Source organism: Mycobacterium sp. E1386, assembly GCF_001672745.1.
GTDB lineage: Bacteria > Actinomycetota > Actinomycetes > Mycobacteriales > Mycobacteriaceae > Mycobacterium.
Genome location: NZ_LZKH01000097.1, coordinates 1 through 55,297 on the forward strand (window position 1 = coordinate 1; position 55,297 = coordinate 55,297).

At 66.6% G+C, this 55,297-nt stretch carries 55 protein-coding genes and 2 pseudogenes (1 of these 57 cut by a window edge); 26 read left to right on the forward strand and 31 right to left on the reverse strand.

Going from position 1 to position 55,297, the window contains the following annotated elements:
- Positions 1 to 117: 117 nt before the first annotated feature.
- Together A5709_RS10970 and A5709_RS10975 are read right to left on the reverse strand one after the other, a co-directional pair.
- Complete coding sequence (locus tag A5709_RS10970; protein WP_231986955.1) at positions 118 to 903, reverse strand: class I SAM-dependent methyltransferase; 786 nt, start codon at positions 901 to 903, stop codon at positions 118 to 120.
- Complete coding sequence (locus A5709_RS10975) at positions 900 to 1,850, reverse strand: methylenetetrahydrofolate reductase (RefSeq protein ID WP_369827304.1); 951 nt, start codon at positions 1,848 to 1,850, stop codon at positions 900 to 902. The genes A5709_RS10970 and A5709_RS10975 overlap by 4 nt, the downstream gene beginning before the upstream one ends.
- Before the next feature lie 205 nt (positions 1,851 to 2,055).
- Between A5709_RS10975 and A5709_RS10980 the strand changes: the two genes are divergently transcribed.
- Complete coding sequence (locus A5709_RS10980; protein ID WP_068119871.1) at positions 2,056 to 3,414, forward strand: wax ester/triacylglycerol synthase family O-acyltransferase; 1,359 nt, start codon at positions 2,056 to 2,058, stop codon at positions 3,412 to 3,414.
- 1 nt (position 3,415) lies between these two features.
- Here the strand turns inward: A5709_RS10980 and A5709_RS10985 are convergent, their stop codons facing one another.
- Entirely contained in the window at positions 3,416 to 3,853 is a 438-nt protein-coding gene (locus tag A5709_RS10985) for an ATP-binding protein (protein ID WP_068119874.1), read from the reverse strand.
- Positions 3,854 to 3,969: 116 nt separating this feature from the next.
- Here A5709_RS10985 and A5709_RS10990 point away from each other — a divergent pair, with 116 nt between their 5' ends.
- Positions 3,970 to 4,902 (forward strand): LLM class F420-dependent oxidoreductase, encoded by a 933-nt coding sequence (locus tag A5709_RS10990; protein WP_068119875.1) that lies wholly within the window; start codon positions 3,970 to 3,972, stop codon positions 4,900 to 4,902.
- A 3-nt stretch (positions 4,903 to 4,905) separates the two neighbouring features.
- Here the strand turns inward: A5709_RS10990 and A5709_RS10995 are convergent, their stop codons facing one another.
- Positions 4,906 to 5,724: a formate/nitrite transporter family protein gene (locus tag A5709_RS10995; protein ID WP_068119877.1), complete on the reverse strand. Its 819-nt coding sequence runs from the start codon at positions 5,722 to 5,724 to the stop codon at positions 4,906 to 4,908.
- A gap of 77 nt (positions 5,725 to 5,801) precedes the next feature.
- Positions 5,802 to 6,839: a 2-hydroxyacid dehydrogenase gene (locus tag A5709_RS11000; protein ID WP_197501088.1), complete on the reverse strand. Its 1,038-nt coding sequence runs from the start codon at positions 6,837 to 6,839 to the stop codon at positions 5,802 to 5,804.
- A gap of 128 nt (positions 6,840 to 6,967) precedes the next feature.
- On the opposite strand from A5709_RS11000, the pseudogene A5709_RS27420 reads away from it, so the two are divergent.
- Positions 6,968 to 7,129: pseudogene (locus A5709_RS27420) on the forward strand (LLM class F420-dependent oxidoreductase); the annotation flags it as partial.
- Positions 7,130 to 7,230: 101 nt separating this feature from the next.
- Here the strand turns inward: A5709_RS27420 and A5709_RS11005 are convergent.
- Both A5709_RS11005 and A5709_RS11010 read right to left on the reverse strand, forming a co-directional pair.
- Complete coding sequence (locus tag A5709_RS11005; RefSeq protein ID WP_068119879.1) at positions 7,231 to 8,718, reverse strand: SulP family inorganic anion transporter; 1,488 nt, start codon at positions 8,716 to 8,718, stop codon at positions 7,231 to 7,233.
- Positions 8,719 to 9,078: 360 nt separating this feature from the next.
- The gene (locus A5709_RS11010; protein WP_067946542.1) at positions 9,079 to 9,501 is read right to left on the reverse strand and encodes a nitroreductase family deazaflavin-dependent oxidoreductase; all 423 of its coding nucleotides are present in this window, start codon (positions 9,499 to 9,501) and stop codon (positions 9,079 to 9,081) included.
- A gap of 126 nt (positions 9,502 to 9,627) precedes the next feature.
- Here A5709_RS11010 and A5709_RS11015 point away from each other — a divergent pair, with 126 nt between their 5' ends.
- From A5709_RS11015 to A5709_RS28395, 3 genes are all read left to right on the forward strand, one after another.
- A complete protein-coding gene (locus A5709_RS11015) occupies positions 9,628 to 10,527 on the forward strand; it encodes a class I SAM-dependent methyltransferase (RefSeq protein WP_067946544.1) in 900 nt (299 codons plus the stop codon).
- A gap of 61 nt (positions 10,528 to 10,588) precedes the next feature.
- Entirely contained in the window at positions 10,589 to 11,278 is a 690-nt protein-coding gene (locus A5709_RS11020; RefSeq protein WP_067946547.1) for a class I SAM-dependent methyltransferase, read from the forward strand.
- Positions 11,279 to 11,362: 84 nt separating this feature from the next.
- Positions 11,363 to 11,530, forward strand: coding sequence for a hypothetical protein (locus A5709_RS28395; RefSeq protein ID WP_197520119.1), 168 nt, complete (start codon positions 11,363 to 11,365; stop codon positions 11,528 to 11,530).
- A gap of 66 nt (positions 11,531 to 11,596) precedes the next feature.
- On the opposite strand, the gene A5709_RS11025 is transcribed toward A5709_RS28395, so the two are convergent.
- The 4 genes from A5709_RS11025 to A5709_RS11040 form a co-directional block, all read right to left on the reverse strand.
- Positions 11,597 to 11,986: a hypothetical protein gene (locus tag A5709_RS11025; protein WP_067946549.1), complete on the reverse strand. Its 390-nt coding sequence runs from the start codon at positions 11,984 to 11,986 to the stop codon at positions 11,597 to 11,599.
- A gap of 8 nt (positions 11,987 to 11,994) precedes the next feature.
- Positions 11,995 to 12,219 carry a hypothetical protein gene (locus A5709_RS11030; RefSeq protein WP_067946551.1) on the reverse strand — a complete coding sequence of 75 codons (225 nt, stop codon included), beginning with the start codon at positions 12,217 to 12,219 and terminating at the stop codon, positions 11,995 to 11,997.
- A 268-nt stretch (positions 12,220 to 12,487) separates the two neighbouring features.
- The gene (locus A5709_RS11035) at positions 12,488 to 13,750 is read right to left on the reverse strand and encodes a TetR/AcrR family transcriptional regulator (protein WP_067946554.1); all 1,263 of its coding nucleotides are present in this window, start codon (positions 13,748 to 13,750) and stop codon (positions 12,488 to 12,490) included.
- Positions 13,751 to 13,911: 161 nt separating this feature from the next.
- Complete coding sequence (locus tag A5709_RS11040) at positions 13,912 to 14,868, reverse strand: DMT family transporter (protein WP_082973842.1); 957 nt, start codon at positions 14,866 to 14,868, stop codon at positions 13,912 to 13,914.
- 171 nt (positions 14,869 to 15,039) lie between these two features.
- On the opposite strand from A5709_RS11040, the gene A5709_RS11045 reads away from it, so the two are divergent.
- Positions 15,040 to 15,891: a LysR family transcriptional regulator gene (locus tag A5709_RS11045; RefSeq protein WP_067949230.1), complete on the forward strand. Its 852-nt coding sequence runs from the start codon at positions 15,040 to 15,042 to the stop codon at positions 15,889 to 15,891.
- A 207-nt stretch (positions 15,892 to 16,098) separates the two neighbouring features.
- Here the strand turns inward: A5709_RS11045 and A5709_RS11050 are convergent, their stop codons facing one another.
- Positions 16,099 to 17,016, reverse strand: a complete 918-nt coding sequence (locus tag A5709_RS11050; RefSeq protein WP_067949276.1) for an LLM class F420-dependent oxidoreductase — start codon at positions 17,014 to 17,016, stop codon at positions 16,099 to 16,101.
- Positions 17,017 to 17,226: 210 nt separating this feature from the next.
- Here A5709_RS11050 and A5709_RS11055 point away from each other — a divergent pair, with 210 nt between their 5' ends.
- Positions 17,227 to 18,054, forward strand: a complete 828-nt coding sequence (locus A5709_RS11055; RefSeq protein WP_068012102.1) for a mycofactocin-coupled SDR family oxidoreductase — start codon at positions 17,227 to 17,229, stop codon at positions 18,052 to 18,054.
- A gap of 18 nt (positions 18,055 to 18,072) precedes the next feature.
- On the opposite strand, the gene A5709_RS27425 is transcribed toward A5709_RS11055, so the two are convergent.
- A complete protein-coding gene (locus A5709_RS27425) occupies positions 18,073 to 18,375 on the reverse strand; it encodes a hypothetical protein (protein WP_082953542.1) in 303 nt (100 codons plus the stop codon).
- Between the two features lie 190 nt (positions 18,376 to 18,565).
- Positions 18,566 to 19,558, reverse strand: a complete 993-nt coding sequence (locus tag A5709_RS11060) for a glycoside hydrolase family 6 protein (RefSeq protein WP_197520120.1) — start codon at positions 19,556 to 19,558, stop codon at positions 18,566 to 18,568.
- A 183-nt stretch (positions 19,559 to 19,741) separates the two neighbouring features.
- Here A5709_RS11060 and A5709_RS11065 point away from each other — a divergent pair, with 183 nt between their 5' ends.
- The 3 genes from A5709_RS11065 to A5709_RS11075 all read left to right on the forward strand — a co-directional run bounded on the left by A5709_RS11065 (position 19,742) and on the right by A5709_RS11075 (position 21,956).
- The gene (locus A5709_RS11065; RefSeq protein WP_068119881.1) at positions 19,742 to 20,659 is read left to right on the forward strand and encodes a hypothetical protein; all 918 of its coding nucleotides are present in this window, start codon (positions 19,742 to 19,744) and stop codon (positions 20,657 to 20,659) included.
- On the forward strand, positions 20,656 to 21,366 hold the full coding sequence (locus A5709_RS11070; protein WP_156768015.1) for a hypothetical protein: 711 nt from the start codon (positions 20,656 to 20,658) through the stop codon (positions 21,364 to 21,366). Before A5709_RS11065 ends, A5709_RS11070 begins: the two co-directional genes overlap by 4 nt.
- Positions 21,367 to 21,569: 203 nt before the next feature.
- Positions 21,570 to 21,956 carry a hypothetical protein gene (locus A5709_RS11075; RefSeq protein WP_068119884.1) on the forward strand — a complete coding sequence of 129 codons (387 nt, stop codon included), beginning with the start codon at positions 21,570 to 21,572 and terminating at the stop codon, positions 21,954 to 21,956.
- Positions 21,957 to 21,987: 31 nt separating this feature from the next.
- On the opposite strand, the gene A5709_RS11080 is transcribed toward A5709_RS11075, so the two are convergent.
- Positions 21,988 to 22,314: a DUF1330 domain-containing protein gene (locus A5709_RS11080; RefSeq protein ID WP_068119886.1), complete on the reverse strand. Its 327-nt coding sequence runs from the start codon at positions 22,312 to 22,314 to the stop codon at positions 21,988 to 21,990.
- Between the two features lie 138 nt (positions 22,315 to 22,452).
- On the opposite strand from A5709_RS11080, the gene A5709_RS11085 reads away from it, so the two are divergent.
- Positions 22,453 to 23,484, forward strand: a complete 1,032-nt coding sequence (locus A5709_RS11085; protein WP_068119888.1) for a fused (3R)-hydroxyacyl-ACP dehydratase subunits HadA/HadB — start codon at positions 22,453 to 22,455, stop codon at positions 23,482 to 23,484.
- A gap of 162 nt (positions 23,485 to 23,646) precedes the next feature.
- On the opposite strand, the gene A5709_RS11090 is transcribed toward A5709_RS11085, so the two are convergent.
- The 12 genes and pseudogenes from A5709_RS11090 to A5709_RS11145 form a co-directional block, all read right to left on the reverse strand.
- Positions 23,647 to 24,210 (reverse strand): DUF4262 domain-containing protein, encoded by a 564-nt coding sequence (locus tag A5709_RS11090; protein WP_369806146.1) that lies wholly within the window; start codon positions 24,208 to 24,210, stop codon positions 23,647 to 23,649.
- Positions 24,211 to 24,259: 49 nt separating this feature from the next.
- The gene (locus tag A5709_RS11095) at positions 24,260 to 25,153 is read right to left on the reverse strand and encodes a helix-turn-helix domain-containing protein (protein ID WP_068119890.1); all 894 of its coding nucleotides are present in this window, start codon (positions 25,151 to 25,153) and stop codon (positions 24,260 to 24,262) included.
- Positions 25,154 to 25,256: 103 nt separating this feature from the next.
- Positions 25,257 to 26,060, reverse strand: coding sequence for an SDR family oxidoreductase (locus A5709_RS11100; RefSeq protein WP_067949251.1), 804 nt, complete (start codon positions 26,058 to 26,060; stop codon positions 25,257 to 25,259).
- Positions 26,061 to 26,311: 251 nt separating this feature from the next.
- The gene (gene dnaB, locus A5709_RS11105) at positions 26,312 to 28,939 is read right to left on the reverse strand and encodes a replicative DNA helicase (RefSeq protein ID WP_068119892.1); all 2,628 of its coding nucleotides are present in this window, start codon (positions 28,937 to 28,939) and stop codon (positions 26,312 to 26,314) included.
- A gap of 529 nt (positions 28,940 to 29,468) precedes the next feature.
- On the reverse strand, positions 29,469 to 29,927 hold the full coding sequence (rplI, locus tag A5709_RS11110; RefSeq protein WP_068012092.1) for a 50S ribosomal protein L9: 459 nt from the start codon (positions 29,925 to 29,927) through the stop codon (positions 29,469 to 29,471).
- 31 nt (positions 29,928 to 29,958) lie between these two features.
- Positions 29,959 to 30,213 carry a 30S ribosomal protein S18 gene (gene rpsR / locus A5709_RS11115; protein ID WP_066950849.1) on the reverse strand — a complete coding sequence of 85 codons (255 nt, stop codon included), beginning with the start codon at positions 30,211 to 30,213 and terminating at the stop codon, positions 29,959 to 29,961.
- Positions 30,214 to 30,250: 37 nt separating this feature from the next.
- Positions 30,251 to 30,766 carry a single-stranded DNA-binding protein gene (locus A5709_RS11120; RefSeq protein ID WP_068012091.1) on the reverse strand — a complete coding sequence of 172 codons (516 nt, stop codon included), beginning with the start codon at positions 30,764 to 30,766 and terminating at the stop codon, positions 30,251 to 30,253.
- Positions 30,767 to 30,877: 111 nt separating this feature from the next.
- Positions 30,878 to 31,168 carry a 30S ribosomal protein S6 gene (gene rpsF / locus A5709_RS11125; RefSeq protein WP_036362157.1) on the reverse strand — a complete coding sequence of 97 codons (291 nt, stop codon included), beginning with the start codon at positions 31,166 to 31,168 and terminating at the stop codon, positions 30,878 to 30,880.
- 144 nt (positions 31,169 to 31,312) lie between these two features.
- On the reverse strand, positions 31,313 to 31,954 hold the full coding sequence (locus tag A5709_RS11130; RefSeq protein ID WP_068119893.1) for a DJ-1/PfpI family protein: 642 nt from the start codon (positions 31,952 to 31,954) through the stop codon (positions 31,313 to 31,315).
- A gap of 9 nt (positions 31,955 to 31,963) precedes the next feature.
- Positions 31,964 to 33,594: pseudogene (locus tag A5709_RS11135) on the reverse strand (glycosyltransferase family 87 protein); the annotation flags it as partial.
- Positions 33,591 to 36,164 (reverse strand): transglycosylase domain-containing protein, encoded by a 2,574-nt coding sequence (locus tag A5709_RS11140; RefSeq protein ID WP_369827306.1) that lies wholly within the window; start codon positions 36,162 to 36,164, stop codon positions 33,591 to 33,593. The gene A5709_RS11140 and the pseudogene A5709_RS11135, both read right to left, overlap by 4 nt.
- Positions 36,157 to 36,582 (reverse strand): DUF5318 domain-containing protein, encoded by a 426-nt coding sequence (locus tag A5709_RS11145; protein ID WP_068119927.1) that lies wholly within the window; start codon positions 36,580 to 36,582, stop codon positions 36,157 to 36,159. Before A5709_RS11145 ends, A5709_RS11140 begins: the two co-directional genes overlap by 8 nt.
- Positions 36,583 to 36,702: 120 nt before the next feature.
- On the opposite strand from A5709_RS11145, the gene A5709_RS11150 reads away from it, so the two are divergent.
- The 10 genes from A5709_RS11150 to A5709_RS11195 all read left to right on the forward strand — a co-directional run bounded on the left by A5709_RS11150 (position 36,703) and on the right by A5709_RS11195 (position 46,161).
- Positions 36,703 to 37,584 (forward strand): DUF1707 domain-containing protein, encoded by an 882-nt coding sequence (locus A5709_RS11150; protein ID WP_068119896.1) that lies wholly within the window; start codon positions 36,703 to 36,705, stop codon positions 37,582 to 37,584.
- 147 nt (positions 37,585 to 37,731) lie between these two features.
- Positions 37,732 to 38,274: a PadR family transcriptional regulator gene (locus A5709_RS11155; protein WP_067949264.1), complete on the forward strand. Its 543-nt coding sequence runs from the start codon at positions 37,732 to 37,734 to the stop codon at positions 38,272 to 38,274.
- 60 nt (positions 38,275 to 38,334) lie between these two features.
- Entirely contained in the window at positions 38,335 to 39,432 is a 1,098-nt protein-coding gene (locus A5709_RS11160) for an inositol-3-phosphate synthase (RefSeq protein WP_055399549.1), read from the forward strand.
- 255 nt (positions 39,433 to 39,687) lie between these two features.
- Positions 39,688 to 40,602 carry an alpha/beta fold hydrolase gene (locus tag A5709_RS11165; protein ID WP_068119898.1) on the forward strand — a complete coding sequence of 305 codons (915 nt, stop codon included), beginning with the start codon at positions 39,688 to 39,690 and terminating at the stop codon, positions 40,600 to 40,602.
- Positions 40,603 to 40,617: 15 nt separating this feature from the next.
- Positions 40,618 to 41,403, forward strand: a complete 786-nt coding sequence (locus A5709_RS11170; RefSeq protein WP_068119900.1) for an LLM class F420-dependent oxidoreductase — start codon at positions 40,618 to 40,620, stop codon at positions 41,401 to 41,403.
- 112 nt (positions 41,404 to 41,515) lie between these two features.
- Positions 41,516 to 42,256: a GntR family transcriptional regulator gene (locus A5709_RS11175; RefSeq protein WP_068119902.1), complete on the forward strand. Its 741-nt coding sequence runs from the start codon at positions 41,516 to 41,518 to the stop codon at positions 42,254 to 42,256.
- 48 nt (positions 42,257 to 42,304) lie between these two features.
- Positions 42,305 to 44,122 carry an ABC transporter substrate-binding protein/permease gene (locus A5709_RS11180; protein ID WP_068119903.1) on the forward strand — a complete coding sequence of 606 codons (1,818 nt, stop codon included), beginning with the start codon at positions 42,305 to 42,307 and terminating at the stop codon, positions 44,120 to 44,122.
- On the forward strand, positions 44,119 to 44,862 hold the full coding sequence (locus A5709_RS11185) for an amino acid ABC transporter ATP-binding protein (RefSeq protein WP_067950018.1): 744 nt from the start codon (positions 44,119 to 44,121) through the stop codon (positions 44,860 to 44,862). Before A5709_RS11180 ends, A5709_RS11185 begins: the two co-directional genes overlap by 4 nt.
- A gap of 72 nt (positions 44,863 to 44,934) precedes the next feature.
- Positions 44,935 to 45,441 carry a MarR family winged helix-turn-helix transcriptional regulator gene (locus A5709_RS11190; RefSeq protein WP_067950016.1) on the forward strand — a complete coding sequence of 169 codons (507 nt, stop codon included), beginning with the start codon at positions 44,935 to 44,937 and terminating at the stop codon, positions 45,439 to 45,441.
- A gap of 48 nt (positions 45,442 to 45,489) precedes the next feature.
- The gene (locus A5709_RS11195) at positions 45,490 to 46,161 is read left to right on the forward strand and encodes an SDR family oxidoreductase (protein WP_067950013.1); all 672 of its coding nucleotides are present in this window, start codon (positions 45,490 to 45,492) and stop codon (positions 46,159 to 46,161) included.
- 11 nt (positions 46,162 to 46,172) lie between these two features.
- Here the strand turns inward: A5709_RS11195 and leuS are convergent, their stop codons facing one another.
- Positions 46,173 to 49,085, reverse strand: coding sequence for a leucine--tRNA ligase (gene leuS, locus A5709_RS11200; RefSeq protein WP_068119929.1), 2,913 nt, complete (start codon positions 49,083 to 49,085; stop codon positions 46,173 to 46,175).
- 179 nt (positions 49,086 to 49,264) lie between these two features.
- Here leuS and A5709_RS11205 point away from each other — a divergent pair, with 179 nt between their 5' ends.
- Together A5709_RS11205 and A5709_RS11210 are read left to right on the forward strand one after the other, a co-directional pair.
- Positions 49,265 to 50,419: an LpqN/LpqT family lipoprotein gene (locus tag A5709_RS11205; protein WP_068119905.1), complete on the forward strand. Its 1,155-nt coding sequence runs from the start codon at positions 49,265 to 49,267 to the stop codon at positions 50,417 to 50,419.
- Between the two features lie 64 nt (positions 50,420 to 50,483).
- Entirely contained in the window at positions 50,484 to 50,825 is a 342-nt protein-coding gene (locus A5709_RS11210; protein WP_068119907.1) for a hypothetical protein, read from the forward strand.
- A gap of 34 nt (positions 50,826 to 50,859) precedes the next feature.
- Here A5709_RS11210 and A5709_RS11215 read toward each other — a convergent pair whose 3' ends face one another.
- A complete protein-coding gene (locus A5709_RS11215; RefSeq protein WP_067950007.1) occupies positions 50,860 to 51,465 on the reverse strand; it encodes a YqgE/AlgH family protein in 606 nt (201 codons plus the stop codon).
- A 142-nt stretch (positions 51,466 to 51,607) separates the two neighbouring features.
- On the opposite strand from A5709_RS11215, the gene A5709_RS11220 reads away from it, so the two are divergent.
- Together A5709_RS11220 and A5709_RS11225 are read left to right on the forward strand one after the other, a co-directional pair.
- Positions 51,608 to 52,927, forward strand: coding sequence for an MFS transporter (locus A5709_RS11220; protein ID WP_068012128.1), 1,320 nt, complete (start codon positions 51,608 to 51,610; stop codon positions 52,925 to 52,927).
- Positions 52,927 to 53,700: a TIGR03084 family metal-binding protein gene (locus tag A5709_RS11225; protein ID WP_068119931.1), complete on the forward strand. Its 774-nt coding sequence runs from the start codon at positions 52,927 to 52,929 to the stop codon at positions 53,698 to 53,700. Before A5709_RS11220 ends, A5709_RS11225 begins: the two co-directional genes overlap by 1 nt.
- 62 nt (positions 53,701 to 53,762) lie before the next feature.
- Here A5709_RS11225 and A5709_RS11230 read toward each other — a convergent pair whose 3' ends face one another.
- Together A5709_RS11230 and A5709_RS11235 are read right to left on the reverse strand one after the other, a co-directional pair.
- Entirely contained in the window at positions 53,763 to 54,083 is a 321-nt protein-coding gene (locus A5709_RS11230; RefSeq protein WP_369806148.1) for a DUF2710 family protein, read from the reverse strand.
- Positions 54,084 to 54,151: 68 nt separating this feature from the next.
- Positions 54,152 to 55,297, reverse strand: the 3' portion of a protein-coding gene (locus tag A5709_RS11235) for a DUF5631 domain-containing protein (RefSeq protein WP_068119908.1). The gene runs 651 nt beyond the window's last position; the window shows 1,146 of its 1,797 coding nt (coding positions 652-1,797); the start codon falls outside the window, past its right edge — the gene reads right to left on this strand; the stop codon is at positions 54,152 to 54,154.

Consider the following 55,297-nt stretch of genomic DNA (forward strand, 5'->3'; position numbering starts at 1 on the left):
ACGGGCACACGGAGGCCTGGCAGTTGGCCGAACGCCAGAGTGCGCAGATCGGGCGGTTGCTCGACAAGGGGACGCTGACCAGCGAGCTGCTGGTGCTGCGGCACGAGTGAGAATCCGTTACGCCGACTCGCGGAAGGCGGCGGTGATCTCGGCGACCCTCGGGTCGACCCGTAGCTCCTCCAGCGTCCCCTTGTCGAGCAACCGCCCGATCTGCGCACTCTGGCGTTCGGCCAACTGCCAGGCCTCCGTGTGCCCGTGCCGGTCGCTCAGGGCGTCCGTCACGGCGTCGACCCGCTCGTTCCACGCGTCGGAGATCGGCGGCAGGTCGGTGGTGCCGAGCCGTTCCTCGACGTGCAGCGACGCGCGCCGAACCAGCTCGACTAGCCCGGCGGGCGTCGGGAAATGGTTGCCGTCCAACGTCTCGTTCGCTTCGTTCCCGTGGGATACAAAGACGAGCAGACCGATCCGGCCGCCCGGCCGGACGACGCGGCGCAGCTCCTCGAGCACCGCGAGGTGATCCGGTGTCGTGCTCAACACGCCAAGTGCCCACGCGGCGTCGAAGCTCGAGTCCGCCACCGGTAGGGCCGACCCCACCGCGCACGCCACCGGGAAGCCGAACAACTTCTTCGCCGCGCGGCATGCACCCGTCTCCGGCTCGACGAGTACCGGCCGCACCGAGCGCTCTCGGGCCGCGTAGGCCGCGGGGCCCCCGACGCCCGCCCCGGAGTCCAGCAACGTGGCACCGGGCGCCAGGGCCATCTCCGCTATCAACCAGTCGAGGGCGGCCGGACTGCCGCTGCCCCGGCAACCGGCGGGCACGTAATAGTCCGGCCCGAGGTCGGCCGCCACTTGCGCCGTCCACTCGGCGACGGTGTCGAACTCTGCCTCCATCGCTTCTGTCACGACGACGCCCCCACCCTTATTCGACGACCGACCTCCGCCTTGATTTCCGCCCCCGCGCGCCCGCCCGACGCGGACGCCAGACCCGACACGTTGACTCCGTCGACGCCTTCGATCGAGAGCAGCGCGCGGGCCTCGGCCACCGCCGCCGCGATCCCCGCGGCCACCGGATCCGGCGCGCCCAATACCCGCTCCGTCACCGCCTGATCGAGTTTCAGGCCGGGCAAGCCCTCTAGCACCGCCGCGGAGGCGTTGTCGGTGAACACTGCGACCGCCGCGATCACCGGGATCGCCAGACCCACGGCCCGCGCCATGGTCATGAAGTCGGCGACGATCTCCGGACGGGGCACGTGGTTGAGGACCGCCAGGCTCGCTCCTGCCCGTTGTTTCTCGACCAACCGGGCGGGCCGGGCGTGTACGGGCGGGGCGGTAGGCGTTTCGGGCACCGCGGCGACCACGCCCGTCGAAGCGGCCAGCGAGGCCAGGCGGGGACCGTCGAGGTCGAAGGTCTGCGTGACGTCCGGACGCACGTCATAGCCGCGCCCGTCGCCCGTCACGCACAACACCGTCTCCACGTTGATGCTGCGCAACCCCCGTAGTTCCTGCTCGAGCAGCACGCGGTTGCGGTCTCGGCACGACAGCGTGATCCACGGCGTCACGCCGGCGTCGAGCAGCAGTGACCCCATGAGCGTCGGCGGGAAATCGGGCTTGTTCTGATGCTCCCCGACGAGGACGGCATCGCATCCGGGCGCCAGCGCGGCCGCGGTCGCCGCGTCGTCGCGGCGATCGAACGGGGAGCAACTGAAGTCGGTGAGCACCAACGGCGCACGAGCGGGACGCGCCGCGGGTTGAGGGCCTGACCACGCCACCACGTCGTCGAACGCGCACGCACCCGGCCGCATCTCGCATTGGCCGTCGGGTCGCACCCCGCCGCACGGTCCGAACTCCATCCGTTTCGGACACTCCAAACCCGCCGACATTCAACTCCCCGTGCGCCAGTGTTCGCATCCATGTACCCAAACGACGGCGCCCGCAAGCCCTTCGGCCCGGGACCGGATTCGGAATCGCCTTTCGGGATTAGCAAACGCTCACCGCGGCTACTAGGAGATGGGCGTGTACCGCGCGGACGGTGCAGCGAAATGAACGGGGTTGACCATGGAACCGATATCGCCGACGGATGCGCTGTTCCTCATCGGGGAGTCCCGCGAGCACCCGATGCACGTGGGATCGCTTCAGCTTTTCGAGCCGCCCGAGGACGCCGGGCCCCATTTCGTGCGTGAGGCCTATCAGGCCATGCTCGAATGCACTGACGTGCAGCCACTGTTTCGCAAGCACCCCGCCTTCTTCGGCGGACTGACCAACCTCGCGTGGTCGTTCGACAACGACGTCGAGCTCGACTATCACCTGCGCCGCTCGGCGCTCCCGGAACCGGGGCGGGTCCGCGATCTGCTGGAGCTGGCGTCCCGGCTGCACGGCAGCCTGCTCGACCGTCACCGCCCGATGTGGGAAGCCCACCTCGTCGAGGGGCTCCAGGACGGCCGGTACGCCGTGTACACGAAGTACCACCACTCCCTGATGGACGGCGTATCCGCGATGCGGCTGGTGCAGCGCGCGTTCACCCCCGACCCGCACGACGACGAGGTGCGCGTCCCGTGGACCCTGGGGCCGCGCAAACGCAGCAAGGGTCAGAAGAACCAGTCGCTGATCGAGCGTGCCGGCCGCACGGCGGGGTCGGCGCTCGCCTTGGCGCCATCCACGCTGAAGCTGGCCCGGGCGGCGCTGCTCGAACAGCAACTGACCCTGCCGTTCCGGGCGCCGCGCAGCATGTTCAACGTCCGGATCGGCGGTGCCCGGCGGGTGGCCGCGCAGTCCTGGTCGCTGGACCGGATCAAGGCGATCAAGTCGGCGGCCGGGGTGACGGTCAACGACGTCGTGCTCGCCATGTGCTCCGGGGCGCTGCGGGCCTACTTGCTGGACCAGGATGCCCTGCCCGACGCGCCGCTGACCGCGATGGTGCCGGTAAATCTGCGCAAGGCCGACGACGACCGCGGCGGCAACCTGGTCGGCACGTTCTTGTGCAACCTCGCGACCGACCTCGATGACGCGGGGCGGCGCCTGGAGATCGTCAGCACGTCGATCCGCGACACCAAAGAGGTATTCCAGCAACTGCCACCGGTCCAGCAACTGGCCCTGTCGGCGTTCAATATCGGCGGCCTGTTCTTCGGGCTGATCCCCGGGTACCTGTCGGCTGCCTCACCGCCCTTCAACATCGTCATCTCCAACGTCTCGGCCGGTCCCTCCGAGCCGCTGTACTGGCGTGGCGCCCGGTTGGACGGCAACTATCCGCTGTCCATCCCGCTCGACGGGCAGGCGGTCAACATCACGGTCACCAACAACGCCGACAACCTCGACTTCGGTCTGGTGGGTTGCCGCCGCAGTGTTCCGCACCTTCAGCGGCTGCTGGGCCACTTGGAGACCTCGTTGAAGGACCTCGAGCGCGCCGTCGGCGTGTGAGTTAGGGCCTGGTGGTGTAGTCCAGGTACACCGTCGTGCCGTTCGGCCGGGCGTTGATGGTGCAGTGGTCGGCGAGCGCATGCATCAGCATCAGGCCGCGGGATCGCCGCGGATCGTTGAGCCGCTGCGGGGAGGGGTGGTGCCAGGATCCACGATCGCTGACACAAACGCTAATCGATTGGGCGGCAGGATCGTAGCTGGCCTGCAGTTTCATGGTGCCGACCGTGTTCTGGGCGCGGTATGCGTGCTCGACGCAGTTGGCCAGCGCCTCGTTGACGCCCAGAATGATGTCGTCGCGCACCTCGGCCGGGGCCTCGGTCACTTCCTGGAGCCACCGGCGCAGGGCACGGCGCATTCCCGCCGCCGTGACCGCGTCGGCGGAGCCGGCGCAGGTCAATCGCGCGGGCGTCACGACCCTGGGTGGAAGTAGTGAGGTCATGCTAAGGGCATACCCACGTGCGGGTGGGGTGCTAAACCCGTTCGCGTCTCGCTTTGGCCACAGGCGGGTACACGTTCGGAATCGGGTTGCCGTACAACGACATACAGAGGGATCCTATGGAATTCCGTGCCTTCATCGAACCGCAACAGGGCGCCGGTTACGCCGATCAGGTCGCCGTAGCCCAAACCGCTGAGCAACTGGGCTTCGCGGCGTTTTTTCGGTCCGACCACTACCTGGCGATGAGCGGCGACGGACTGCCGGGTCCCACCGACTCGTGGGTGACCCTGGGCGCGATCGCGAGGGAGACGTCAAGCATCCGGCTGGGCACCCTGGTGACCTCCGCAACGTTCCGCTATCCGGGTCCGCTGGCCGTCGCGGTGGCACAGGTGGACGACATGAGCGCGGGGCGCGTCGAATTCGGCCTGGGCAGCGGTTGGTTCGAGAAGGAGCACCAGGCATACGGGATTCCCTTTCCCCCGCTGCGGGAGAGGTTCGACCGGCTCAGTGAACAGCTCGCCATTGTCACCGGGCTGTGGACGACGAAACCTGGAGAGACCTTCGACTACGCCGGCGACTACTACACCATCACCGGGTCGCCGGCCCTGCCCAAACCGACGCAGCGCCCACATCCACCGATCGTGATCGGCGGTCTCGGTGCCAACCGCACCCCGCAACTGGCGGCGAAGTACGCGGCCGAGTTCAACATCCCGTTCGCGCCGATCGACGTGGCCGAGAAGCAATTTCAGCGGGTAGCGGACGCCGTCGCCGAGGCGGGCAGACCGGCCGGCTCGATGGTCTACTCGAGCGCGTTCGTGCTCTGCGCCGGCCGTCACGACCGTGAGGTGGCCCGCCGCGCCGCCGCGATCGGCCGCGACCTCGACGAGCTGCGCTCGAACAGCCCGCTGGTCGGCACTCCCGCGGAGATCGTGGACAACTTGGGCGCGTGGAAACTCCTCGGCGTGCAACGCGTCTACACCCAGCTGCTGGACCTAACCGATTTGGCGCACCTGGAACTGCTGGCGAGTGAGGTTATGCCGCAACTGCTTTGAGGATCACAGCGACTCGGCGTCTGCGCGTTCCTCCTCGAGCCGATCCTTGCTGCGCAGCAGCCGCAGCAAGGTCACGAACAGCAGCCCGCCGATCATGTTGCCCACCACGGTGTAGCCGAACCAGCCCAGCCACGTCAGGTAACCGAAGGGCGCGTTCCCGGTGACCAGCGCGCCGAAGATCAGCAGCGAATCAAGAATCGAGTGGAACAACCGCAGCCCGGCGAGCAGGAACGCGGCGGCGACGGCCGCGGCGATCTTGGCCGGCACGGAATCGGTGCCGTGCTGCATCCGGGTCATCAACGTGATGACCATGCCGCCGAGGATCGCCAGGACCATGCTCTGCGCCGACACCGGCGCGCTGGCGAAATGGGTGCCGGACTCGATGGTCTGGGCGTGCAGCTCGGGGAAACCGGTCATGATCAGCCACATGATCACCCAACCGCCGACGAGGTTGGCGAGCATGGTGCCGCCCCACAGCTTGGCCAGCTGCCCGAAGCTGGCGCGTTTGGCGGCCACGGTCACGACGGGAATGATGAAGCCCTCGGTGAACAGCTCGCTGCGGCCCAGAAGCAGGGCCAGGAAGCCGATCGAGAAAGCCAATCCGGCCAACAGTGGCCGGTGTGTCGCGTCCAGCACCGACAGGTAGGCGAGCACTCCGATCCCCACCTCGGTCCCGCCGAAAAAGCCGGTGACCAACACGCCGCGCCAGGTGCGGTGCAGACGCTGGGTGCCCTCGCTGAGCATCCTGCTGAAGGCATCCTCGAGCTCGTCCTCGATGGGACTGTCGGTGTCTCCGAGCTGGCGTTGGGTCGTGTCACTCATGGTGGATGGCCTAGTACCCGTTAATCGGGTGCCGGACCATCTGGTGTGAGGCATCTGACAGAGGCGCACCCCCGCTGTCACTTGCGCGGTCGCAGCACCGGTGTCACCAGCTCACCGGTGTCGAGGTAAGTCTCCAGGTTGCGGATCGCCAGCAGCGCCATCGCCCTCCGAGTCCTTGCGGTGGCGCTGCCGATGTGTGGGAAGAGCACCACGTTGTCCATGTCGAACAGCTCGGCCGGCACGTGGGGTTCGTCGACGAAGACGTCCAGCCCCGCGCCGGCCAGGGCACCGCCGGCCAGCAACTCCACCAGCGCGTCCTGGTCGACGACGCTGCCGCGCGCGATGTTGACGAGGTAACCCTCGGGCCCCAACGCCTCGAGGACGCTTCGGTCGACCAGATGGCGCGCGTTGGGGTCGCCCGTGGTGGCCACGACGAGGACGTCGACCGATTCGGCCAGCTGAAAGGGCGAGTCGGCATAGCGGTACGGCGATCCGTCGATGCGATGGCGGTTGTGATAGGCGATGGCGCAGTCGAATCCGGCCAGCCTGGCCGCTATGGCCGAACCGATGCGGCCCAGGCCCAAGATCCCGACCTGCAGGCCGCTGACGTCGCGGGCGTAGGGGAATGGGCCGTCGCGCACCCAGCTGCCCGCCCGCACGTAGCGGTCGGCGGCCCCGAAACGGCGCAGCGTCATCAGGATCAGGCCCAGGGCGGTGTCGGCCACGGTGTCCGACAGCACGTCGGGGGTGTTGCTGACGCCGATGCCGCGACGCCGCGCCGCCGGCAGGTCGATCAGGTCTACCCCGGCGCCGTTGTTGACGATCGCCTCCAGGTGGGGCAGCGCCGCGATCGTGTGGGCGTCGACGCCGGGCGACCCCGACGTGAGCACCACCCGAACGTCGGCCGCGTGCTCGGCCAGGAAATCGGCTCGCCCCGGGCCGTCGGGGAGCTTCGGAATCTCGTAGCGCGCGGTCAGCTCGGCTTCGAACGTCGGCTCGAAGTCACCGATCCGCAGCGCGTCCCTGATCTTTTTCGTTGTCACCCGACCATCATCGGGTCTCGGCGAAATATTCGGGCGGCACCCTTCGTTGAAGGACCCGACGGTGTCGGACATTCCCCCGGGTACCACCTCAAAACCGTCGCTTCGAGCGACCACTTGCCGAGAGGCGCGAAGACGGCACCGTCCCAGACTTTTTCATCGCGCGCGGGAAGCAATTCCGCTGCGGCTTGGTTGCACCGCCAATGCGCATAGGAGTTGTGTTCCCGCAAACCGAGCTCGGCGGAGACCCCGCGGTCGTGCGCGCGTACGGCGAGGGCGTCGAAGGACTCGGATTCACCCACATCCTCGCCTACGACCACGTGGTGGGCGCCGACCCGAACGTGCACCAGGGGTGGGACGGCCCCTAAGACACCGTCGATGATCACCTTGCCGTGCTGAAGCGGATCGCCGCCGACCTGACGTAGCGGAACCCTACGGCCTACGCGTCCTGAGCGTGGCGACGGAGCTAGCCAGTGTCCGCTTCGACCAAGCTGAGGTGAACCGCGCGACGGTTGGCCTTGGACGGCTTACGCACGCCCCCATAGGATTCCATCGGTCCGCTGTCAACCGTCACCGCTCCCCCCGTGGCACAGTGCCGACGCTGCCAGTCGCTGATGGCTTGGTGGGCAGCGTGATCGAGGTAGTTGGCCGTCAGGTGGACGGTGACCCTGGTGCGTTCGGGGATCGTCGCGAGAACACCCGTCAGCCGGGGCAGGGCCAGGAACGTGCACGCCCCTTCGATGAACACATGCCATTCGTCGCCCACATGCCTGGCCTCCACCCTGGCCCGAACCACCCGCCATCCGGTCACCACGATCGCCACGGCCAGCCCGATCATGACGCCGTGCAACAGGTTCAGGAAAACGACACCGGCAATGGTCACCAGATAGACCATGAGATCGCCGTTGCGCAAGGCTGTCTCGATGTGAGCAGGCTTGAGCAGCTCGATACCGATGACGATGAGCAAGCCGGCGAGCGCCGCGGTCGGGATCTGTTCGACCAATCCCGCGAACGGGACGGCAAACAGCAGAATCCAGACCCCGTGCATGATCGTCGAGGCGCGGGTTTTGGCTCCAGCGTTGACATTAGCCGCGCTGCGCACGATCACGCCGGCGATGGGAAGCCCGCCGATTGCGCCGGACGCCATGTTGGCCGCGCCCTGTCCGATCAGCTCGCGGTTGAAATCGGTGCGCTGCCCAGTGTGCATGCGGTCGATCGAGACCGCGGTCAGCAGGCTCTGAACGCTGGTGATCAGCGTGACAGTGATCACCGCGATCACGACGGCTCCCCAATTCCCATCCGGGAGTTGCGGCAGCTGCAGCGCCTCCAGCACCGAGCCTTCCAACCTGATGCGGGATACGTTGAACGGCAACGTGACCGACATGATCGTAACGACGACGATGGCGACCAGTGGGCCAGGGATCTTGGCCAATCGCGCCGGCGCCCGCCGCCAGGCGATCAGAATGGCGATGACGAGCAGGCCCAGCACGAGCCCCGGCAGGTGCGCGCCGACGATCTGCGCAGGCAGGCCGACGACGTTTGTCCAGGCCGAGCTCTGCGATTCGCCGCCCAGCAATACGTGCACCTGCTGCAGCGCGATGGTGATTCCGATGCCGGCCAGCATGGCGTGCACGACAACCGGTGAGATCGCCAAGGCGGCGCGCGCAATCCGGCTGATTCCCAGCATGACCTGCAGTCCTCCCGCGATCACCGTGATCAAACAGGTTACCGCCCAGCCAAACTGGGAGACCAGGTCGGCGACGACCACCGTGAGCCCAGCGGCCGGACCACTGACCTGCAACGGTGATCCGCCGATACACCCGGCGACGATCCCGCCGACGATCGCCGCTATCAAGCCGGATAGTACTGGCGCGTCCGAGGCGATCGCGATCCCGAGTGACAACGGAAGTGCCACCAGGAAAACCACTAACGAGGCCGGCAAGTCGTATTGCATGGCCGCACGCCACCGGTCAGCTCGAGTTGGTTGACCTGTTTCGGAGTCTTGTCGACCCGCCGTCCCGGCGTGTTGCATCGGCCCTCCCTGGAGATGTGCATGAGGAAGCGCGCCGGATATCAGCCCGTGATGCGCCCGGATCGTTGCGATGTAAAGCCCTGTGGCACTGGCAATTTCTGATCTCCACAAACGTCGTTGTTGTGCCAGGCGTGTGCGGCCTTATGCATATCGAACGTATGGGGCAGTCAAGCGGGTCGCAACCTGACGGCCCGCCCGCATATCGAATGCAAATCTTTTGCCGTGGGCGGCGGCGAAATATCCGGCGGCGCTATTTACCGAAACAGGTTGACGCGCGGTTCATTACTCCAGCACGAAGACCGGTATCTGCCTCGTCGTCTTGGTCTGATATTCCGCGTAGGGCGGATAGGCTTCGACGGCCCGCTTCCACCACTGCTCGCGCTCCAACCCCGCGAGCTCGCGTGCCCTCAGCGCGACGGCCCTCTCGCCATCCTGCAACGTGACCTCGGGATTGGCTTTCAGATTGAAATACCACGACGGATGCGCGGGGGCGCCGCCTTTCGACGCGACCATCGCGTAACGACCCTCGCTCTCGACGCGCATCATTGGCACGTAACGCTTTTTGCCGGACTTCGCCCCGGTGACCGTCACCAGGACGACGGGCCGATCGAGAATCTCGACCCCATCGGTCGTGCCCTGTTTCAAGATTTGCTCGGTCTGCTCGCGTACCCAGTCCCTCGGGCTCAATTCGATGTCGTCGGCCATACCTGATCTCAACACGTCGTCGCGCCTTCGTCACCCCCGGGCGCATCGGCGAATGGTCGGTCCAGGAAGCGTAGAGTGGGCTTAGTCGCTTAAATGAGCTAACTAATAGCGGAGAGGAGACGGGTAGTGGCCCGCACCGAGAACGACACGTGGGATTTGGCCTCCAGCGTCGGAGCGACCGCGACGGCGGTCGCCGCGCAACGGGCGATCGCCTCGCAGGGGCCGGACCCCCTGCTGAACGACCCCTTCGCCGATCCCCTGGTTCGCGCCGTAGGCAGCGACGTCTTCGTCAAGCTCATCGATCACGAGGTCGACCGGTCCGACGATCCCCTGCTGAACCGCCGGGCCGTGAACGAACAGATTACGGTGCGCACCCGCTACTTCGACGACTTCTTCACGCAGGCAACCGAATCCGGTATTCGGCAGGCGGTGATTCTGGCGTCCGGACTGGACACCAGGGCCTATCGGCTGGCCTGGCCGGCGGGAACAATTGTCTACGAGATCGACCAGCCCGAGGTGATCGAGTTCAAGACGCGGGTACTGGCCGAGCTGGGTGCCGAACCCACCGCTGAGCGCCGCACGGTGGCGATCGACCTGCGCGAGGACTGGCCGGCCGCGCTGGTCGAGGCCGGACTCGACGCGACGGCGCCGACGGCCTGGAGCGCCGAAGGCCTGCTGGTCTACCTACCGCCCGAGGCGCAGGACCGCTTGTTCGACAACATCGTCGCCTTGTCGGCGACGGGCAGCCGGATCGCCACCGAGCACATGGATCTGCGCAACATTCCGTCGGACTGGGCGCAGAAGCTGACCGAACGGTCGCAGCGTCTCGGCTCCAAGATCAACCTGGCCGAACTCTTCTACACCGGCGACCGCAACACCGCGGCCGAGTACCTGGCCGGGCATGGCTGGCGCGTCGACATCCGGACAACCGACCAGGCCTTCGCCGCCCATGGGTTCCAGGTGCCCGATGACGAGCTGGCTTCGTTCGGCGAAGACTCCGGTTACCTGACGGCGACCCTCGGGTAAGTCCGGATTGGCACGCATCAGGGTCGTTGACATATATCAGTCTCGTTGATATAAAGGTCGTATGTCTCAGCCGACTCAAGATATGTTCGAATCCGCCTACCGGGGCGAGGCCCCCGAGATGGGTGAAGGCAATCGGCCGCCGTGGAGCATCGGCGAGCCGCAACCGGAGATCGCGGCCCTCATCGAGGCCGGCAAGTTCCATGGCGACGTGCTCGATGCGGGGTGCGGGGAGGCGGCGGTGTCGTTGTTCCTCGCCGAGCGCGGATTCACCACGGTGGGCCTGGACCAGTCACCCACCGCCATCAAACTGGCACGCGAGAAGGCCGCCAGGCGCGGCCTGGCCAATGCCACGTTCGACGTCGCCGACATCAGTGCTTTCGGCGGTTACGACGGACGCTTCGGCACCATCGTCGACAGCACCCTTTTTCACTCGATGCCCGTCGAGTTGCGCGAGGGCTATCAGCAGTCCATTGTGCGTGCCGCCGCACCGGGCGCCTCCTATTTCGTGCTCGTCTTCGACCGCGCGGGCATGCCGGCCGACGGCCCGGTCAACGCGGTCACCGAGGACGAGCTACGGGACGTGGTCTCCAAGTACTGGGTGGTTGACGACATCCGGCCGGCCCGGATTCACGCCAACGTGCCCGACAGCTTCCTGGAAGGCTTCCAGGCCTTCGGGGGTGCAAACATCCGCGACGAGGGCAACGGCCGCAAGTCGATGGGGGCCTGGCTGCTGTCCGCGCACCTCGGCTAGCCGGCCACGGACAGCCGACAGGTTTGGTGCGTGGGATTCGGGAGACCCTGACTGGAGCACGCAGACGCTCAGAGGAGATCCCCCGTGGACCAGCAAGTCAATTTCGACCCACCACCCGCCCCCGAGGACGCCAGGCAGGCGACCGAGGAACAGCGCAAGTTGCAGGAGCAACTGGATCACCAGGACGATGACCCGGACGCCCCGGGATTGCACCAGTCCCGGCGTGACCTGCCTGACGAGAGCACACGGTAGGTGGTTTTGCCAGGGGACCGGGCTGTCGCGCCGGCGCGATCATCGCCATCTGTTCTCCGTGGGAGATCACGGATCACGCAGGTGGTCAGCCATTGGATGATCAGTAACGACTTCGGTGCGCCGCCGGTCGTGTGCGAGTGCCATCGTGGCCAGCCATGTCAGTGTGAGGCCGCTTAAGGCTGCCGTGGGGATTGCCCACGCGCGCCGGATCGTCAGCGCGTCATCACATCGTGCAACGTAATTCGAGCGCGAGGCGCCGGTTGATCGGACCACATGATCTGGTCCGCTGTCGGCACTCGACGCTTGGGTCAGGTCGGTGGTGAATCCGCTGCCGCACTTGACTTGCCAGCCGTACTGGTCGTACGCGTCGATGAAGACCGGAAAGCGCAGCGCGAAAAGTCCTGCGGCCAAGGCCACTATGGCCACCGAGAAAACCAGGGGCCCGCGTCTAGTCATGTCGATTCTTACGTCATGCAGACGTTGGCAAACAGCAGCACGGGCCAGGACACGATTGAGCCGAGAAAGGACACCACCAAATCGATCCCGTGCATGTCACGTAGATGGCTCGTATGGGTGGACGACCAGATCACGCCCACGATCAGATACGGCGTGCCCAGCAGGACGGCCAGGCCCAGTAGCTCGGCGATCGTCAACTGGTAGTCCAGTAGTTGGCGAAGCCTGTGCAGCATCGGCGTGCCTTTCGCGCGGCAACCTCCCCCGGGCGCGTCGGCGCAAGAGCAAGGTGGAGAGTCCGTGATGCCCGGTACGGATGGCGACTATGTTAATCATGATTCGAGATATTGGGTAGCGTTCGTTGCCATGGAGCCATTCATCCGGTCGAGAGGTTTTCCTGAGCGGCATGGTGTTAGGGACAGCCTGGCGTGCCGTCACGCTTTAGTGACGCCAGAACAAGTGCAGCGTCATTCCGACCTGAAGTCGGCGTGCATCCCCGTGGACTCAGCGGCGTTGCGTCCCGCCCCTAGCGGCCTTGCGGGGAGTTGTGTCAGATTCGCCAAGCAACGTGATTTCCATCAGGCGGCGCACCGTCATGCGTGCGGGCTCGCTCGGGCCGGGCATCACGAGCTGGCCGATGTCGACGGCGAGTGCGAGCGCAGCGTGTACGGCGTATCGAGCGCGGCCGAGCGTTAGGTCGGGTCGCGCCGCTACGGCCAGCCGGGCCCAGGACTCGACGGTGGAGCGGTTGATGTTGTAGAGGAGTACCGCGTCCGTGTCGGGCAGGTTGTTGCGCTCCGTGTAGTAGACACGGGCCAATTCTGGGTTGGCGAACGAACGCGTGACGAAGGCATCGATCAGCTGCGTGAGCGAGTGCTCCGGATCACCGCCTGCGGCCAAAATAGTGGACAGGTCACCGGAGACTTGGTCGGCGCCGCGCCGGTATGCGACTGCCAGTATCGCGGCCTTGCTCGGAAAGTACTGGTAGATGCTCGCTACCGGTATGCCCACAGCCGTGGCGATGTCCTCCATACCGGTTTCGCGGAACCCCCGTTCGTTGAACAACCGGATCGATTCGTGCAACAGCAATTCGTAGCTACCGACCGCGCTCGTAATCGTCGCTGCCCGTTGGGATTTCGGCCTGCTGGCCGGTGGCACCGGCACGTCGGACCTCATCACGGCGGCCGCGATGTCGGCCAACGTCGCCCGAATCTCGCCGTCGCCCAGCCGGGAACGATGGTCGGTGATGCTGCCGACGACACTCAGCGCCGCCACCGAGAGCACCCAACGCTCCCGTGATTGCAGTTTGGGCCGGAGGCTGATCAACGGCCGCTGCAGACGCCGGTTGACCAGCTTGACCTGCTCGGACAACACTCTCTGGTCTTCGGCGTGCAGGTAGCGACCTTCCCACCGGTAAAGTCCCCCCGCGGTGCGGTTCACAATCGCGGTGTCGATCAGCGATCCGATCAGTGCACGTAGCGTCTCCCCAGGATCGGCGTCGTCGGGCAGGTGATCGGCGAACTCCGTGGCGTCCACGAGCCGCTGCCCGAGTTCAAGGACCGCGGAGCGGAACAGGTCGTATTTGCCGTGCGAGTGCCGGTAGAGCGCCGCCGCCGAGACCCCGACGCGAGCGGCGATGTTTTCCATGCTGACCGCGTGGTAGCCGAGCTCGCTGAAAGCGTCTGAGGCGGCCCGGGCGATCTGCGCCTTGCGGTCTTTGGGGCGGCGCTTTACCGGCTTTGCGGAGGAACGGCTGGCCGGCGTCATAGAGATCACCGTAGCCGCAGTGTGCGGGGCCGGGCGCATGGCTGTCCACTTCTCGGAGACGGCTGCCACATCGCCGAGAATCCGGATCGCCGCCGTCCGCCCGCCACCCTCGGTCGGCCGAATGGCTTGGCATCGCGGCAAATCCGAAGCCCGAGCGGGTACTACCTTCGCGACGTCGACGGCCCGCACGACGCATGAACCGGCTGGCCAACCGGAGACCCCTCCCAGGTCCGGATGGATTCAGCACTCTCCTTCGTCGCGCGACGAGGCCGGGACGCCCTGCTGTTGAGCCAGCAGGCGAAGCCGCCCAAGACCAGGCCGACCGCGACGCCGGCGTCCGGTCGTTGACCCAGGATGAGCCACGACAGCACCCCGGCGACCGCTGGAATTACGGCGAACAGCATTGCCACCGCCCCCGCGCCGTGGGTATTGATGGCGCGGACGTAGAGGCTCACCGCCAGCGTCGCATTCAGCAGCACCATGCCGGCGACCGCGATCACGGCCTGCCGCCCGTCGTGCACGGTGAACGGCGTCAGCATCGCCAGCGCCGCGGCGGGAAGCAGCCCGACCGCATTCTGCAGTGCGCTCATCGTCCGAAAGTCGACACCGGCACAGAACCGCTGCTGATAGACGCCGCCGGCCGAAAGCCCAAGCAACCCAACCCCAAGCAGCACGATGACCGGGTCGACCCCATGGGTGGCCGCAAGCCTTCGCGCGCATGCGGCCAACACCGCGACGACACCGAAGCCGAGCGCGGCCACCCGGTGCCATCCCAGCGGCTCGCGCAAGAACACGGCGGCCAGGATGGCCGTGGCGACGGGGTTCATCGCGATCACCACCGCACACAGCACCGCTGGCGATCCGAGCTGGACGGCCTCGTAGAGGCAGCAGAACTGCACGGCTTGGATGAGCAGGCCGACCACCGCGACGTGGCCGAGCTGCGCTCCTCGCGGCCAGGGCGCCTTGGCCAGCGCGGCCCAGATCGCCAGAATCATTGCGGCCAAACCGAATCGCAGCACCAGCGCGGCCATGGGCGCCATGGCGGTCACCGCCAGCACTCCGATGGGATAGCCGAGCGCGTAGAAGAACGTCACCGCCGACGCGGTGGTCAGCGGCATCCGGGGCAAGTCCATGCGACCCATGCTGGCCCAGACCGACCCCCGCAGTCCAACGATTATTGCTGATCACGATTGATCGCAATGCCTTATCGATAACGCGGTTCGTGTCTTGAATTTCGTTTGAACAACGTGCCGATTGATCGAATTTGCTAATCGGACTATGGTGCAGCTATGACCCAGGTGCTCGACATCGCGCCGCTGCGCAGCCTCGTCGCGGTCGCCGACTGCGGCGGGTTTCACCGCGCCGCCGCGGCGCTGCATCTGAGTCAGTCCGCGGTGAGCCAGCACCTGCGGAAAGTCGAGACCGTGGTCGGCCAGCCGCTGATCCAGCGCTCCGGGCGCGGCATCGTGTTCACCGAGATTGGCCTGAAGGCGCTGCGACACGCCCGCGCGATACTGGCCGCGCACGACACCGCGCTTGACGACCTGGGCGCCACCGAACCCAAGCTTTTGACGATCGGGGCCACCGAGCACGGCGCGGACGTGATGCTGTCCGGACTGACCGGCGTGCTGCGGGATCGGCTTCCCGACCGGCGGGTGCGCTTCCGGCTGGACCGCAACGTGTCCCTGGCCGACTCGATCGAACGCGGGCTGGTCGACTTGGCGATCATGCTCGACGGGGCGGGCTTGGACCGCGCCAACGCCTCCGGGATCGTTCGCCTGCAATGGATTTCGGCGCGGACGCTGGCCGTGCCCGCGCGCGAACCACTGCAACTGGTGATCTTCTCCGAGCCGTGCACCTTGCGTGAGCCGGCCTTCGCCATCCTCGAAAACCACGGCATCCCCTATGAAATTGCTGCCGAGTGCGGCGATCTGTCCGGACTGTACGCGGCGGTACGGTCGGGGCTCGGAGTGGCGTTGCTGCCGACGATCGGCAAGCTGCCCGACGGGCTGTGCCCGGCCGAGGGACTGCCGCCGGCCAATAACGCATCGGTTCTGGTTCGCGGCCGCGCAGGCATAGATCCCGAATTGTTGAGCACGGTCGACGATGCAGTGCGTGACGTGCTGGCCGCCGCGGACTGACCCTAGCTCCGGCGCAGCGCCACCCACTGCCGAATTCCCTGCTCTCGCAGACGATTCGACGTGATGGCTCCGAACGGCGCGGCCTCGCGCGCGAATCGTTCCGGTGCCTCGGGCAAGGCGTGGGCTCGAATCCTTGCGGCGACAGACGGCACGGTGACGCTTGTCATCCGGTAACCGTCGCACGGCCATGCCGGTGCGAGTGGCGGTTCACAGCGCGGCGGTGAGTCTCCATAACGCTGCCCGGTCCGCAGACGCTGAGCGGTCGATCGGGCTGATCACCACGTCGGTGGCGCCCGCATCGCGATAACGGCGTAGCTGCCGCACGACACGTTCCTCGGGTCCGATGGCGGCGAGCTCGGTGATGCTGGCGACTCCTTCCCTGGCGATTACGTTGCGATACGACGGGATGCTCTCGTACATGCTCAGCTGTTGCGCGGCGACGGCCTCGGCGGCCTCGACATCGTCGGACAACAGCACCGGAACGGCGGCGATGACGCGCGGCGCGGGGCGACCCGCATCGGCCGCCGCCTTCGTGATCTCCGGCACGATGAATTCGCCGATGGTCCGGGGCCCGGCCAGATACGGCAATGTTCCGTCTGCCAGTTCGCCGGTGACCCGCAACGCCTTTGGGCCCATCGCCGCCACATACACGGGGATGGGCGTCCCGCCCGGAACCTGTACCGGCCAGGTCGGGCTCGCGCTGAGTTCGCTGCCGTGGAAATCGACTGCGGCGTTGTTGAACACCGACCCGAGGATCGTCAGATGCTCCCGCAATCGGGTGATGGTGTTCGACCAGTCGGTGCCGAAGGCCTCGCGTTCGATCTGGCGGGCACCCAGCCCGAGCCCAAGGCTGAAGTTGCCGTGCGCAGCGGCCTGTGCGGTTTGCGCCAACGAAGCGACGATCAGCGGGTGGCGCGGATTGATCGGGACCACCGACGTTCCCACGCCCAGGCCGGGCACGGCAGCCCCGACGAGCGCCGCTAGCGCGATCGCGTCATAGTTCTGCTGCTGAGGCAGCCACACCTGGGTGACTCCGTGTCCGTAGGCTTCTCGGGCCTGGGCGATCACGTCGTCGACCAGGTTGGCAGCATCAGGGCGGGCCATGAGAATGATTCCGGTGGGCATAAGGTCAACCAACCAATCCGCCCGCGCGGGCATTCCTATCGCAATCACGGTGATCGAAAACGTGCCCGCTTGTGTCGGCCGCTCAGTGAAGCGTTGACCAGCTTGAACACGTGTCGCTAAGGTGCGCAAATGGCGCTGGAAGCTGTCGGTGACGAAGGCTGTTCGCGGCGGCCAGTTTAAGCCAGCGTCGTACTCAAAGGAGTTGTCGGCATGACCGATCCCGCCGCGCCGCTAGCCGGCAGAGTCGCCTACGTGACCGGGGCCGCCCGCGGCCAGGGCCGCTCCCACTGCGTCCGCCTCGCCCGGGCGGGCGCCGACATCGTCGCGATCGACGCGTGCGCGCCCGTCGCCGAACACAACGGCTATCCCCCCGCGCTCCCGGAAGACCTGGCCGAGACCGTCAGCCTGGTGGAAGGCGAGGGGCGCAAAATGCTCGCCGCGGAGGTGGACGTGCGTGACTTGGCCGGCCAGCAACGGGTCGTGGCGAATGCGATCGAGCAATTCGGCCGACTCGACATCGTCGTCGCCAACGCCGGCGTGCTGAATTGGGGCCGCCTGTGGGAGATTTCGGCCAAGCAATGGCAAGAAATCATCGACACAAACCTCACCGGGCTGTGGAACACCATGAAATCCGTTGTGCCGCCGATGATCGCGGCCGGTAACGGCGGATCGATCATCAACATCAGCTCCGCGGCGGGAATCAAAGCCGTCCCGGGCTGCGGACACTACTGTGCAAGCAAATTCGGAGTGGTCGGCCTCACCAACTCGCTGGCGATCGAACTCGGCGAATTCGGTATCCGCGTGAACTCGGTGCACCCGTACGGCACCGACACCCCGATGGGCAACGACCTGTCGATGTACCAGGTATTCCAGGACCATCCGCATTACATCCACAGCTTCTCGCCGGGCGCGCTGCCGACGGACTCACTGGCGGCACCCGGCCTGATCTCCGACATCGTGGTCTGGCTTGCCAGCGACGCCTCGTCGTTGGTCACCGCCGCCCAAATTCCCGCCGACAAGGGCTATTTGAAGATCTGACGTCCGGCAGGCGGAGGGTCAGGGCTGGGGTGGCGGTGGTGGCGGCGCTGGAGGCGGCGGTGCTGGCGGGTTGTCCCAACTGCCGGGCGTGCCCGCGGGCACTTGCACCCCAAGCCAGTTGCACGGCATCATCGATCGCCACGCGATGAAGGCGCACTGCTGCTCGGGCGTCAACGGACTAGGACCCGCACACGGCGGCGTTCCCGGCACACCGCAGACCGGATCAGCGGACGCGGTGGGTAACCCGAGGAAGTTGCTGGCGGCGATCAGCAACGCGACGGCTGCAATGAACCCACCGATGAGACGCTCAAGATGGCTCATGTCTAACTCGAATCTCCTGGCTGATTCACCGAGCGTAACGCCAGCGATTGACGCTCGCTGGCGGTTTGAACCTGCCGCCAAGAATGTTCACCGTCAGTGGTGAGGGGTTGAGAACCTCACTCTGCGAGCCGTTCGTACGGTAGCTGCACGGACGCGCGAGTGCCGCGCCTGCCCGTGTGCAGCCTCGCGACTACTGGCCACCCTTACGAGCCAGATCGATCGCGTACTGGCTCACGAAGGTGCCCGCTGCGGGATCACCTTTGCCGCATGACCCGTCGGACTCGCCGGGGCGTTTGATCCACAGGTAGGCGTCGGCGTGCGCCCCGGCCGTAGCCGCGGTCGGCGGGGTGCCCAGCGCGCGGCCGCTGGGATTGCACCAGTTGAGCTCGGAGTCGGGCGCAGGCCCGGCGCCATTACGTGACGTATCGATCACATAGTGCGATCCGTTTGTGAGCCCCGAAATCGCTTCGCCGTAGCCGATTTCGTCTTCGGTGGTGAAGAAGTTCGCCGTGTTGACGCTGAAACCTCGCGCGTGGCCGACGCCGGCCTGGTTGAGCCTCGCGGCCATGTCCTCGGCGCTGTGCCAGCGCAAGTGACCGGCATCGACGTAGACGGCCGCGTTGGGATCCCGCGTCAGTGTGTCGACCGCGTAGCGGATCATGTCGTAGCGTTCTTGGCGCTGATCGGCCGACAGGCAATCGGCCATAGCGAGCGCGTCGGGTTCGAGGACGACCGCGACCCGGGAGGCGCCCACGCCGGATGCGATGCCGTCGATCCACCCGCGGTAGTCGTCCGCCGACCCCATGCCGCCCGCGGCGAAGCTGCCGCAATCGCGGTGCGGGATTCCATAGATCGCCAGGACCGGGATGGCGCCGGCGGCATTCGCGTCGCCGACGTATTTCCCGACGGTGGACGCCGACGAGCCCGGGACGATCCAGTACGCCTGCGGCGTGTTGGCGATCGCGGTCAACTCGGCGCTCGGCGGGTCGGCGCTCTGCGCTGCGCGCATGGCCGCCGAGTTGGGATTGACGTAGAACGGCGCTCCGGCCAGCGGATCCCCGTCGCTGGCCAAGCGCACCGCGGGAGCTGGGGCAACGTGCAGGGGGCCCATGCCGGCAAGCGCCGCGATGGTCAGGACGGGAGTAATCCACCGCGCGAGGACACTGGCAGCTGACGAGATCACGATAGGAAAAGTAGTGCTTCGACGCATCGATCGCGAATCGATGTCCATAGCGCGGCGTTGTCGAGATGCGCCGAAAAGTGACAGCAAACCCCGACTACTTTGACCCGGCGGCCGAAGCGCCCGCGCCTTCGGCTACAACGTCACCGCGGGTCGGCAACAGAAAATGGGTAACCTCGCATCGAGATGAAGCGTGACAAGCCGATAAGTCGGGTGGCGCTGCCGGCGGCTGTCCGGTCGCTGGTCTTCGTGTTGGCCGCGGTCCTGTTCCTTTTCGGCCTTACGGGTGAGATGTCCATAGCGCCCGGTGCTGCCGCACCGGGACCTCCGCAGGGTTGTGAGTCCCAGCAGCGGGCCCTCGATTCGGTAAATGCCGAGATCGCCCGCCACAACGCCCAACCCCATGACTTCGTCGTGCCGAGGGAGCAGGCAGCGGCCGACGCTTACGATGCCGAAGCCGCCCAACTGAATGCCCGCGGCAGTCAGGCGCAAGCGAATCTCAGCAGTTGCGCGGCAGTCATAGCCAAATTGGCCGACCATGGAACGCTGCCGAGACCTTCCCAGGACCGGATCGACAAGATCAACGCCGCGAAGGCCGGGCTGCCGCCGGGTTATGCGCCGCCTGCCCCGCCGCCCAGGAATTCGCTGGGCGGGGTAGCGGTTGCTCCCCCGATGCAGCCAGTCTTCAAGCAGCTGCGTCAAAAGGGGCCTTGGCCTGATGATCTGGTACTGCAGGGGCAGAGCAAACCGAGCGTCGGCACTCCCGACCCGGCGCGCAACGGCGCGCCGATACCGGGCATGGCGACCGATCCCTCGCGACCCGCGGTCGTCGTGGACCATATTGTTCCGATCGCTCAGCTGATGTACGTGCCCGGCTTTCTCAACCTGCCCGCCGAGTACATGTACGTGGTGGCCAACTCGCCACGAAATTTGCAATGGCTGTCGGCCTATGCCAATGGCATGAAGAATTCGGACAGTGTCGCCAGGATCGGTGACGCCGACCCCAAGTGGGTCCAGGAGCAAATACAACTGGAGAATGACACCCGCGCGACGCTGCAAGACCTGATCAACCAATTGCTCACGACACTCCCGCCCAGCCGATGACAGTGGAAATCTCGGAAATCGAGGCGATTCTCGGAAGGGTCACCCACTCCGAGCCGGTCATCCTCGCCGAAATCGGATGCACGGACGATGTGCCGGAACCCTGGCGGCCGATCGCGCGATCCGATGCGGCGGAAGCCCGGCGCTCGGCAGCAGTGTCGCTGTGGAACAGCGACTTTCTGGAATTGGTTCCCACCTTCGCCCGCGCATTCAAGACCGAACTCGTGGACGTCCGTCTCGGCCGCGTCAGGGGGGAAGCGGTCCTGGTCTACGCCGTCGAGCATTACGACGCCGGCCGGCGGCACGTCGTCTGCTGGATCGGGTGGGACCCGGCGCTGTGCAACACCACCGAGTTGCGGTTCGCCGAAGCGATCCCCGACGCCGTGCGCCGCTTCTACCGCGAGACGCACGCTGGCTTCGTCGGCCCCGACTGGATGTCCAACGGCCCCATTCAACCTCGGCACCTGCAGACCTACGCCGAATACCTGGGGTGCCCAGAGGGACTACCGGAATCCAACTGGCCGCGAGATGCGGTAGACCCCACGCGCCTGCTGCTCCTGGCCACCACCGCGGACTCACACGTATGCCTCTCACCCGACCTTCCCCCGGGGCAGGCCGTCACCGTCTACGGCGGGGTGCCCGAGGACCCAGAAGATTTCGGCACACTGCTTGATGAAACCATGACCGCCCAATTCGATGAAATCGACTGAGCCCCAATATGACAACGCCCAATCACGGTAACCCGCACGGCGGAGCGTCCTGGCCGCCACAGCCGCCCTATGGGCCGCCGCCCCTACCGCAACCGATATATGGGGCGCCCACACCGCAGCCCGGGCCGTGGGCCCCGCCGGCCGGCAGCTGGTGGGGGCCACCCCCGCCTGGGCCGCCGCCGCGCCGACGTAGAAACGGCTGGTTGTATGCCGCGCTCGCGGTCATCGTGATCGCCGTCGGCGGCGGCATCGCGACCATCGCGGCGTACCACCACTACCACAACAGCGACCCCACCAAGATCAAAGCGTTGATCAACGCCTTCTCCGAATCGGTCAGCAAGGGTAAACCGCAAGAAATCGCCGGGCTAATGTGCCGCGAGGAAGCTGAGCCGTATCTGGATTCCGTAGCAGACCCGGGAGGCGAGGTGGCCAACGCGGCCAAACCAAAATTCAAGATCGGGGGTGTCGTGGTGCGCGGCAACGCGGCGTCTGCAAACCTCCTGTTCCAGGACAACCAATCGCAGACTATGTACTTCCGCAAGGAAGAAGGACGGTGGACCGTCTGCGCACCGGCTAAAGATCAGCTGTAGCGCCGACCACCCGATGCGTTCCCGGCTTCGGCTAATGAGCCGCGTTCAGAATCGGCCTGAGGTCGTCGAGGCGGTCGAATAGGTGCCAAATGTATCCCGATGATCCGTTCTCACGATGCGGATGCAGATCGGCGATTTCCGGGTCGTTGCAGTAGCGGTCGAACGCCTCGCGTGATTCCCATTCCACCAGTATCAGCACTTGCCGCGGCTCGATGTCGCCGACAACCGCATGCTGGAAGCTGCCGAGCGCGACGACCCGACCGCCGTGCCTCGCCACCTCGGCGGGTGACCGGCGTGAGTATGCGCGGTACTCGTCGGCGTCGGCGATATTAAAGAGGTTCAGGGCATAAACGGTCATGGCCGCAGACGTTACGGGGCTACATGGTGTGCCGGCGGCCGGCGGGTGCTCCACAGCGGCGTTACCGGCTGGATGTCGGCGCGCTAGGGTGCCTTGGTCGGCCGCCGCGAACCGGGCGATAGAAAAGTTGAGCAATTCATGACCGCAGCAGCAGAAAAGTCAACGCTCGAATCACGCGTCGGCCACTACTACCGAGTCGACGACAGCTACCGGGTCTCCTCTGAGAAGGTGCGCGAGTATGCGCGCGCGGTGCAGGACTATCACCCCGCGCACTGGGATGTCGCGGCTGCCGCGAAACTCGGCTATTCGGGCCTGGTGGCGCCGCTGACGTTCACGTCGATCCCCGGCATGGTCGCCAACCGGCACCTGTTCGAATCGGTGGTCGTCGGTTACGACATGTACCTCCAGACCGAAGAAGTCTTCGAGCAGCACCGGCCGATCGTGGCCGGCGATGAACTGCACACTGACGTCGAGCTGTCATCGGTGCGCAGAATCGCCGGCAGGGATCTGATCACTGTGACCAACACGTTCACGGACGCGGCCGGCGAACGGGTGCACACCATGCACACGACCGTCGTCGGAGTCACCGCGGACGACGTCGATCCAGCGATGCTGACTGCCGCGGAGAACGTGGTGATGCACGACGTGAATCTCGCCGGGATCGATACCTCCGAAGCGGCATACCGCAAGACGGAACGTCCCGAGGCCGACGTGCGGATAGCGCAGGGCGGCACGCAACGCATCCCGGGCACCATCTCCTTCGATGACCTCAAGGTCGGCGATGAGCTGCCGGTGCACCACGCCCGGCTGTCCCGCGGCGACCTGGTGAACTATGCCGGCGTGGCCGGCGACGCCAACCCGCTGCACTGGGACGAGAACGTCGCCAAGCTGGCAGGCCAGCCCGATGTGATCGCCCACGGCATGCTCACCATGGGTTTGGGTGCCGCGTTCGCCTCCGCATGGTCGGGCGACCCCGGTGCGGTGACCCGCTATGCGGTGCGATTGTCGCAGCCCGCTGTCGTGTCGGCCGCCGGCGGTGCGGACATCGAATACAGCGGCCGGATCAAGTCGCTGGACCCGGAGACCCGCGCCGGTGTGATCATCGTCGGCGCTAAATCCGGTGGCCGCAAAATCTTCGGCTTGGCGACGTTGAACATCCGCTTCCGCTGACCGGCCCCGCGGGGACGGTATGCAGTCGGCCCGCGTCAGCGGGCGCACGGGCCCGAAACACCTTGATTGCCTGTGTGATTGACCATCCCAAGCGGCTGCTGCGGTGGTGCAGCAAAACGCGCGGAATTTCTGCTTGCCGACTGCAGGTGCTGGCGGCCACGGTTAGGCGGCCGAGCTTGGCCAAGCTGCGCGAACGCCGAGGACCGGCTGCCGACGCCGGCCATGTCCCCACCGCGCATCCCAAGGCCAACGGCCCTTCTCGTCAGCCCAAACCAATTGCAGGGCACGAACCCGTGGGCCGAAGAATTCGACCGCGAACTTCAAGTGGACGTCGGGATGCTCGACCTCGACCACCTCGATAAGAAACCTGTCTTGGTAGTCGATGTGCATCGCCGGTGCCAGCACGGTGTGGTCGTCGACGATCATGTGAGCAATGGAATTCAGCACGCGACAAGCCGTGTCGGCGGGCAAACCTGTCATCAATAACTCTGGTAGCCCTCGATCGTGTAGCCCGACCGTGTAGGCGAACGGTCTATTTTCGCTCTCGACATACTGAACCGCCCAACCGCGTTCGCGCATGATTGCACGCAGTGCGTCCAGGTATTGCTCGGTTGTGCCGTCTGGATTGTCGCATTGCCAGCACATCGCCGTTCCCTTTCGTCGTGGTTGCGCACCAGCATGCACGCAGCCTCCGACAAGTTCCCGGACGCGCACCACCGAGACCACGCCCTAAGGTCACTAGGGCCTAGCAGACTTGCTCAACCACATTGTTCAACTATCCGTTGGGCATCAAAAGCTCAGTCGCGAGAGTCTTTTGACTCGCCGCCCACGATGCCAGGACGGCTAGACCGTCAGCGGTCGGCGTGCCCGCGGCTGCGGTGTAGACGTTGAGGTGCAGGTCGGGTTCGGCGGCCAGTTCCATGGACTCGTAGTCCAGGTCGAGCCGGCCGACGATCGGGTGGTGCACACGCTTGCGTCCGGACCGCAGTACCCGCACATCATGAGATGCCCACCGCCGCCGGAATAGCTCACTGCACGTTGAGAGTTCGCCGACCAGGGCGATCAGCTCGTCGTCGTGCGGATTGCGGCCGGCTTCCATGCGTAGCTTCGCCGCGACATCACAAACGATCTGGTCGTAGTCGACGAAGAGAGATCTTGCCGTCTCGGGATCTAGATACACGAACCGCGCCATGTTCGCGGGCCGTCGGGGACCGGCCAGCACCGGTGAATATAGCGCGCGGGCAAGTTGATTCATGGCGAGCACGTCGAAGCGGGCGTTGCGGATCCATGCTGGTGCATCGGTGATGGCGTCAAGCACCTGTTGTAGCGCCGGGCGCACCGTCACGTCCGCCTTGCGACGGCGCGTACCGCTGGGATTCCCGGATCGACGCGCCAGGTGAAACAGGTGCAGACGCTCCGCCTCGTCGAGCTGCAAGGCAGAAGCCACCGCGTCGAGCACGCCGGGGGAGGCGCTCGTGAGGCCGCCGCGCTCCAATCGCACGTAGTAATCGACCGATATCCCTGCTAGCAGCGCTACCTCCTCGCGCCGCAGACCTTTAACCCGGCGGTTGCCGCCGTACGCGGGCAGGGACGTCTGTTCGGGTGCGATCCGGGCGCGACGCGAGCTGAGAAACTCCCGGATCTCGGTGCGCAAATCCGTCGTGGCCATTTCCTCACCGTAGGGCAGCCCCGCAACCGAAGGGAGGTCCTGCGGGTGCCCCGGTGACTGCGCTACCCGTGGCTCCGGTGTCCACGGCAGCCCGCGTGCACGCTTACGTGCCGGACGCGGTCGTGGCTATGCCGCCGTCGACCGGGACGATCGCGCCCGTCAGATAGGCCCCAGCCCTGCTGGCGAGGAAGACGGCGACACCTGCCATGTCGTCGTCGCGACCGAGCCGGCGCAGGGGGGCCGACGCCGCGATCGTATCGCCCATCGCATCGAGTGTGGTCGCCATCATCTGAGACGGAAATGCTCCTGGCGCTACCGCATTCACCGTCACGTGCTGGGGTCCGAGTTCCCTGGCGAGCACCCGGGTGAGCTGATGCAGTGCTGCTTTGCTGCTGGCGTACGAGTAGTTGGGCGACTGCGCGACGTGGATGGCAGCGATGCTGCCGATGTTGATGATCCGCGCGGGGTCGTCGGGGGTGCCCGCGCTGAGTAGCGCGGGTAGCAGAGCCTGCACCAGCCAGAACGGCGATTTCAGGTTGAGGTCGATGACGGTATCCCAGGCCTCGTCGGGGAAAGTCGCCAGCGGCTCACGCCACATCGCCCCCGCGTTGTTGACGAGGATGTCTAGGCGGTCGGAGCCTATGGTGACGACGTCGGCGAGACGCTGACACTCGTCGTGTCTGGACAGGTCGGCGGGGATCGCCTGCACCTCGCCGAACTCGGACAGCAGCTGTTGTGCCTCCGCGCAAGCGTCTGCGTTGCGTGAGCTGATGATCACGCGGGCACCTGCTTGGAGAAGCCCGCGGGCTATCATCATTCCGATCCCCCTGGTGCCACCGGTGACGAGGGCGTTCTTCCCGGTCAGATCGAAAAGCCCAGTGTGCGTGGTGAATTGGTCATCGGACATGCGTCGCCTTCCATCATTAGTTGCGCGGCGCTTCGCTCAGCAGCGAACCGGCCACAACAAATTAGGCCGCCCTTCCGGGCAGCAGGAAGATCCTGGCGATACAGGTACTGGCAGAGCCACCCCGGCGCAGTGACCTGCAATCCGCCTGACGCGCGGGCGCTCCGTGAATGCTTTCAATGACCTGTCGACTCTGCCGAACACCAGCAGCAAGATTCCGAAATGTTCCGTGAGACCCCAAGCGCCGCGTCGCCCTACCGCGCCATGTTGGAGAACCGCGACAAGTGCAGCTGGTGCGCGACGGTGACCGTCTTGGTCGGGCCGTTACGGTGTTTGGCCAGAATGAAATCCGCCTCTCCCCCGCGCGGATCGTCCCGCTCGAAGGCGTCCGGCCGGTTCAGCAGGATCACCATGTCGGCGTCCTGCTCCAGCGATCCCGACTCACGAAGGTCAGAGAGCATCGGCTTCTTGTCGGTGCGCTGCTCGGGGCCTCGGTTCAGCTGGCTGATCGCGACCACGGGGACCTCGAGCTCCTTGGCCAACAGTTTGAGTTGGCGCGAGAACTCCGAAACCTCTAGCTGCCGCGACTCGACCTTCTTTCCCGACGACATCAGCTGCAGATAATCGACCACCACCAGACGCAGGTCGGCCTTCTGCTTCAGCCGGCGCGCCTTGGCGCGAATCTCCATCATGGTGAGGTTCGGCGAGTCGTCGATGTACAGTGGCGCCTCGCTGATTTCGCTCATCCGCCGCGCCAGGCGCGTCCAGTCGTCGTCGCTCATGCGCCCGGAACGCATGTCGGCGAGTTTGATCTTCGCTTCCGCCGACAGCAGCCGCATGACAATCTCGGACTTGCTCATTTCCAGCGAGAAGATGACGCTGGCCAGCCGGTGCTTGATCGAGCAGGACCGCAAGAAATCCAGGCCGAGCGTGGAGTTATGGGTGGGAACCATGGCGTTGCTCGCCAGGTACAGGTGGCTGTCGTTGTCCACTTCGACACACCGCACGGGAACGCTGTTGACTGGGCGGACATCCACGATGAAGCGCGATCCGGTGCGGGCGGTTCCGGTCGCGGCCCGGCGCTCCTTGTGCAGCATAGCCTTTCGCGGTAGCGCGAACACCGCGTCGTCGGTGGAGAACGTCAGCGTGTAGGCGATGCTGGACGATTCGCTGCGGCCTCGCACTCGCTTGGTCGAAGTTTGGCAACGATAGCCGAGGCTCACGATCAGCTCGGCGACATCGCACGCCAGCCGCTGGTTGGTAACGGCAAACTGAACGGCCCCGCCACCCGTCACGGTCCCGTCGGTGTCGAGTAGACCGGCGAGCAGCGCGCGTCGCTGCGTCTCGGATGCCCGCAGGTAGTCCATCGGAATGTGCTTGTTTCCGAGCACTCCGAGCGTCCGCAGCCGCGCCTGCAACGTCCCCACGGCGTTGTGGCAGCTCTGGCACAACCGCAGCCCGCAGGAGGGCCCGCCGCAGCGCACGCACGTGGGAACCGGCACGGGAGCGGAGACAAACCGTGCGCGGCCACCGCATGAGCGTCCGCAAGTCCGCACCTGGCTGGTGTGGGGGGTGAAATCCTTGCCGCATACCACGCACTGCCGAGGAGCCGGCTCGGCATCAGCGGGAAGGCGCAGTTGGTAACGGTATCGAGCGGAGCTCGATGGGACCGCGACGAAGCCGTCGGCTTCGATCCGCATAATGAGCTCGGGATCGGCCGTGGTGATCTGGGCCGCGGCGCTGGTGCCGTCGCCGAGCCAGGCACCGAGAGTGTATGCGGGAACCAGCAATTCGCGATCCGGCAGGTCGAGTGCGCGCGCGTTGACCACGCTGTGGTTCAGCCGCCGGTCCAGCGTGTTGCAGCGCACGGTGTCGGCGATCTCGGCAGTCGTTCGCACCGCCGCAAAGGTGCGCTGATTCTTATACCGGTTGTAGCCGACGGCGGCCGCCTGCGCCGACTTCCGGGACGCGCGCGTCTCGGTCAGCCACTGATGCTCCGCGTCGGCGACGATGACCGTCCCGTCGGAGAACTCCACCTCGTAACAGGGCCGGCCCAGCATCACCTCGGTGGCGGCCACCACCCGCGTCGGCAGTCCGTCGGCGCCAAGCAACTCATCACCGACCGCGACATCGCCCATCGTCGTCCAGCCGGTCGGTGTGGGCAACGGCGTATCCAATGCGAGTGCCTTGCCCACGCCAGGCCTGGCCGCCACGATGATCATCTGCCCGGCGTGCAGACCGTTGGTCACCTCGTCGAGTTCGGTGAAGCCGGTCGGCACCCCGCGCGCCACCCCGCCGTTGGAGGCGATGGCGTCGATCTCGTCCATCGTCGGCTGCAGCAGGTCCTCCAGCGGAACGAAATCCTCCGTCGTCCGCCGGTCGGCAACCTCGTAGATCTCCGCCTGCGCTCGGTCGACCACCTCGGCCACGTCGTCGGCCTCGGCGCCCGCGTAGCCGTACTGCACGACGCGCGTGCCGGCCTCCACTAGTCGGCGCAGCAGCGCCTTCTCGGCCACGATGGTCGCGTAGTAACCCGCGTTGGCCGCCGTGGGCACAGTCGAAATCAGGGTGTGCAGGTATGGCGCCCCGCCGATGCGGCGCAGCATCCCCCGGCGGTCCAGTTCCGCGGCCACGGTCACCGCGTCGGCAGGCTCGCCGCGGCCGTAGAGGTCCAAGATGGCGTCGTAAACGTTCTGGTGCGCGGGGCGGTAGAAGTCGCCGGGCCGCAACCGCTCCAGCACATCGGCGATGGCGTCCTTGCTCAGCAGCATGCCGCCCAGCACCGCCTGCTCCGCCGCGAGATCCTGCGGTGGTTGACGGCCGAAGTCCTCACTGGGCGCCGACGAATCCATGCCCGACGCCAAGTCATCGACGACCGCCATGGATCCCTCCTCCCCTGCCACGCATCCGAACGTACATTCGAAAACCGCTTTCGTCAGCGTAAGTCAAGGAGCCGACACTTTCGCCCCACAGCACTCGCACGCCATGCGCCGGGACGACGTTAGACGTTGCTGGCTAGTAGGTGAAAGGGCCGCTGTTCATGAACCTGTGCATCGTGTGTGCATATCCATCGACACCTGTGTTGAGTGGGGTGTGTAGAACCTGTGTATGAATTCAAGGGGCTCTGACATCGGTGCTGTTAAGGGCCATGTAACGCGACGAAATTCGTGTGGACAAGAATCTCTACGGCGTGTCGTCGCAGGTTACTGCGCCGGGCGTGTTGGCTTTCGGCCATATTTTCGCAGCGTTACGGCCGGGTAAATAGGGTCCGCTGAACACCCCCGGGCGATAGTTCGCTAGGACGCGCGTCCGCGACCACCCGCCATGCGGCCCGGGCGCGTGACTGCAGCACAACTAAGCCCGGCGGCGGCCGATGATGGCCGCCGCCGGGAAAGAGCAAACGCTGGAGGCTTAGCTCTCCGCGACGACCTCGAGAGCGATCTCGACATTGACCTCGGGATGCAGGTGCACGGACACCGGGTGGGTGCCGACAGCCTTGATGTGCGACTTGGGCAGCCGCACGATCCGCTTGTCCAGGTTCGGCCCACCGGCCTGCTTGATGGCCGCGACGACGTCACCGGACGTCACCGAGCCGAACAGCTTTCCGGAGTCGGCCGCGGTCCGCACCGGCAGTTGGACGGGACCCAGCGCCTCGATCGCGGTCTTGAGTTCGTTGGCGTGTGAGAGGTCGCGCACCGCCTTGCCTTCGCGGGAGCGGCGGATCTCGTCGGCCTGCTTCTGCGCACCGCGTGAGGCGACGATCGCCAGACCGCGCGGGAGCAGGAAATTGCGGCCGTAGCCGTCCTTGACCTCGACCGTGTCGCCGACGGTACCGAGGTGGTCGACGTCGGCCGTCAGAATCAGCTTCATCGTTTTCGTACTTTCGCTTTGGATTCGGCGGCTATCGTGCCGAGGACGTGAAGGGCAGCAGAGCCACCTCGCGGGCATTCTTCACCGCGATCGCGATGTCACGCTGGTGCTGCACGCAGTTCCCGGTGACGCGCCGCGCCCGGATCTTGCCGCGCTCACTGATATAGGTGCGAAGCAACGCGGTGTCCTTGTAATCGATCGCTTGCCCCTTTTTCGAGCAGAAGACACACTTCCGCGTCTTGACCGGCTTTTCCGGAGCCGGACGTCGCTTGCTGGACTTAGCCATGACTGTCTTTCTTTCCGTTTCTTACTGTTGAAGTTTTTTAGAACGGCGGTTCGTCGTCGCCGCCGCCGAAGGACCCGGATGCCGGGGCGCTGCCCCACGGGTCGTCGGCGGGCGCGCTGCTCGCCGGCGCCGAGCCCTGACGGGACCCGCCCCCACCGCCGAAGCCGCCGCCACCGCCGCCGCCGCTGCGACTGGCCTTGTTGACCTTCGCCGTGGCGTACCGCAGCGAGGGCCCGATCTCGTCGACCTCGACCTCGACGACGGTGCGCTTCTCACCTTCGCGCGTCTCGAAGGAACGCTGCTTGAGCCGGCCCGTCACGATCACGCGTGCGCCGCGGGTGAGGCTCTCGGCGACGTTCTCGGCGGCCTCCCGCCAGATGTTGCATCGCAGGAAGAGCGCCTCGCCGTCCTTCCATTCCCCGCTCTGGCGGTCATAGATTCGCGGGGTCGACGCCACGGTGAAATTCGCGACGGCGGCACCGGACGGGGTGAACCGCAGTTCGGGGTCGGCGGTCAGATTTCCGACAACGGTGATAGTGGTGTCACCAGCCACAGTTTCCTCCTCGTTCCGCCTGCTACTCGCTTCTCCGACGGTGAATGGCACGTATCCTCGCTGAGCCTACGCAAGTCCACCGACCGTGGGCCCGCGACTCAGCCACGGGTGTTAGTGCTTGTCGGTGCGCATCACCTTGGTGCGCAATACCGACTCGTTGAGGCTCAGCTGGCGGTCGAGCTCGGAGACCGTCGCCGGCTCCGCCTTCAGGTCGACGACGACATAGATGCCTTCGGCGTGCTTGGCGATCTCGTAGGCCAGCCGGCGCCGGCCCCAGATGTCGACCTTTTCGACGGTCCCGCCGTCTTTCCGGACGACGTTCAGGAACGTCTCCAACGACGGAGCAACGGTGCGCTCGTCGAGCGTGGGGTCAAGAATGACCATGATTTCGTATGGACGCATGGAAACCTCACCACCTCCTCTGGTCTGCACGGCCACGGTCGTTCCGTGGCAGGAGGGTCGCCTGCGTCGGCAACCGCACAAGGCTACCGGATGGGCGCGGTGGCCTCCAAAAGCGCGACGAATCCGGGCCCTCGAGCAACCCGGCTACTGCCGGGCGTCCAAGTATTCGGTGGCCCTGTCGACCGTCGCCTGATCGGCCTTGACCAGGGCACCTGAATCGAACGGCGGCTGCGGGTCGTATTCGATGAGCAGCTGAGCGGCCTGGGCGGCCTGGCGGTCGACTAGGAGCTCGACCAGCCGTAAGGCCATGTCGATGCCGCTGGACACCCCCGCCGCGGTGATGAGCCGCTGCGGCAGGTGCTCGACGACCCGGTCCGGCACGTACCGGGCGCCGAGCTCGTTGAGCAGGTCCCTGGCGCGCCAGTGCGTCGTGGCGGTGAGCCCGTCGAGCAAACCGGCGGCGGCCAGCAGCAGCGCACCGGTACACACCGACGTGGTGAAGGTCGTCGCCGGGTGTACGGTTTGTAACCATTCGCGGATGGTGTTGTCGTGGATCAGCCGGCGCGTGCCGATCCCGCCGGGGACCAGCACCACGTCCGGCGAGGTGACCTCGTCGAATCTCGCGTCGCAGCTGAGGCCGAGCATCCCGTTTTCCGTGCGCACCTCGCCCCGGCGGTGGCCGATGAACACCACCTCGACCGACGGGATGCGTTGCAACACTTCGTAGGGCCCCACCGCGTCGAGCGCGGTCACCCGGGGGAATAACGGGACGGCGACGAGCGTCATGGCGCCACGCCGGCCGGCACCGGGGACTCGATCTCGGGCGCCGGAGCGCGGCGCATGCCGGCCGGTCGTAGCCAGTCCGGCAGCCACCGGGGCGGGGCGTCGGGCGCACGATCGAATGGGCCGCCCGACGGGTCGTCCGCCCGGCCGTTCCAGCGCACCAAGTCTTCATCGGGCCGGTAGATCTGACGGATCACCAAGGCGCACAGCCCGATTACGGCGATGTCGCGCAGCAACACCGTCGTCGTAAAGAATTGCTCCGGCAGCGAGCGGTTCGGGTTGCCGTATAGGTAGTACATCCGCGGCACCCACACCACCGCATCGATGGTCATCCACGCCAGCAGGATCCGGCGATGCGGCAAGGCCAGCACCGCCAGCGGCACCAGCCAGAGCGAGAACTGCGGGCTCCACACCTTGTTGGTCAACAGGAAGACGGCCACCACCAAGAACAGCAACTGCGCCAGCCGCGGCCGCTTCGGAGCGGTCAGCGCGACGTATGCGATTGCCGCACAACCGGTTACGAACAGGACCGTGACCACGGTGTTGAGCACGGTGGGCGGCTCCCAAAACCCGAGTTTGGCGTCGAACCCGTGCCAGCCGGTGAACGATTTCACCACGTTGTAGAGCGAGTCCATGTCGTCGCCCCGTCGGGTGTTGAGCCGGAAGAACTCCGACCAGCCGCGGGGAAACAGCACCAACACCGGCAGGTTGACCAACAGCCAGGTGGCCGCGGCGGTTACCGCCGTTCGAGCCAGAGCGCGATAGCGCCCGGTCCGGATCGCCAGGACCGCCATGGGACCCAGGAACAACAACGGATACAGCTTGGCCGCGGCGCCCAATCCGATCAGCACGCCGGCCGGCACCGGTTTGCGCCGCGCCCAGGCCAGCACTCCGGCCATCGCGAATGCCGTTGCCAGCGCGTCGAAATTGGTGAAGATCTGGAAGATCAGCAGCGGCGACGCGGCCACCAGGGCCGCATCCCAAATCCGGCGCCCCGCCAGGCCGGCCGTCGACCAGACGGTGGCGAGCCAGGCCAGCGCCAGACCGAACGCCGCGACGTTGAAGAACATCACCACCTCGGCGACCACCGGCAGCGGAGCCAGCTTGCTCAGCGCGGTGTAGGTCTTCGCCAGCGCCATCGACACGTACTGATACATCCCGGTCAGCACCGGATACTCCATGTAGCGCACCGCGGGCCGGCCGTCGTAACGGGTCTGCGGGGTCCCGCTGCCGTCGGTCTCGATCCAGCTCGACTTGTACGGAAACTTCCCCTGGCTCAACAGCTCCGCGCCATAGAGCGGAACGGTATCCGAGTAGCACAGCTCGTAGTACGCGCGTTGGTTCTCCCAGTTGGCTACCCGCTGATCGCCGGTCCCGGTGCCGGTGCTCTGCAGGCAGGCGGCCTTGGTCGACCAGCCGAGCGCCAGGAATACCAGTCCGATCAAGAACATCACCCGCAGTGGCGTCATCACCCGGGCACGCCCGATCAGCGCGTGCCTGCCCACCGGCCCCCCGGCGACTTCTGCCAGGGCGGCGCCCAGTGAGTCGGTGCGGCTCGGGCAGTCGCGGTTGTCGACGCTACGCAGATCGCCGGCGAGCGGCTCTGGAGAAATGGTGGTGCTGCGATGCTCGGCCCCGGTCACGGCGGTGGCTGGCCAGCCGGCGCGGGAGCTTGCGGACCACCCGGCGGGACGCCCGACTCGGGACCGCCAGGGCCGCCACCGCCCGGCGGTGCCGGCCCAACAGTGACCGTCGTGGGCGGGCCGACCGGGATCGTGATGCCCGGCGCCACCTCGACGGTGGGCTGAATAACGGTCACCGAGGGCGCGGGCGGCGGAGGTGGCGGCGCCGGGACACCCGCGTATCCGCCGATTTCGGTCGGCTTGGGGAAGGATTCATTGGAGGTGCCCTTCAGGGCGCCGTCCATCGTCGATTTCCAGATGTCCGACGGCAGCCCGGAGCCGTAAACCGGTGCGCCCGAGGCGGTTACGAGCGGCACATCACCTTTGGCGGTGCCCACCCACACGGCCGTCGACAACGACGGCGTGTACCCGACCATCCAGGCGTCCTTGTCGGCGGTGGTGTCACCCAGCTGCGTGGTGCCAGTCTTGGCCGCCGACGGCCTGCCGCCGGACAAGGAGTGCCCGCGCGAGTAGCTGGCGATCGGCTCCATGGCCGCGGTGACGTTGTCGGCGACGGCCTTGGGGATGCGCTGCTCGCCGTTGTTGTCGGACTTGCTCGCGTCGAAGAGCACCTGCCCTTCGGAGTTGACGACCTTCTGCACGAAATGCGGCCGGTGGTACACGCCGGAGGCGGCCAGCGTGGCGTACGCCGAGGCCATGTCGATCACCCGGGTCTGGTACTGCCCCAGCACGATTCCGTTGTTGGGTGGCCCGCCCTTGCCGTCCTCGGACAGCGTGTGGTCCACGCCGGGGAAGCTGGTCGCGATACCGGCCTGGTGCGCGGCGTCCGCGACGGCCTGCGGTCCGCCCTTGAGCTTGAGCATCAGCCGGTAATAAGAGGTGTTCAGCGATTGCTTGAGCGCCTGGGCGATGTTGCACGTCCCGCAGCCCTCGCCGTCGACGTTCGTGATCTTGATGCCGTCGACCGTCAGCGGCGAACTGTCGACCTGATATCCCAGACCGATCCCCTGCTCGAGCGCGGCGACCAAGGCGAACACCTTGAACGACGAACCGGTCTGCAGACCCGCCTGCGCGAAGTCGAAACCCTGGGCGTCCGCACCGCCGTAGTACGCGCGTATCGACCCGTCGTGCGGGTCGATCGACACCACCGCCGACCGCATGTCCGGGTCTTGTCCGTCAAGGTATTTCGATACCGCCTTCTCGGCGGCCTGCTGGGCTTTCGGGTCGATGGTGGTGGTGACCTGTAGGCCCTGCGTGTTCAGAGTCCGCTCGTCGATGTTGAACAGCTCCATCAACTCTTTGGTCACCTGGCGCTCGATCAGCCCGTTGGGTCCCGTCGTCTGGTTCTCCGCGCGGGCCTGATCGGGCGGCACCGTCTGCGGGAACTCCTGCGCGGCACGGTCATTTGACGACAGCGCCTTGGTCTCCACCATGCCGTCGAGCACCCAGTTCCAACGGGCCCGGGCCCCCTGCGGATCGACGGCCGGGTCGAGTGACGACGGCCGGCGGATCAGCGCCGCCAGGAGCGCCCCCTCCGAGACGGTCAACTGCTCGACGGGCTTGTTGAAGTACGCCTTGGCAGCGGCGGAGATGCCGTAGGCGCCCCGGCCGAAATAGATGATGTTCAGGTAAGCCTGCAGCACATCGTCTTTCGACCACTCCCCCGACATCTTGGTGGCGATCACCAGTTCCTTGGCCTTGCGCATCAGGCCGCTGACGCCGTGTTGAGCCGAGCCCACCAGCGCGTTCTTCACGTATTGCTGCGTGATGGTCGACCCGCCCTGCAGATCGCCGTTGCCGAACAGGTTGTTGTTCACCGCCCTGGCAAAGCCGCTGAAATCGAACCCCGGGTTCGAGTAGAAATTGCGGTCCTCGGCGGCGATCACCGCCTGGCGCACGTGCACCGGCACCTGGCTGATGTTGACGTCAACCCGATTGCCTTCGGGCGGAATGATTTTCGCGATCTCTGACCCGTCGCTGGCGAGGATGGTGGAGACCTGGTTGGTGCGCAAATCGCCCGGCTTGGGGATGTCGACGATGAAGTACGCCATGGCGAACGTGACGATCGGCAGGAGCACGAGCACCGCCGCCGACAGGTAGGCCGCGCGGCGCACCCACAACCAGTTGATCTGCTGGGTCCAGTGGACGTCACGCGGCGGCCGGGGCCCGAAACCGTCCGGCCCACCGCGGCGACCCCCCGGACCGAGCGGCGGTGGCGGCCCTTCCGGCGGCCGGCCTCCCGATGGTGGCCCTGCGCGGCGCGGAGGTGTCCGGCTGTCCAGCGCGGCCTTGACCTCCTGGATCGCGTCCCGCTGCACGGGCGTCGATGAAGGGCTGTCGAGCGCGGCTTTGACTTCCTCGATGCTGGGATCGGGCCGCCGAGGCGACCGGTCATCGACGACCGGCGGAAGGATCGTGGTCAGCCGGTCATCGGGCGGAACCCCACGGCGTTGGCCGGCGGCCGACGGCGCGCCACGCGGGCGCTCGCCGCTTCCATGTTTTCCCACCCGCTCAGTCGCCGACCCATCCGCGTCGCCGGACGACTGGTTGTGGCGTCCGTCGTTATTCAATGGCCGTGCGCGTGCCGTTTCGCGCCGTCCGCGTACCGCGGGTGCCCTTGGGAGGGCGCGCCGCTCCGAGCACGTACGACTTGACCAGATGATTCCACTCGCAGGTTCGGCATACCTCCACCACGTGGACGGCGAACTCCTCGAATCGGGTCGCCAGCATGACCAACTCTTCGGCGGTGCGTGCCGAGCCCGATACCGGACCGAGGTGTTCGCCGAACACCCACGACACCAGAGTCAGCTGCTCCTTGCGGCAGATCGGGCACATGACCTGGCTTGGTTTCCCGTGAAACTTGGCGGCCCGCAGCAGATAAGGGTTCGCGTCACACACCTCCGACACGCCCGTGCGGCCCGAGTACACCTCGGCCAGCAGTGCTCGCCGCCGGAGCGCGTAGTCCACCACTTGTCGCTGCAGTCGCACGCCCACCAGAGTACGTCGCCATCCGGACCACCGATACGCAACCAAACCCGTCGCGGCCCGAGCCGAGTACAGGCGCGTGAATTCTGTGCCGGACCGGGGCCGGACTCTACGATCATCCCCGTGGCGAAATGGCTCGGGACGTCGTTGGGCGGCGCTGTGGCGGTGAACACCCGCGCCAAAGACATCAACCGGCAGGACGCTTGCAAGATCCTGGACAACGCCCTGACCGACGGCGAGCTCTCCATGGAGGAGCACCGGGAACGGGTCAGCGCGGCCACCAAGGCGATCACGCTCGGCGATCTGCAGGCCCTGGTGACCGACCTGCAAACCGACAGCAGCGCGCTTCAGACGCCGGTGGTCAAAGCCCGGCCGGTGCCGCCGAAGCTCCGCGGTTGGGGGGTTCTTGCCGCCGCCTTCGTCGTCTCGGTGCTGTTGGGCGTCGGCATCGGGTGGGGCATATACGGCAACACCCAATCACCGCTGGACTTCACCACCGACCCCGGAGCCAAGCCCGACGGTGTCGGCCCCGTGGTGCTGACCCCGCCCACCCAATTGCATTCGGTCGGCGGGCTGACGGGCCTGATCGAGCAAACACGCAAGCGGTTCGGCGACGTCGTGGGGTATCGACTCGTGATCTACCCGACCTACGCCGTCCTCGACCGGCCGGACCCCTCCGACGATCGCCGGGTGCTGGCCTACACCTACCGCGGGGGCTGGGGCGACCCGAGCAGCTCGGCCAAAAGCTCCGCGGACGCTCCCATTGCGGTTGACCTGAGCAAGTTCGACGTCACGGCGACGGTGGGCATCATGCGGGGCGCCCCGCAGACCCTCCACATGAAGCCGTCGGACGTCAAGACCGAGTACCTGAACATCGAACCGGCGACGGACCCCACCACCCCCGGCGCGCTCTCGCTATCGCTGTATGTCTCGAGCGACTACGGTGGTGGCTACATCGTCTTCGCAGGTGACGGCACCGTCAAGCAACTCAATCTGCCGTCTTAGCCAGCCGGTCCCCGGCGCGATTCGATTTCGGCGCACCCGAACCAATAGCGGACGAACATTCGGTGGTGTTGTGGCGAATATATCGAGACGATACGATTACGCGAGGCGTCGAACCGTCGTAACCAACCGTGCAAAGGGGGTGATTCGATGCTTGAGCTCGCCATCCTGGGCCTTCTCATCGAATCGCCGATGCATGGTTACGAGTTGCGCAAACGGCTGACCGGCCTCCTCGGTGCGTTTCGTGCGTTCTCGTACGGTTCGCTGTACCCGGCCCTCCGGCGGATGCAGGCCGAAGGGTTGATCGCCGAGGACGCCGCCCCGGCCGGAACGCCCGTTCGGCGGGCCCGGCGCGTCTACCAGCTAACTGACGAGGGCCGTCGGCGCTTCGCTGAGCTGGTGGCCGACACCGGCCCGCACAACTACACCGACGACGGCTTCGGGGTGCACCTGGCGTTCTTCAACCGGACTCCGGCGGAGGCGCGGATGCGCATCCTGGAAGGCCGCCGCCGTCAGGTCGAGGAGCGGCGAGAAGGCCTGCGCGAAGCCGTGGCGCGGGCCAGTAACTCGTTCGACCGCTACACCCGCCAACTTCACCAACTGGGGCTCGAGTCCAGTGAGCGCGAAGTGAAGTGGCTCAACGAGCTCATTGCTGCGGAGCGGGCGATGCCCGGCCTCTCCGAGCAGACGTAAAACCCCTGCACGAAATTCATCAGCTGCGACACAGAGTTATGGAGTTAGGAGAACGCCCTTATGAGTGACCAGAACGCGCCAATCGCGTCGACGGAGGTACGAGTCGCCATTGTCGGCGTCGGTAACTGCGCGTCTTCGCTGGTACAGGGCGTCGAGTACTACCAGAACGCCGACGAGAACAGCACCGTGCCCGGCCTGATGCACGTCAAGTTCGGCCAGTACCACGTGCGCGACGTCAAGTTCGTCGCCGCGTTCGACGTGGACGCCAAGAAGGTCGGCTTCGACCTGTCCGACGCGATCTTCGCCTCCGAGAACAACACGATCAAGATCGCCGACGTGCCGCCCACCAACGTGGTCGTGCAGCGCGGCCCGACGCTGGACGGAATCGGCAAGTACTACGCCGACACCATCGAGCTGTCCGACGTCGAGCCCGTCGACGTGGTCAAGGCGCTCAAGGACGCCGAGGTCGACGTGTTGGTGTCCTACCTGCCGGTGGGCTCGGAAGAGGCCGACAAGTTCTACGCCCAGTGCGCCATCGACGCCGGCGTGGCGTTCGTCAACGCGCTGCCGGTGTTCATCGCCTCGGACCCGGTGTGGGCCAAGAAGTTCGCCGACGCGGGCGTGCCGATCGTGGGCGACGACATCAAGAGCCAGGTCGGCGCCACCATCACCCACCGCGTGATGGCCAAGCTGTTCGAGGACCGCGGCGTGCAACTGGACCGCACCATGCAGCTCAACGTCGGCGGCAACATGGACTTCCTCAACATGCTCGAGCGCGAGCGGCTGGAGTCCAAGAAGATCTCCAAGACGCAGGCCGTCACCTCCAACCTGCAACGCGAGTTCAAGACCAAAGACGTGCACATCGGCCCGTCCGACCACGTCGGCTGGCTCGACGACCGCAAATGGGCGTACGTGCGCCTGGAGGGTCGCGCCTTCGGCGACGTGCCGCTGAACCTGGAGTACAAGCTCGAGGTGTGGGACTCGCCGAACTCGGCAGGCGTCATCATCGACGCGGTGCGGGCGGCCAAGATCGCCAAGGACCGCGGCATCGGCGGCCCGGTCATCCCGGCGTCGGCCTACCTGATGAAGAGCCCGCCGCAGCAGCTGCCCGACGACGTCGCGCGCACGCAGCTCGAAGAGTTCATCATCGAGGGCTAACTCGGTTCGAACTCGGTTCGACCTACTGACCCGCGGGCGTAACGCCACGGCGATTTCTCCTTTGGATTCGCCGCAGCGTTACGCTCGCGGTCGTTGCAGCCGATTCGTCGCGCCCCCTGCAGCGAATGGCCTTGCGGCAGAAGCACGAATGATTACCGATCGCCCCATCGGATGACCGAGCGACGCACCCCTTCTGGCCCGCCGATGGCCGACGTCGTTACGGCCTCTAAGCGGCGGCGCTAGTGTCTGTAGATCGTGACCGAAATCTCCGGAGACGAACTGGACGGACTGTCTGAGTTCTCGCTGCTGCACGAGAACGCCGAGCAGGCCGGCGTCGAGGGTCCGCTGCCCGACGTCCAGCGGGTCGAATCGGGCACGGCCGAGGGCAAAATCAGCGCGCTGCGCTGGGGTGCCACTCCCCCGCGGATCGTCTTTCTGCACGGCGGCGGCCAAAACGCGCACACCTGGGACACCGTCATCGTCGGCCTCGGCGAGCCCGCGCTGGCCGTAGACCTTCCCGGGCACGGCCATTCGGCATGGCGCGAGGACGGTGACTACTCGCCACAGATCAACGCCGACGCCCTGTTGCCGGCACTACGTGAACACGCCTCCGAAGCCGATCTCGTCGTGGGCATGTCGCTGGGCGGCTTGACCGCGTTACGGCTGGCCGCCGTGGCGCCCGAACTCGTCAACGAGCTGGTCTTGATCGACGTCACCCCGTCGGCGCTGCAGCGGCACTCGGAGATGACCAAGGAACAGCAGGGCACGGTGGCGTTGATGCACGGGGAACGCGAATTCCCAAGCTTCCAGGCCATGCTGGACCTGACGATCGCCGCGGCGCCACACCGCGAGGTGAAGGCGCTGCGCCGCGGCGTATTTCACAACTCGCGCCGGCTGGACAACGGCAACTGGACGTGGCGCTACGACGCCATCCGTAAGTTCCCCGACTTCGACGTCCTGTGGGAGGACGTGGACAAGCTGTCGGCGCCGATCACCCTTATCCGCGGCGGCAAATCGGGATTCGTCAGCGACGACGACGCGGCCGAACTCAGCCGTCGCACAAAGCATTTCCGCGCGGCGCACGTCGTCGAGGATTCCGGTCATTCCGTGCAAAGCGACCAGCCCCTCGCCCTCATCGGTCTGCTGCGCGGGGTGCTCGACGCGGGTTGAGCCTACGGTGGTCTCATGAGCCCTGACCGCCCCATCCGCATCGGCGTGCAACTGCAGCCTCAGCACGCGCCGCAGTATCGCCAAATCCGGGACGCCGTGCGTCGCTGCGAGGACATCGGCGTCGACATCGCCTTCAACTGGGACCACTTCTTCCCCCTCTACGGCGATCCCGACGGTGCGCATTTCGAATGCTGGACGATGCTCGGGGCGTGGGCCGAGCAGACCTCGCGCATCCAGATCGGCGCGCTGGTCACGTGTAACTCGTACCGGAATCCTGAGCTGCTGGCCGACATGGCCCGCACGGTCGATCACATTTCCGACGGCCGGCTTGTGCTGGGGATCGGCTCGGGCTGGAAGCAGAAGGACTATGACGAGTACGGCTACGAGTTCGGCACCGCGGGCAGCCGCCTCGACGACCTCGCGGGCGCGCTCCCCCGGATCAAGGCACGGCTAGCGAAACTGAACCCCCGGCCGACCCGCGAAATCCCGATCCTGATCGGCGGGGGCGGTGAGCGCAAGACGCTGCGACTGGTCGCCGAATACGCCGACCTGTGGCACAGCTTCACCTCCGCCGACGAGTTCCCGGCCAAGGCGGACGTCCTGGCCCGGCATTGCGCCGACGTCGGCCGCGACCCGGCGAGGATCGAGCGCTCGGCCGCCGTGCAGGACGGCGGCGGGCTGGTCGACAATGCCGAGAAGCTTGTCGGCCTCGGAGTCACGCTGCTGACCGTCGCGTGCGACGGACCGGATTACAACCTCGGCGCGGCGGAAGCGCTGTGCCGGTGGCGGGATAGTCGTTAGCCCCGTCGCCGACCATTTATCGGTGAAACCCCGGAAAATACGAGCCCGCTCGTGAGAAACTTCTCGCGCTGATGACCGCATCGGGTTTGTTTGAAAGAGACTCAACGACGAAATGCCGAAGAAATACGGGGTCAAAGAAAAGGACCTGGTTGTTTCGCACATCCTGCACCTCTTGCTGACGGGCAAGTTGCGCACCGGTGACCGCGTCGATCGCAATGAGATCGCGCTGGGGCTGGGCGTAAGCCGCGTCCCCATTCAAGAGGCGCTGGTCCAACTCGAACACGACGGCATTGTCTCCACCCGATATCACCGCGGGGCGTTCGTCGAGCGGTTCGACGAAGCCACCGTCCTCGAACACCATGAGCTCGAGGGTCTGCTCAACGGCATCGCGTCCGCGCGCGCCGCCACCAGCCCCACCCCGCGGATCCTGGGTCAGCTCGACGCCTTCATGCGATCACTGCGCACCGCGAAGGATTCGCGGGCCTTCTGCGACATCGCCGCGGAGTACCGGCGCACCATCAACGACGAATACGCCGGACCAAGGCTGCACGCCACGATCCGCGCGTCGCAAAACCTGGTGCCCCGGGTGTTCTGGCTGATCTATCAGGGCAGCCGCGAAGAGATGCTGCCGTTCTACGAAGACGAGACGTCCGCGATACACCGGCGCGACCCCGAGGCCGCCCGGGCCGCGTGCGTCGGCCGCTCCTACCTGATGGCCCAGACCATGCTGGCCGAACTCTCGAGGCGCAGGGTGTTCACCGCACCCGACGACGTGAGCCCCGTGGTGCCCGAGCCGCTCGAGGTGCTCGTCGACGCCGAAGCCGTAGGCGTCGCGCCGTCGCTGGCGCTGTAAAGCACGCTCACCCGACGAAGCGGCCGCCCTGTCGATACGGTGGCAGGGATGAATGCGCGCGTGGACCGGCGCACCCAGCGCCGCGCAAGGCTGTTCGGACTGGCCGCGACGACGGTGCTGGTGTGCGGCATGGCATTAGGCGGGCCGGCCGCACCGGCGGCTGCCGACTGGAATCAATGCGCGCCGGCGGGCTTGGACAGCGCAAGGGCCCTGCCCAAGGATCTGACCGAGACCCAGCCCACGCCCCGGGAAGACCGGGACACCACGCAATCCGTCGAACCGCTCACCGCGGTTGACGTCGGAGCGCTCGGGCTCGGCACGCCGGGCGTGCTGACCGTGGGCACGCTGTCGGATGCCCCGCCCAACATCTGCATCAATCCCACCGGCGAATTCAGCGGCTTCGACAATCTGCTGCTGCGCGCCATCGCCGACAAGCTGCATCTGCAGTTGCGTTTCGTCAGCACCGACTTCTCCGCGTTGCTCGCCCAAGTGGCGTCCCGGCGCTTCGACGTCGGATCGGCGTCGGTGAAAGCGACTGACCAACGCCGGCACACCGTCGCGTTCACCAACGGTTACGACTTCGGCTTCTACTCCCTGGTGGTGCCCCCGGGCTCACCGATCCACCAGTTCAGCGACCTGGCCGCCGGCCAGCGCATCGGCGTCGTCCAGGGCACCGTCGAGGAGTCATACGTCGTCGACACCCTGCATCTGCAGCCGGTGAAGTATCCCGGCTTCGCCACCCTGTACGCCAGCCTCAAGACCCGGCAGATCGATGCGTGGGTGGCGCCAGGAACGCTTGCCTCGACCGTCGTTCGGCCGAGCGATCCCGCGGTGACCGTCGCGAATACTTTCAGCCCAGGCAATTTCGTGGCTTATGCGGTCGCCAAGGAGAACAAGCCGCTGATCGACGCGCTGAACTCCGGGCTGGACGCGGTGATTGCCGACGGCACGTGGGCCAAACTGTACTGCGATTGGGTGCCGCGCACGCTGCCGCCGGGATGGAAGCCCGGGTCGAAAGCGGCGCCGGTCCCGAATCTGCCGGATTTCGCCGCGATCGTCGCGAGCCAACACCGTGCGCCGACAGGTCCGGCCGCGCCCAAATCGGCGCTGGCACAGTTGCGCGATTCGTTCTTCGACTGGGAGATGTACCGCCGAGCCATTCCCGTTCTGTTCACGACCGGGCTGCCCAACACCCTGATTTTGACCAACAGCGCCATCGTGATCGGCCTGACGCTGGGGATGGTGCTGGCCATGGCGGGCATCTCGCACCGGCGCTGGCTGCGCTGGCCGGCGCGGGTATACACCGACATCTTCCGCGGCCTGCCCGAAGTGGTGATCATCCTGCTGATCGGGATGGGCATCGGGCCATTGGTCGGCGGACTGACGAACAAAAACCCTTACCCCTTGGGAATAGCCGCGCTGGGGTTGATGGCCGCCGCCTACATCGGCGAAATCCTGCGCTCCGGAATACAAAGCGTGGACCCCGGCCAGTTGGAGGCCTCCCGCGCGCTGGGGTTCAGTTACACGACCGCGATGCGGCTGGTGGTGGTGCCGCAAGGAATACGGCGGGTATTGCCGGCACTGGTCAATCAATTCATCGGGTTGTTGAAGGCCTCCGCGCTGGTGTACTTCCTTGGCCTGATCGCCGATCAGCGGGAACTCTTTCAGGTGGGCCGGGATTTGAATGCCCAGACCGGCAGCCTCTCACCGTTGGTGGCCGCCGGCCTCTTCTATCTGATGTTGACCATTCCGTTGACGCATTTGGTGAATTACATCGACGCGCGCCTGCGCCGGGGCCGGGGCTCCCCCGACCTCGACGACAATGCCGAGCTGCTGGCGACGAAGTTCGGCCAGGAGATCACGTGAGCGCCCCGGCCCGTCGGTCGGTTTCATTGGCCGCCAAGGATATTCACCAGACACTGGGCGGGAACAAAGTGCTGCGTGGCGTCGATTTCGAGGCTCCGGCGGGCACCACCGCCGCGGTCATCGGACCGTCCGGCTCGGGCAAGTCGACGCTGCTGCGCACCTTGAACCGGTTGTACGAACCCGATAGCGGCGACATCCTGCTGGACGGGCGATCGGTGTTACGCGACGATCCCAACGAACTACGACAGCGCATCGGCATGGTGTTTCAGCATTTCAACCTCTTCCCGCATCTGAGCGTGCTGAAAAACGTCGCGATGGCGCCGCGCAAGCTGCGGCACCTGCCGGCCGAAGAGGCCCGCGACCTGGCGCTGAACCAATTGGAGCGAGTTGGCCTGAAGCACAAGGCCGATGCCCGGCCCGGCATGCTGTCCGGGGGGCAACAACAACGGGTAGCCATCGCCCGCGCGCTGGCCATGGCGCCCCAGGTGATGTTCTTCGACGAGGCGACTTCGGCGCTGGATCCGGAAACGGTGAAAGGGATTCTGCAACTCATCGCCGACCTCGGCGCCGACGGCATGACGATGATCGTGGTCACCCACGAAATGGGCTTCGCCCGCTCGGCATCCGACGCCGTGGTCTTCATGGATCGCGGCAAGGTGGTGGAATCCGGGCCCCCGGAGCAGATTTTCGAAGCCGCGCAGACGGAACGGCTACAGCGCTTCTTGTCCCAAGTACTTTGACGGCCCCGATGCTACTAATTAGTAGGCTTAGCTACCTTGTACGCGCCTGATATAGCGTTAGACTCCCCGTTTATGGCGGACAGCGAATCCACCGCGGCCGACGTGACCGAGCTTGCGGAAGGTTTGCACCGTGCGCTGTCCAAATTGTTTTCGATTCTGCGGCGCGGAGACCCGAGCGGCACCGCGGCCGCCGGCGAATTGACGTTGGCGCAACTGTCAATTCTGGTCACATTGCTGGATCAGGGGCCGATTCGGATGACCGACCTGGCGGCCCATGAACGGGTGCGCACTCCCACCACCACCGTGGCGATCCGCCGGCTGGAAAAGCTCGGCCTGGTGAAACGGTCGCGCGACCCGTCCGACCTGCGGGCGGTGCTGGTCGACATCACCCCGCGCGGGCGTGCCGTGCACGGCGAGTCCCTGGCCAACCGGCGCGCCTCGCTGGCCGCGATGCTCAGTCAACTGCCCGCGTCCGACCTCGGCACCCTGATGCAGGCGTTGGCGCCGCTCGAGCGGCTGGCCTGCGGCGAACCGGCGTCCGCGCCTGCCGGTGAGTCACCCGCCTGTAAAGAGGCGTGAAAGTACCTGCGATTCAATGATTTTGGCGGAGCCCGTAGACTGCGGTGCATGCCAACTGCACTCATCACCGGCGCCGGCGGCGGTATCGGTTCCGCGATCGCCACGGCGCTGGCCCCCACTCACACTCTGCTGCTGGCCGGTCGGCCCTCCGACCGGCTCGACGCCGTTGCCCAGAAACTGGACGCGACGACGTTCCCACTGGACCTGACCGACGTTGCGGAGATCGAGGCCGCCTGCGAGATCGTGGACGAACTCGATGTGCTGGTGCACAACGCCGGGGTGTCGATACCCGGTCATGTCGCGGATTCCGACGTCGATGAGTGGCGCGCCACCTTCGCCGTGAATGTGCTTGGACCGGTAGGACTTACGCTGGCGCTGCTACCGGCGCTGCGGAGTGCCCGCGGCCAAGTGGTCTTCATCAACTCCGGTGCGGGGCGCAACGTTTCGCCCGGCATGGCCTCCTACTCGGCTAGTAAGTTCGCGTTGCGCGCCTTCGCCGACTCGCTGCGCGCAGACGAACCGCAGCTGCGGGTGACGACGGTCTACCCCGGCCGCACCGACACCGAAATGCAGCGCGAACTCGTCGCATTCGAGGGCGGGACGTACGACCCGGCGAAGTTTCTCAAGCCGGAAACCGTCGCGGCGGCGGTCGCCAACGTGGTGGCGACGCCGCCCGACGGCCACGTCCACGAGGTGGTGCTGCGGCCCGCGGGCCGGTGACTCGCGACCCGCTAGACGACGAGGTTCACCAGCCGGCCGGGGACCACGATCACCTTGCGGGGATTGGCGCCCGCCAAGAATGCCTGGACCTTCTCATCCGACAATGCCGCGGCCTTCAGGGTGTCCTGATCGGCGTCGGCCGCCACCACCACTCGACCACGCACCTTGCCGTTGACCTGGACCGGGTATTCGACGCTGTCGTCGACCAGGTAGGCCGGATCGGCCTGCGGGAACGGACCGTGCGCCAGCGACGTGGTGTGGCCCAGCCGCGCCCATAGCTCCTCGGCCATATGCGGGGCCAGCGGCGCCAACATCAACACCAGCGGCTCGACCGCGGCCCGGGGAACGGCGTCGCGGTGCTCTTTGGTGAGGTGGTTGGTGTATTCGATCAGCTTGGCCGCCGCGGTGTTATTGCGAAGTGCGGCATAGTCTTCCGAGACCCCCGCGATGGTGCGGTGCAGCGCCCTCAGGGTGTCGGTGTCCAGCTCCTGTTGTCCGGCCACGTCGAGCACCCGGGTCTGGCCGGTGTGCTCGTCGACCACCAGTCGCCACACACGCTGCAGGAAGCGGTGTGCCCCGACGACGTCCTTGGTGGCCCACGGGCGAGATGCCTCCAGCGGACCCATCGACATCTCGTACACCCGCAGCGTGTCCGCGCCGTATTCGTCGCAGATCTCGTCGGGTGAGACCGAATTCTTCAGGCTCTTACCGATTTTGCCGAATTCCTGAAAGACCTCGATCTCGCCGCCGGGGCTGGGATGGAAGAATCGTCCCCCACGCTCGACCACCTCGTCGGCCGGGACGTAGGACCCGCGCGAGTCGGTGTAGGCGAAAGCCTGGATATAGCCCTGGTTGACCAGGCGGCGGTACGGCTCCCGGGAACTGACATGGCCCAGGTCGTACAACACCTTGTGCCAGAACCGCGCATACAGCAGGTGCAGCACCGCGTGTTCGGCGCCGCCGACATACAGGTCGACACCGCCGGGATCCTGCGGGCCATGCTCGGCCGGCCGCGGACCCATCCAATAGGCCTCATTCTCCTTATCGCACAACCTTTCCGAATTGTGCGGATCGGTGTAGCGCAGTTCGTACCAGGAGCTGCCGGCCCACTGCGGCATCACGTTGGTGTCGCGGGTATAAGGCTGCAGACCGTCGCCGAGATCCAGCTCGACGTGCACCCACTCGGTCGCCTTGGCCAGTGGCGGGGACGGCTCGCTGTCGGCGTCGTCGGGGTCGAACAACACCGGCGAATAGTCGGGCACATCGGGCAGCTCGACCGGCAGCGCGGACTCGTCGAGGGCGTGGGCGCGTCCGTCGCGGTCGTAGACGATCGGGAACGGCTCGCCCCAGTAGCGCTGCCGGGCGAAAAGCCAGTCCCGCAGCTTGAATTCGATCCGGGCCCAGCCGCGACCGTCCGCCTGCAGGCGGGCGGTGATCGCTTCTTTGGCCGCCGACACGTCCATTCCGTCCAGGTAGCCGGAGTTCACCAACACGCCGTCGCCTGTGTACGCGGACTCCGAAATATCGCCCCCGGCAATGACTTCCACGATGGGAAGGCCGAACTCATGGGCGAAGTCCCAGTCGCGCTGGTCGTGGCCGGGGACCGCCATGATCGCGCCGGTGCCGTACCCGGCCAGGACGTAGTCGGCGATGAAGATCGGCACCGGCTTGCCGTTGGCGGGATTGGTGGCGTAGCTCCCCAGAAAGACGCCCGTCTTCTCCCTGCTCTCCTGACGCTCGAGGTCCGACTTCGCCGCGATCGCCCGCCGGTACGCGGCGACGGCCTCCCCCGGCGTCGCGGCGCCGTAAGTCCATCGGGCGTCGGTCCCCTCGGGCCAGCTCGTGGCGACCAGCCCGTCGACCAGGTCGTGCTCGGGGGCCAGCACCAGGTAGGTGGCGCCGAACATGGTGTCCGGCCGGGTGGTGAACACCTCGATGTCGACCGTCTCGCCGCTGGCGTTGCTCGCCGAGAACAGCGCCCGGGTACCGGTGGAGCGGCCGATCCAGTTGCGCTGCATGGTTTTGACCGGCTCCGGCCAGTCCAGCAGCTCCAGGTCGTCAAGGAGCCGGTCGGCGTAGGCGGTGATACGCATCATCCACTGCCGCAACCGTTTCCGGAATACCGGGAAGTTGCCGCGGTCGCTGCGGCCGTCGGCCGTGACCTCTTCGTTGGCCAACACCGTGCCCAGGCCCGGACACCAGTTCACCATCGAGTCGGCGCGGTAGACCAATCGGTGGGCGTCTATCACGTCGGCCCGCTCCCCCGCCGACAGCGTGGCCCAGTCCCGTTGGTCGTCGAGGCGCCGCGCGCCGGAGTCGAATTCGGAGATCAGCTCGGAGATCGGTCGGGCCTTGCGGGCCGCGGTGTCGAACCAGGCGTTGTAGATCTGCAGGAAGATCCACTGCGTCCACTTGTAGAACTCGACATCGGTGGTCGAGAAGCTGCGCCGGCTGTCGTGGCCGAGGCCCAGCCGACCCAGTTGACGCCGGAAGTTCACGACGTTGGCTTCAGTCCGGGTGCGCGGATGGGTGCCGGTTTGCACGGCGTATTGCTCGGCGGGCAGCCCGAACGCGTCGAAACCCAACGCGTGCAGGACGTTATGTCCGGTCATCCGGAAATAGCGGGCGTATACGTCGGTGGCGATGTAACCCAGCGGATGGCCGACGTGCAGTCCCTCGCCGGAGGGATAGGGAAACATGTCCTGCACGAACAACTTGTCGGCGGGGACGGGGCTGCCGTCCGCCGGAGCCAACGAACCGACGGGGTTGGGCACGTTGAACGTCCCGAGCTTCGCCCAGTTCTCCTGCCAGGTGCTCTCGATACGGCCCGCCAGCGCCGCGGTGTAGCGATGCGTCGGCGCATCGGGGTCCGTCTGAACGGCACCGGAGTTGCTCTCGGCGGCGGTGGTCGGGGATTCGGTCACCTGAACAGGGTATAAGGGACGCCTCGAGCCGACCGCCGGCCACAGGATGATCTCGGTTCCGTTGCGCACCGATCAGGGGTTCATCCCAGCTGTATTTCGAGCCTATCCATGGCCTTTGACCTGTAGTTACAGTCGGCCTCTAATGACCTGGCAGTGCGCCATTGGAAGGACCGAGGCAGATGATTGAGATCGTCCCCGCCCGCCGTGCGCTCCTCGGGGGTATGGTCGCCGGCCTGATCGGCATGGCGGTTGTCACGGGCGCCCAGGCATCGGCAGACCCCTTACTTCCCGCGCCATCACCCGCTCCCGCCGTCCCGGCGCCGCAGACCGTCGCAGCCGCGCCCGGGCAGGCGCCGACCAACCGGTTCCTTGCCGCCCCGCCGGCGCAGAATCCCGTCGCATCTCCGACGGCCCCGGGTGCAACGGTGCCCGCGGCGGCCGCGCCCGCCGCGCCGGTGGCCCCCGCGGTCACTCCGGCTCCGGCCACCTCCGGGACCATCCGTGAATACCTGCAGTCGAAGGGCGTCAAGCTCGAGGCGCAAAAACCCCAGGGCCTCAAGGCACTTGACATCACCTTGCCGGTGCCGGCCCGCTGGACTCAGGTGCCCGACCCGAACGTGCCCGACGCGTTCGCAGTGATCGCCGACCGGCAGGGCAGCAGCATCTACTCGTCGAATGCCCAAGTGGTGGTGTACAAGCTGGTCGGCGATTTCGATCCTCGCGAGGCCATCAGCCACGGCTACGTCGACAGCCAGAAGCTGCTGGCCTGGCAGCCCACCAACGCCTCGATGGCCGATTTCGGCGGCTTCCCGTCCTCGATCGTCGAAGGCACATACCGCGACGGCGACATGACGCTGAACACCTCGCGGCGCCACGTCATCGCCACCTCGGGGCGCGACAAGTACCTGGTGTCGCTCGCGGTGACCACCGATCGTGCGGTAGCCGTCGCCGACGCACCGGCCACCGACGCCATCGTGAACGGCTTCCGCATCACCGTTCCCGGGGCCCCGGCGCCGGCGCCGGTCCAGACCCCGGCGGCCTCGCCGGTCGGGCTGACCCCGGCCCAGGCTCCCGCCCCGCAGGTTCCCGCTCCGCAGGTTCCGGCCGCGGCTCCGGTCGGCCAGCTACCGGCCACCGCTCCGGTCGGGCAGGCGCCCGCCACAGCTCCGGTTGCTCAGGCTCCCGCCGTGGCTCCGCTCCGGCAAACATCGGCAACGGCTCCCCCGGTGGGCCTCCCCCCGGCGCCGATGCCCAGCCGTCAGCCCACGCCGAACCTGTTAGCCCTGGTCCCCGGCCTCCCCCCACTGCCCAATTTCTCGTTCTTGCAGCACTGAGCGGTGCCGCGGCTCCGCTGGAGCCCACTGAGCGGACCGGTGTCCGGGCTCGTATTGTGAGGCCATGCTTATTGCGGGAGTGCTGTGCATGTGTGCGGCGGTGGCCTCCGCCGGGTTCGGAACTTGGTCGTTGGCGCGCACCCAGCACGTCGACCCGACCTCGCTCGCGCTGCGGTCCATGGCCCCGGCGCAACTGGCGGCGGCGATCATGCTGGCCGCGGGCGGTGTGGTGGCGCTGGCAGCCTCCCCGCACACCGCACTCGTGGTGTTGATCGTCTGTGTCGCGGGCGCCTTCGGAACGGTGGGCGCCGGGTCATGGCAGAGTGCGCGCTTCGCGTTGCAGCGAGATGCGGCGGCGCCCGGCTGCGGGGGAACCTGCGCCGGCTGCACGCAGTCTTGCCACTGAAGCCCGCTGGACCCCCGCGGGCGGGGCAGGGGCGCTAGTTGCGGCTCAGGTCTATCGGGTGGGTGGCAAGCAACGACAAGGGCAACGGCTGGCGGCGCAGCACCTGCGCCCACAGGTCGGACCTCGCCCCCGCCAAAACGTCAGATGGCAACGCGGACAAGACGATCCAGTCGTCGCGTTCGATTTCACCTTCCAGCTGCCCAATGGTCCAACCGGAGTAGCCCGCGAAAATCCGGACGCCCTCCACCATGGGAGCGATCGTGTCGGGGTCGGCGTCGAGATCGACCATCACCACCCGGCCATCCACATGCCGCAGCCCGGCCACCCCTTGCGGATCCGCGCCAACCCGCAACGCCGCCAGGCATAGCGCCGCGTCCCGCTTCACCGGACCGCCGATGAACATCGTCTTCGGCTTGGCCGCCAGTTTGGTCCACTGCGGCAGCACGTTGTACACCGCGGTCTCGCTGGCGCGGTTGAGCACGACCCCCAGCGTGCCTCCGTCGTTGTGTTCGACGATGTAGATCACGCTGCGCCGAAAAGTCGGCTCGAACAGATCGGTGTTGGCAAGCAGCAACGTCCCCGCGCGCACCCGCTGCGCGGCCGGCGCGACATAGTCCTCTGGGTCCTCGGGCGGCGGCACCCAACCATCATCGCATCCGGCGCCTGCCGCCCGGGGGAATCGAGCGCGGGGCGCGAAGATTTGTACTGTTGGTACGTCGGCTCGGACGGTGACGAGCTTGCTAGCCCCAACTTTGGAAGTCGGTTTCGTGATCCAATCCCGGATGCACTCAAGCGCACCCGTCGAAATCTGGCGGTCGGTGCGGGGTTTGCCAGACTTCTGGCGGCTGCTGCAGGTGCGCATGGCGAGTCAATTCGGTGACGGCCTGTTCCAGGCCGGTCTGGCCGGAGCGTTGCTGTTCAATCCGGACCGTGCCGCCGATCCGATGGCCATCGCACGGGCGTTCACCGTGCTCTTCCTGCCGTACTCGCTGCTGGGGCCGTTCGCCGGCGCGCTGATGGACCGTTGGGACCGGCGGCTGGTGCTCGTCGGCGCCAACGTCGGCCGCCTCATCCTGATCGCCGCCATCGGCACGATCCTCGCCGTCAAAGCCGGCGACCTGCCGCTGTTGTTGGGCGCGCTCTTAGCCAACGGCTTGGCCCGGTTCGTCGCGTCCGGACTGTCGGCGTCGCTGCCGCACGTCGTGCCCCGCGAACAGGTCGTGACCATGAACGCCTTGGCCAACGCGTCCGGGGCCGTCGCCGCCTTCATCGGTGCCAACTTCATGCTGGTTCCGCGGTTCCTGGTCGGTGCGGGCGACAAGGGCGCCTCGGCGATCATCTTCCTCACCGCGGTCCCCGTGTCGATCGCCTTGTTTCTGTCGCTACGGTTCGGGTCCCGCGTGCTGGGCCCGGACGACACCAAGCGGGCGATCCACGGACCGGTCCTCTATGCCGTGGTCACCGGCTGGCTGCACGGTGCGCGTACGGTCGCACAGCGACCGACGGTCGCCGCCACGCTGTCTGGCCTGGCCGCGCACCGAATGGTGATCGGCATCAACTCGCTGCTGGTCTTGCTGCTGGTGCACCACCTGACCGACCCCGCGGTCGGGGGACTGGGTACCGCGCTGGTGTTTTTCGGTGCCACCGGCTTGGGCGCTTTTCTGGCCAACGTGCTGACCCCGCCGGCGGTTCGTCGCTGGGGCCGCTACGCCACGGTCAACGGCGCGCTCGCGGCCTCGGCGATCATCGAGGTCGCGGGCGCGGGCTTGCTGCTACCGATCATGGTGGGGTGCGGCTTCTTCCTCGGTGTGACCGGCCAGATGGTCAAGCTGTGTGCCGACTCGGCAATGCAGATGGACGTCGACGACGCCCTTCGCGGGCACGTGTTCGCCGTCCAAGACGCGCTGTTCTGGGTGGCTTTCATCGCCGCGATCACGGCGGCGGCGGCGTTGATTCCCGCGGATGGGCATGCGCCAGTATTCGTGCTGGTCGCTTCCGGGCTCTACCTGGCCGGCCTGGCGATGCACGGCGTTTTGGGCCGGCGCGGCGAACAGGCGAATAATCGCTACCCGGCAGGGGCGAGCGACGATCGGAGGCAATGATGGCGGGTCCGGAACAGATTGTGGCCGACCTACGTGCCGAAAGCGACGAGCTTGACGCACTGGTCGCGCCGCTGCCAGCCGAACGCTGGGCCGAAGCGACGCCCGCGCCGGGTTGGACCATCGCGCATCAGATCGCGCACCTGTTGTGGACCGACCGCGTCGCGCTCACCTCGGTCACCGACGAGGCCGGGTTCGCCGACGAGCTCAAGGCCGCCGCCGCCGACCCGACAGGCTTCGTCGACGCAGGTGCCGAAGAATTGGCAGCTCTGGCGCCGGCCGAGCTGCTCGCCGACTGGCGCTCGACCCGTGCGCGTCTGCACGAAGAGCTGCTGATGGTTCCTGCCGGACGCAAGCTCCCCTGGTTCGGGCCACCGATGAGTGCGGCGTCGATGGCCACCGCGCGGTTGATGGAGACCTGGGCGCATGGGTTGGACGTCGCCGACGCGCTGGGTATCAAACGGGCGGCCACCGACCGGCTGCGCTCCATCGCCCACTTGGGGGTGCGCACGCGCGACTACGCCTTCGCCGTCAACAATCTCCCCGCTCCGGCCGAGCCGTTCCTGGTCGAGCTGCGCGGACCCGGCGGCGACACCTGGAGCTGGGGATCGCCGGACGCCTCGCAACGGGTCACCGGTTCCGCCGAAGACTTCTGCTTTCTGGTCACTCAGCGGCGTCCGCTCAGCGCCCTCGACATCACCGCCGATGGGCCCGACGCGCAGCGCTGGCTGGAGATTGCACAAGCTTTCGCGGGCCCTCCCGGCGCCGGCCGATGAGCGCGCACGCGCGAAGAGAGCCGGCGCCCATCCGACCCAAGCGCCGGTCGATGAGCGCGGGGTTAATGCAGCGGCCCGCCGTAAGTTGCCCGGTTCTCGGCTTCGGCCTCTTCGCGCAGCGCTGAGATCGCGAGGTTCAGCCTGTCGGCGAGCTCGCCGTGCGCGTATCCGGTCATCACGCCGGGGTGCAGAGTCAGCTTGAGCAATCGGCCGTCGGCATTCGCCACGGCATAAATGTCACCGAGGTCGACGCTGTAGGTGACGGCCTCGGCCTCTGCCACCAAGGCTTCCCATTTGTCGGCCGCCTCGCTGAGTTCGCGGAGAACTGATTCGACGAGGTCCTTGTCGCTGAGATTCGCGCGACCGCCCGAATCCGACACGATCACAGTATCGTCGCCCCCTCCAACCAGCGTCAATTCAAACTCGCGGGTGACCGGCGCACCCGTGGCGGCTACGGGCCCGGCGGCTGAGTGGCGAGTTTCTGGTACCAGGCGAGGTGATAGTTGGCCGATACCGTGTCTCCGCTCGCGATGCCTTCGGTGGCGGCCATCAACAGACACTTGAGCAGGAGGGCCGGGTTCACGGTCGGGGACTGGACCAAAAGCTGGTAGCGCGCCGTATCGAGGTGCACGCGCAGCACGTCGACCTCTTGGTCGATGACAACCGCGTCCGCGGCGGCCGCGTCCGCCAGCCTCTGCACGATGCGGGGGAGTCCGTCGAAGCGGCGCGTGGTTTCGCTCAGCACCCTGGCCAGATCCTCGATGGCCGGCAGCTCGCGCGGTTCCAGCGACGATTTCGTGGCGGCGAAATCGGGCGAGCGGCGCAGCGAATCACCAGGAGCGTAGGTCACGACGCGGGCCGCGTCGCCGATCAAGTCGGACACCCTGCCGGTACGTCGCTCGGGCTCCAACAACCGCACGCCGGCCGGCAGGTTGATACCTGCCGGTATCCAGCCGTGCGCGAGGTCGGTGACCAGGACGGTCGTGCCATCCAAAAGATCGCCGACCGCCCAGTTGAGCCGCGACTCTTGGCGGACCACGAATTCGAGCAGCCGATTCAGCCGGTCGATGTCGAAACTCGTTGCGGTGGTGGCCTTTTCCCTGTGAGGCTGGACGGCGGGCTCGGAAGGTTCGGCCGGTTGGTCGACCACGGGCTCGGGCTCGGTGATCACGGGGATGATCTGCGTCGCCTCCATCGAGGCGACCGGCTCCTCGACGGGTGCTGGCGGTAGCGCCTCGTCCTGGGCCGGTGCCTGCTGTTCGGGCACGGCGTGGTGGCGACCGTTCGCGACGGGTTCGTCAACCGCGGGTGCGGCCTCGGTGATGGCGGGGATGACCTGCGTCTCCTCCATCGAGGACAGCGGGGTCTCGTCCTCGGTGACGTGTTGGCGATCCGGCACGTCAACCACGGCTTCGGCCTCGGCGATGGCGGGGATGACCTGCGTCTCCTCCATCGAGGACAGCGGGGCAGCAACCTCCTCGGCTTCGATCTGGGATCCCCATTCGGGCTGATCCTGGTGGGTTGCCGGCTCCTCCAGCTCCAAGTGGTGGCGACCGTTGGCGGCCTCCTCCCAATCGGGCTCGGCATTATCGACCGG

Excerpts from the sequence above, each read along its gene's own strand:
- A5709_RS10975 (WP_369827304.1), bottom strand. The coding sequence starts at position 1,850 with ATGGAGTTCGGACCGTGCGGCGGGGTGCGACCCGACGGCCAATGCGAG.
- A5709_RS10980 (WP_068119871.1), top strand. The coding sequence starts at position 2,056 with ATGGAACCGATATCGCCGACGGATGCGCTGTTCCTCATCGGGGAGTCC.
- A5709_RS10985 (WP_068119874.1), bottom strand. The coding sequence starts at position 3,853 with ATGACCTCACTACTTCCACCCAGGGTCGTGACGCCCGCGCGATTGACC.
- A5709_RS10990 (WP_068119875.1), top strand. The coding sequence starts at position 3,970 with ATGGAATTCCGTGCCTTCATCGAACCGCAACAGGGCGCCGGTTACGCC.
- A5709_RS10995 (WP_068119877.1), bottom strand. The coding sequence starts at position 5,724 with ATGAGTGACACGACCCAACGCCAGCTCGGAGACACCGACAGTCCCATC.
- A5709_RS11000 (WP_197501088.1), bottom strand. The coding sequence starts at position 6,839 with ATGTCCGACACCGTCGGGTCCTTCAACGAAGGGTGCCGCCCGAATATT.
- A5709_RS11005 (WP_068119879.1), bottom strand. The coding sequence starts at position 8,718 with ATGCAATACGACTTGCCGGCCTCGTTAGTGGTTTTCCTGGTGGCACTT.
- A5709_RS11010 (WP_067946542.1), bottom strand. The coding sequence starts at position 9,501 with ATGGCCGACGACATCGAATTGAGCCCGAGGGACTGGGTACGCGAGCAG.
- A5709_RS11020 (WP_067946547.1), top strand. The coding sequence starts at position 10,589 with ATGTCTCAGCCGACTCAAGATATGTTCGAATCCGCCTACCGGGGCGAG.
- A5709_RS11025 (WP_067946549.1), bottom strand. The coding sequence starts at position 11,986 with ATGACTAGACGCGGGCCCCTGGTTTTCTCGGTGGCCATAGTGGCCTTG.
- A5709_RS11030 (WP_067946551.1), bottom strand. The coding sequence starts at position 12,219 with ATGCTGCACAGGCTTCGCCAACTACTGGACTACCAGTTGACGATCGCC.
- A5709_RS11035 (WP_067946554.1), bottom strand. The coding sequence starts at position 13,750 with ATGACGCCGGCCAGCCGTTCCTCCGCAAAGCCGGTAAAGCGCCGCCCC.
- A5709_RS11040 (WP_082973842.1), bottom strand. The coding sequence starts at position 14,868 with ATGCCGCTGACCACCGCGTCGGCGGTGACGTTCTTCTACGCGCTCGGC.
- A5709_RS11045 (WP_067949230.1), top strand. The coding sequence starts at position 15,040 with ATGACCCAGGTGCTCGACATCGCGCCGCTGCGCAGCCTCGTCGCGGTC.
- A5709_RS11050 (WP_067949276.1), bottom strand. The coding sequence starts at position 17,016 with ATGCCCACCGGAATCATTCTCATGGCCCGCCCTGATGCTGCCAACCTG.
- A5709_RS11055 (WP_068012102.1), top strand. The coding sequence starts at position 17,227 with ATGACCGATCCCGCCGCGCCGCTAGCCGGCAGAGTCGCCTACGTGACC.
- A5709_RS27425 (WP_082953542.1), bottom strand. The coding sequence starts at position 18,375 with ATGAGCCATCTTGAGCGTCTCATCGGTGGGTTCATTGCAGCCGTCGCG.
- A5709_RS11065 (WP_068119881.1), top strand. The coding sequence starts at position 19,742 with ATGAAGCGTGACAAGCCGATAAGTCGGGTGGCGCTGCCGGCGGCTGTC.
- A5709_RS11070 (WP_156768015.1), top strand. The coding sequence starts at position 20,656 with ATGACAGTGGAAATCTCGGAAATCGAGGCGATTCTCGGAAGGGTCACC.
- A5709_RS11080 (WP_068119886.1), bottom strand. The coding sequence starts at position 22,314 with ATGACCGTTTATGCCCTGAACCTCTTTAATATCGCCGACGCCGACGAG.
- A5709_RS11085 (WP_068119888.1), top strand. The coding sequence starts at position 22,453 with ATGACCGCAGCAGCAGAAAAGTCAACGCTCGAATCACGCGTCGGCCAC.
- A5709_RS11095 (WP_068119890.1), bottom strand. The coding sequence starts at position 25,153 with ATGGCCACGACGGATTTGCGCACCGAGATCCGGGAGTTTCTCAGCTCG.
- A5709_RS11100 (WP_067949251.1), bottom strand. The coding sequence starts at position 26,060 with ATGTCCGATGACCAATTCACCACGCACACTGGGCTTTTCGATCTGACC.
- dnaB (WP_068119892.1), bottom strand. The coding sequence starts at position 28,939 with ATGGCGGTCGTCGATGACTTGGCGTCGGGCATGGATTCGTCGGCGCCC.
- rplI (WP_068012092.1), bottom strand. The coding sequence starts at position 29,927 with ATGAAGCTGATTCTGACGGCCGACGTCGACCACCTCGGTACCGTCGGC.
- rpsR (WP_066950849.1), bottom strand. The coding sequence starts at position 30,213 with ATGGCTAAGTCCAGCAAGCGACGTCCGGCTCCGGAAAAGCCGGTCAAG.
- rpsF (WP_036362157.1), bottom strand. The coding sequence starts at position 31,168 with ATGCGTCCATACGAAATCATGGTCATTCTTGACCCCACGCTCGACGAG.
- A5709_RS11130 (WP_068119893.1), bottom strand. The coding sequence starts at position 31,954 with ATGACGCTCGTCGCCGTCCCGTTATTCCCCCGGGTGACCGCGCTCGAC.
- A5709_RS11155 (WP_067949264.1), top strand. The coding sequence starts at position 37,732 with ATGCTTGAGCTCGCCATCCTGGGCCTTCTCATCGAATCGCCGATGCAT.
- A5709_RS11160 (WP_055399549.1), top strand. The coding sequence starts at position 38,335 with ATGAGTGACCAGAACGCGCCAATCGCGTCGACGGAGGTACGAGTCGCC.
- A5709_RS11170 (WP_068119900.1), top strand. The coding sequence starts at position 40,618 with ATGAGCCCTGACCGCCCCATCCGCATCGGCGTGCAACTGCAGCCTCAG.
- A5709_RS11175 (WP_068119902.1), top strand. The coding sequence starts at position 41,516 with ATGCCGAAGAAATACGGGGTCAAAGAAAAGGACCTGGTTGTTTCGCAC.
- A5709_RS11180 (WP_068119903.1), top strand. The coding sequence starts at position 42,305 with ATGAATGCGCGCGTGGACCGGCGCACCCAGCGCCGCGCAAGGCTGTTC.
- A5709_RS11190 (WP_067950016.1), top strand. The coding sequence starts at position 44,935 with ATGGCGGACAGCGAATCCACCGCGGCCGACGTGACCGAGCTTGCGGAA.
- A5709_RS11195 (WP_067950013.1), top strand. The coding sequence starts at position 45,490 with ATGCCAACTGCACTCATCACCGGCGCCGGCGGCGGTATCGGTTCCGCG.
- A5709_RS11205 (WP_068119905.1), top strand. The coding sequence starts at position 49,265 with ATGATTGAGATCGTCCCCGCCCGCCGTGCGCTCCTCGGGGGTATGGTC.
- A5709_RS11210 (WP_068119907.1), top strand. The coding sequence starts at position 50,484 with ATGCTTATTGCGGGAGTGCTGTGCATGTGTGCGGCGGTGGCCTCCGCC.
- A5709_RS11220 (WP_068012128.1), top strand. The coding sequence starts at position 51,608 with ATGCACTCAAGCGCACCCGTCGAAATCTGGCGGTCGGTGCGGGGTTTG.
- A5709_RS11225 (WP_068119931.1), top strand. The coding sequence starts at position 52,927 with ATGGCGGGTCCGGAACAGATTGTGGCCGACCTACGTGCCGAAAGCGAC.